The following is a 57,671-nucleotide window of genomic DNA, read 5'->3' as shown; positions in this document are numbered from 1 at the left end:
TAACTGAACTGCATTTGATATTACTACTCCTACTTTTTTAGGTGCAATTTCAGATATAAATAGTGCTGTAAAAACTCCTACTGGAGCTCCAATTATTACAGCGCCTAGAGTTCCATAAATTGATGCTAATATCATTGGAAAAATTCCAAATTTATCACTACTAGGAACCCATTTTTGTCCAAATATAAATTCTGTAAAAGAATATCCCTTTGATACAAATGGTTGAAACCCTTTATAAAATATAAATCCTATAATTAAAATTAAACTTATTACCGATATTAATGCACATATTAAAAATATTTTTTGTGATAACTTTTCTATAAAATATTTTCGTTTATTACTTTCTTTATTTATATTAAAATCCATTCACCTTCACACCTCTTTATACTGTTATAATTTAATTTATTATGCCCAACAGTTATTAACTATATTATATAAAGTCAATGTTAAAGCAATGTTTAGACTGTGTTAATTCAATATTTAGTCCATGTTAAAAATAATTAACATTTCTATTTTAAAATAAAAAATCTATGCACATTTTAAATTGCATAGATTTTTATTTTATTATATCTTATTATGGATTTATTCTTATTGCTCCACTAGATTTAACTATATTTTGACCATCTTCACTTAATATAAAATCTAAAAACTTTTTATCTTCCTGTGTAAAATTTTCTTCCTTATAAATTACTATAAAAGGTCTTGATAATTTATAAGTGTTTTTTAATACATTTTCCTCTGTAGGCTCTACTCCATCTATATTTTGAGGTTTTATAGTGTCATCTATATATTCAAAGGATATATAACCTATAGCATTTTCATTGCTTTTTACAATATTTTTAATACTTCCATTACCATCTGTTATTATTGCATTTTCTATTTGTTCTTCTGGTTTAAAATCTACAATTTCTTGAAAAGATGTTCTTGTCCCTGAACCATCTTCTCTGGATACAACAACTATTGGTTTATCCTCTCCACCAATTTCTTTCCAATTTATTATTTTTCCTGTATATATCTTTTTTAGTTGTTCTAAGGTTAAATTTTCAATACTATTTTTATTATTTGTTATAATTACAATACCATCATAAGCTATTATTTTTTCTTCTAATCCTGAGCTTTTTTCTTTTTCTTTAATATTTCTCGATGACATACCTATATGGGAAACTCCATTTATAGTATCTTGTATTCCTGCTGATGAGCCAATTGCTTGTATCTCAATATCCAAGCCTTTATTACTTTTTTTATAAAACTCTGCTTCCTTTTCCATTAAAGGTGAAACTGATGTTGATCCAGATATTTTTATAGTATTACTACTAGCTTTTTCTTTTTTGCACCCTGTAACTGCAAATACTATACTTATAGCCAATGATGCTGCAATTATACCTTTAATCAACCTCTTTTTTTTCATCATATACACTCCTTTTAATACCTCGTTCATTATATCCATATTAATTATTACTTATTGTTTCTATTTTTTTTACTTATATTCAATATACTTTACATAAAAAAGAGAATTTGGATTTTCCAAATTCTCTGACTTTACTTGGATATAATCTTATTTCAACTTTATTGACCCACTATTTTCCACTATGTTTTGACCTTCTTCACTCAATATAAAGTCTAAAAATTCTTTACTCTCTTCGCTTATTTTATCTTCTCTATAAATTAATAAAAATGATCTAGATAACTTATATGCATTTGATTTCACATTATCTACTGTAGCTTCTATTCCATCAATTTTCTGTACTGTTATACTATCATCTATATATTCAAAAGATATATAACCTATGGCATTTTCATTTTTTTCTACTGTTGTTTTTATATTTCCACTTCCATCTCCTATAGTAGCATCTTGTATTAATTCTTCAGATGAAAATTTTAATATTTCTTGGAATGCATCTCTTGTACCTGACCCATCTTCTCTAGATACAACTACTATTGGAGCATCTTTCCCTCCAAGCTCTTTCCAATTTGTTATTTTTCCCGTATATATATCTTTTATTTGTATCATAGTTAAATTCTTTACTGTATTATTCTTATTAGTTATTACTGCAATTCCATCATATGCTACTACTTCTTCTTTTAACCCTGCTGCTTTTTCTTCTTCTTTTAAATCACGAGAAGACATCCCAAGCTCTGTTACTCCATTTATAGTATTTTGTATTCCTGCTGAAGAACCAACTGCTTGTATTTCTATATTTGTATTAGGATTTTTACCTTTATATTCAGCTGATTCTTTTTCCATTAATGGTGCTACTGATGTTGAACCTGATATTTTTATAGATGTACTATCTGATTCATTTACTTTTGATTTGCTTGAACACCCTATAAGCATAGTTGAAATTATCAATGTTGATGAGACAATTGCTATTAATTTTTTTTTCATGTTAAATTCCTCCTAAAGTAAATAATAAGACACAGTTTTTCTAATAAAAAATTTTATATGAATCTCTTATATAATATATACTATATTATCAATGTTAAAGCAGTATTAAGACTATGTTTAAACTATGTTCAGATTATGTAAAGAAAAATTAACATAAATATACTAAAATAAAAAACAGCTTTAAGATAAAGACATATCCCTATCTTAAAGCTGTTTTATTTTACATTATAATTGGTACATATAGCATAAGTGTAAGCATAGAGTCTATGCATATTAGCGGCGATATAGCAATAGCCAAAACATAATAATCTAAATCAAACTTATATTTTCTATATCCATATATAATTAAAGGTATAGACATAATAAGACATATAATCGTTCCAATCTTGGCTGTAAAGTAAGGCGGCATCATATCTTTATATGTTATGAAAAAAAATCCATTTATTAAAACTGTTTTTAATAAAATCATTAGCATATAGCAAATAATAAATAATGCTTTTCTAACTCTATCACTTAATTTAAATTCTATAACTGATATTATAGATACTATTGATATTATTATTAAAATCCACGAAGCTCCCATTGGTATCATATAAAATGCCCCTGTTAAAATATTTTGTATAGTTATATAAATACAGGTTTTTAAATCTCCATCTCTATAACCTTTAGTAGCTTCTATAAATTTTTCATGGGTCGAAATCAGTTCTAATCGAGCATTACCTTTTTTTACACAATCTACATATGCAATATAATTTCCATCCCTAGTTGGTAATATTGAATCTCTAGAGGTATTAGTATTAATGTTTATTAATTTAGGATTTATTTTGTTCATATATTCAAGTTGCCCTTCAACATATTCCATAGATACTTCAACTATTTGTCTTTGAGTTCTATGCTTTGAGTTACTTACATCTGCACTAAGAATTAGCTCACCGCTTTCTCCTGGCACTGTGCTAAAGTCATCACTTGAATCAAGGTATTCTTCTTGTTTGTTTTTTAATATTCCTGTATTTGGAGGCACAACTATACCAAATTCACCTCTAAACACCTGTTTTATTTCTTGTTCTTCCTTAGATTTTGTAGAATCTATTTCAAAACTATGGGTTTCGTAACTTGGCTCACCTTCATGGGAATATTTAACTACTAAAATACCCGTATTATCTTCAACTACTAATCTAGAATCAAATATTTTTATTTTAGAAGTTTCAGCATCACCAAATGCAAACTTCACATCTGATGGTATTCCATTTTCCACAGTAATATACTTAAACTCTAAAGAATCCTCTAAATATGTTATTATATACTTTCCATCAAAGGAATTTCCTGCTACAGATTTTATATTTTTACCAATATTAACCTTAGCTACCTTATTAATTTTCAAATCAGTAATTTCAACATATCCATCATAAAATATAGCATAAGCTTCATCTGATAACTTTACGAACTCTTGAATATTTTCTTTTAAATTTTCACCTATTATATTTAAATTTTCATCTATCTGTATTTCTTTTATAAATCTATCAGTATCCTTATATATTGAATAGTGTAAATATATTTTTTCATCTTGTTTGTACAAGTTAATCTCTCTAGGAATTTCATTTAATTGTTCAATAGTTTTCTCTTTTAATTCTTTACCTGAACTATCAACAACTTTAATTTTTAAGTCATTGCCACTTTGGTATGCTACTACTGCATTATTATTAAAATCTAACACTGCTGGTTTTTGCTCTATATCTCCTTGTTCTACCAAAATAGCCTTACTCCATTTGTCTGTATGATTAGGAACAATAACCTCACTATTTAATTTATTATGAAATATAAACATACCTATAATAAATATAACCACAAAACCTATTGTTATATATTTCTCTTTTTTCACCCTTCTCACCTCCAACTAATCTATAACAACTTCCTCTGGATCAAATGCATCTCTTAACGCATCACCTATTATATTTAAGCTTAAAGCTAATATAACTAAAATAGCTGATGGTATCATAATTGAGTATGGATAAAATAATAACATTCCTGAATTAATTCTTATTAATCCACCTAATGTTATAAAATAAACAGATGCTCCTAATCCTAAATAACTCAAAGTTGATTCCAAAAGTATTGTTGAAGGTATTTCTAAACTAATCATTATTATGCAGGTACTTAAAACATTTCTAAAAAAATGGTTGCATAAAACTCTTGAAGTACTTGCACCTAATGCTTTAGCAGCTAAAATATATTCTTGTTCTCTAACTTTTAGCAACTGCCCTCTAACTATAAGGGCTATATTGCCCACTCCCCATAAAACCATAGCCATTACCAACGATATTAAGGGACTACCTGTTATACATATTAAAACTACTAGTATTATTATTACGTGTAAACTTGTAAGTATTTCTATTATTCTAACTATAATTTCGTCTATTAATCCACCATAAAAACTACATATTCCTCCAAAAACTACACCTATAGAAATGTTTAAAAAGGTTACTAAAGCAGCTATAATTAATGTATGCTTAGCAGCTAACCACACCCCTGCATATAAATCTCTACCATCTGCACATGTGCCAAACCAATATGTAGAATTTGGTGGACAGTATACATCCTTAAATGTTTCTATATATTCAAACTTTCCAAAAATAGGGCAAATTATCATTGCTAATAATAGCAATATAAATAAGACAACCGCAAATATAAAAAGTTTATTTCTTAAAAGTTTTTTTCTAACAGATGCCCAAAAACTTAGTTCCCCCCTATGATATGCCTCTTGATTATCTTCACAACCTATAATTTCAAATTTTTCTTTCTTTAACTCTAACATATTCCCCCTCCATATTAAATCAACCTAATATTTAAAATAATATCTACCCTTATATAAAAGTATATATTATTTATTTATTCACTTGTTACAAATTTATGAAAGATTTTGTATAATTTGTAAATTTAACATTTTATACTTAGTTTTTTAGTAATTTTTTGAAATTTTATTAAATATTTTAAAATTTTAAAATTAATTATGTTTTTTTATTATTTTGTAAAATTATATCCATTTATTTGATATAATTAGTTAAATTGCTTTTAAAACAGTTAGGGGGTGTTTTTTTGAAAAAAGAGGAAGCTAAAGAAGTTTTGCAAATTGCTGTTCCAGCTGTTGGAGAAATGATATTGTATATGATGACAGGTGTACTAGATACTTTAATGATTGGAAGATATGGAGGACAACTTTCTGTAAGTGCTGTAGGTATATCCTGGGAGATACTTAATGTTTTTGCTAATATATTTGTAATCATGGGAATTTGCGTTGCTATAACCTCTATGGTCTCTAGATTATACGGAGCAAAACAAATGGATACTGCAGAAGAATATGCTAGTATATGTTCTTTTATAGGAATTATTATAATCTTCTTTTGTATAACAATAATTTTTACATTTGCAGATAAAATCTTAAAACTAGCAGGTTGTACTCCTGAAGTCTTATTAATTTCTAAAAGGTTTATTAGAATTGTTTGCATAGGAATGTTTTTTAATATGACAACAAGTTTGCTATCTTCAATACAACGTTCATATGGCAACACTAAAATTCCACTAATAGGTTCTTTAATTTTAATAATTGTAAATTTAACCTTAGACTATTCTTTAATATTTGGTAAATTTGGATTTCCTGAGTTAGGTATTGATGGTGCTGCTATTGCAACGGTTATAGCTCAAATATGTAGCTTTTTATTTGCATTATATTATATTTTAACTAAATCTAAAATTAAAATTAAATTACATTACATTAAAGATATAACTTTTAATAAACTTAAGCATATTTTTAAATTATCTATACCAGCTTCATTGCAAGAAGGCGCTTTTAGTATTAGCCGACTTCTTACTACTTTTATGATAATGAGACTAGGAACACTTTCGTTTTCTGCTAATACCATAACTGAAAGCTTAGAGTCCCTTTCTTATATGCCTGGATGGGGTTTTGCTGTTGCTTGTACGTCTATGGTAGGAAATAAATTTGGTGAAGAAGATTATAAAGGCGCTAAGAGATGTGCAAATAACTGTGCAATTCTTGGCCTTATAGTTATGTTATGTGTTGCATCATTATTTATATTAATACCTGAGTTATTAATAAAACTTTTTATAGGCTCTACAGAAATCGATGTCATTAAACTTGGTACAAAATGCCTAATGATTGCATCACTACAACAACCTACTATGGCATTTTCTATGATTTATGGCGGAGCTTTAAAAGGTATAGGAAATACAACTACACCTTTTAAAATATCGTTATTTACCGGTTGGTGTATAAGACTTCCTTTAACATTTTATTTTATATTTATAAAGAAATTATCAGTAACTTATTTTTGGTCTATATGTGTTATTCAATGGTTTGTAGATGCAATTTTAATATACATTGCATACAGGAAAAATTTTAGTACCTTCTGCAAAAAAGAAGGGGTAAGTTAAAATTTAATTTTTCATAAAAGGGCATTTATAGGAAAACAAGCTCCAATTTAAATTTATTCAATAACTTTAAAATATTTTCATACAAAATGTAGTGTTCAATTCTAAGTGATTCGGAGCATGTCTCACTATTTTAGGTATCCAAGTTTTGGAATGGATAATTTTAAAAGTCAACTTGGAACCCTATAGTATATGCCCTTTTTTATTTAAATTTTATATTAATATTCTAGCTACATTTACTGCAATAAGTACTGCACACATATCCACAAGTAATGCAACCCATAGTGTATGTCTTATTTTTTTTATTTGTACTGCTCCAAAATATACTGCTAATGTATAAAATATAGTTTCTGTAGACCCCATTATTATGGATGCACATATACCTATAAAATTATCTGATCCATGTTGATTTATAATATCAGTAAAAATCCCTATAGCTCCACTTCCTGATAGTGGTTTCATAAGAACTAGTGGTACTACTTCCGCCGGTACTCCAATTTTATCTACACCTGGTTTTACAATTGAAATTAAAAAATCCATTGCACCAGATGCTCTAAATACATTTATAGCAATAAGCATAGCTAATAAATAAGGAAAAATTCTAAGACATATGTTCAGTCCTTCCTTTGCCCCTTCTATAAAACATTCATAAACTTTAACACCTTTAATCATTCCATAAGTTACTATCAATATTATTATTATAGGAATTATTGCTTTAATAATATAATCAAACATAAAATTTCTCCTTTAAACTAAAAATATTTTTGTAATAGCTTGCAAAGTATAACCCCTATTACAGATGCAGAAAATGTTGTGATTATTGCAGGTATTATTATTGCCCCAGGATTTGATGAGCCTGCTGCTGCTCTTATAGATATTACAGTTGTAGGAACTAACTGTATACAGGCAGCATTTAAAATTAAAAATAAAATCATATCATTGCTTGCTGTACCCTTTTCCTTGTTTAACTTGTCCATTTCTTCCATAGCCTTTATTCCAAAAGGAGTTGCTGCATTGCCAAGTCCAAACATGTTAGCTGTTATATTCATAACTATTGCACCCATAGCTTTTTCGTCCTTTGACGCTTCTTTAAATATTCTTTTTAATATAGGTGTAAGTATTTTAGCAAGTTTATTTGTAAGTCCACTTTTCTCTGCAATTTTCATTATTCCACACCAAAGACACATCATTCCTACAAGTCCTACCACTAGGTCCACTGTGGAGCTGGTAGTTGAAATAATTGCTTTTGATATTATTTCTCCATCACCACTTGCCAATCCAAAAATAATTCCTATAGCTAAAATTACAAACCATATTACATTTATCAATATAAAATTCCCCTTTCTTTTTTTATTTTGCATAATAATATGCTAACTTAATTATTTTTAAAGATTATAATTCATGTTTTTCGCCAATAATAAAAAAATCATAGTAAATATATATGTCTAATTTTTATTTAAATTCATTATTTTCTCTTTCTATACAAAAATTTTTAGGTTCTTTTACCTTGAAATTATATTTTTAAGATGATAACATTTTATTATAAGAGTAAATACTATTTTAGATTATTGAATAAATTTAAATGTGAACTTGTTTCCCTATATGACTTTTTTTAAAGGAGATTTTTTATGAACGAAAACAAATTACAATTAGCTCAACAGGATATTGACGAAGCTTTAAATACTATTGAAAAATTAGAAAAAAGTATTAAAACAAGTAATGTTTCTCAGGATTTTGTTAAAAAGAACTTTTTAGAATTAAATAAAAAACTTCAAGATATCGAAGTGTTATTAAAAGAAGAAGGTATTTTATAATTTATTAATGTATTAAATTATTTATGAATACTATAAGGATATTTTAATATATAAAAAAAGAGACTAAATTAATTTAGCCTCTTTTTTACATAAAGTGAAGATATTAATATTCCACATTTCTTAAAAATAATCCTTTTGATTGTGCAATTGGACCTGCATCTTGTCTTTTTTTCATAGTTAATATTTTTTCAACATCAGTATATTTTAAATTTCCTTTTCCAACTGCTAGAAGTGTTCCTACAATTATTCTTACCATATGCCATAAGAATCCATCACCATTTATTTCTATTTCTACATAATCATTATCTTTTTTTATATTTATATAGTTAATAGTCTTAACTGTAGACTTCTTTTTTGATTTTAAAGTTGTAAAACTTTGGAAATCATGAGTACCTATTAAAGCTTCACTAGCTTTTTTCATTGCGTCTAAATCTAAATTTTCATCTATATGATAAATATATTTTCTATCAAAAACATTTCTAAATTTACCATTATTTATTTTATAAACATAAGTCTTAGATTTTGCATTGTATCTAGAATGAAATCTTTCACCGACTTCTTTTATATCTTTAACCACTATATCTTCTGGTAAAAATTCATAAAGATAATCAATCATCATTTCTTCACTTAATATACAGTCAGTATAAAAATTAGCTGTATAATTTTCTGCATGAACGCCTGCATCAGTTCTTCCACAACCAACAACCTGAACATTATGTCCACATAATTTAGTTAATACATTTTCTATTTTTCCTTGAATTGTATTCTCATTATCTTGAAGTCTTTGCCATCCTTTATATCTGCTACCATCGTACTCTATTGTAATTTTAAAATTTTTCATAATCGTTTCTCCTAACTTTCATATCTTTCTTTTAAGCTAAAAGTAGTATAACACATTTAGTTGTACACATATACACTTTAAACTTACATCTTAATATGAAATCTTTACGTTCAACAAGAAATACATTTTTCCTATATGCCTTATATTTTTAAAGCTGGTCCATAAGTTAAAATTAGAATTTGTATATTTTTTTAATCTTTTATTTACATAACCATTAAGGATTCTATGACTCTTTACTATATTTTTTAATATATTTTACCTGCACATCTATATAGGGATGCTTTTTCATAAACTGATTAATTACAGAGTAACAGCTTGGACAAGGTTCCCACTTACTATATAAAGTAAGATTACCTTCATCTTTCAAAACTTTTTCTTCTATTTGTTTATGTATTTCCTCAAGTATCTTTTTTTCACTATCATTAACTCTGTCATATCCTATTCCTATTTTACCTAATTTATTAACTTTACTGCTTTTAAAAATTGCTTTTTCCAGTGGTGGTGCACTGCAATAATTCCTTATCTCGTTACTTCCACTGATTGCTCTAAACTCTTTACCATCATATGTTGCTAATGCTATATTTATAGAATCCTGTAGAGTTTTACTTTGATTTATTTTAAATGCTGTCTTTTCTTTCTCATCAGCTTTCATATATTTATTTATATTTTTTATTAACCGTTTCATTCTTGGTATGTTATTACTTAAATATTCATGATACTCTATAGTGCCTTTTTTTGCTTTGATATACTCATAATTTATTCTTTCAGGTATTTCTATAGATATTGTTTTAATTTTAGTTTTAGCATTGTATTTTTCTTTTACACCTCCTTTTCTAATAAGTATCATTTTTTTCAGTAGTTCAATATCCTTTGCATAAATATATTGTTTATCTAATTCCTTTTCTAATTTTTCTAATTTAATTTTCTCTTTTTCACTTATTAATCCAGATATCTTATTTGATACTTTTTCTATGATATTTATCATATTTCCAATATTATCTTGAATACTAGGTTCTTTTTCGTATTCAATTCTATCTATGCTTATCTTTTTTATTGTACTTATCTTTTTACATAATTTATTATGTTGATTTTCAAATAATACCATTTTGTTTATGTAGTCAATTAAATCTTTAATATCATTTGCTCTATAAGTAATCTCATCTTCACTAATATATGTATACAAACTCTCTATTAAACTATTATCAACTTCAAAAGTTTTTGCAATTTCTACTTTAAATTTTTCTTCGTCAAATTCATTTATCTTATATCCTTCTTTTTTTAAGGCATCCTTAAAGTCATTCAAATTATTAATGTCTATTCGTTGTTTTTTTATTCTCTTTGATATCATGTTTTTTTGTATTGAATTCACCCCATTATTTTTGTTATATGTAAAGTATTTTAATTACTTAATTTAAAAGCAAAGAAAAAAGTGCTCTATCCAATAAGATTAGCACTTTCTCTAATACTAATAGTTTATGGTATATGTAAATCTAATCCAATAGCTCTAATGTTTAGCTTTGTTCTAAATCACTAAACCCCTGTTACTTATATCATATCAAATTTTTGTAAAAAATAAATATTTTTTAATTATATAGGGTTCCAAGTTAAGTTTTAAATTTTTCTAACCATTCCATTAGCTCATCCCCCTATAACAATAGTATAGTAACTACTAAATTTTAAAACCTCTCCTTTGATGCACAAATATGAGAGGTATATATCTCTCTGCTAATCAAACTAAAGTAACTATCTTAAACATATATTTCTCTAAAAATATTTTAAATCCCTTTATGCAATTCATAAAATTATAACAATATATAACATTTAAAATAAAGAAACGTTTTTTAAAATTTCGTGATAATATAATATTATATATTATCAAACAATTTAGAGGTGAGAGTATTGAAAAATATAATTTTAATCACTGGTACAGAAAGTACAAGAATGTTTTTACATAGTCAATTAGAAGAGTATTTTAATGAGTTTGCCACCATTAAAAGCTATGCTATATATGAAAGGGCTATTAATGAACCCATTCATGGAGATCTCATTGTTTTTTCTAGCAAACCTATATATGATGCTATAAATATAACCTTAAATAACATTCCATGGATTATAGCTAATAAAACTTTAAACTATTGTAATATAGATAAACTTCTTTTTTTAAATAAAGAAAGTAAAGTGCTTATTGTAAATGATGCACAAGATTCAAGTTATAACTTAATAAACCATTTAAAAAATTTAGGAATAGATCACATTCAATTTATACCTTATTATCCAGGTATAGATAAATATGAACCTTGTAATATTGCTGTAACTCCTGGTGAAGTTGATAAAGTTCCTAGTGAAGTTAACACTATAATAGATTTAAAGTGTAGTCTTATTGACATGAGTAGCCTTATTGAAATAATGCGTGGCATTGGATATTACGATGAGAGAGTAAAGGATATTTCATCTCGTTATATTAGAAAAATAATAGAAATAGGTAAAAAATTAGCAGTAAGAAACAATGAAGTAATAACCTTACATAGAGATTTAGAGAGAGTAGTATTACATTTAAATAGTTTTCAAGTGGAAACTCAAAAAAAGTTTTCCTATAAAATAAAAAATTCTACTTTATTAAATACAGTAGGAACTGATATTAAAGAAGAATTTGTAAAAAAGAGATACTATGCAAAATATACCTTTGAACATATTATAGGAAATAGTGAAAAAATAACCCATGTTAAAAACATATCAAAAAAACTTGCAAGAACAAATCTTTCCATATTAATTGAAGGAGAAAGTGGCACTGGCAAAGAACTATTTGCTCAAGCTATACATAACTATTCTTTTAAAAATGATGGCCCCTTTATTGCAATAAATTTTAGTGCATTACCTAAAAACCTAATTGAAAGTGAACTATTTGGATATGAACCTGGTGCTTTTACAGGTGCTAAAAAAGAAGGGAAAATTGGTCTGTTTGAGCAGGCAAAGGGCGGAACTATATTTCTAGATGAAATAGGAGATGCCCCTTTAGACGTGCAAACAAGATTATTAAGAGTACTTCAAGAAAAAGAGATAATGAAAGTTGGTGGAGATAGAATAATACCTATTGATGTACGAATAATTGCAGCCACTAACAAAAACCTTTTTAAACTAATTGATGAAGGTAATTTCAGAGAAGATTTATATTACAGATTAAAAATGGGCTATATAATTTTACCTCCTTTAAAAGATAGAAAAGAAGATATATCTGAAATAATAGACGAATTTTTTATACGCAAAGGTAGCAAATTAGATGTTTCGAGTAAAGTTATAGAAATTTTGAATAATAGGCAGTGGAAAGGAAATGTAAGGGAACTTATAAATACCTTAGAATATTCCTATGAGATTTGTGATAGTTGTTGCATAAAAGAAGAGCATTTACCTTTAGACTTTATTAAATATCACAAGCCTACTAATAAAATTTCTAACAGTGAGATAGATAATGACCTTAAAACCATATTAACGGAAATATATTATAATAAAAATAAAAATGTAATAGTCGGAAGAAGATTTTTATCAGAATTATTAAAGGGAAAAGGTTTTAATTTTAGTGAGCAATCTGTCAGAAGTAAACTAGACAAACTGCAAAACCTAGGACTTGTGACAAAAAGCAAAGGGAAAAGTGGTACAAAAATTTCAAGTAAAGGTGTTGAATGGTTAAAACAAAATGGTTAACCTATACAATACAAACCAATAAAACAACCAAAATAGCTGTAAATTTAAAATTTACAGCTATTTTTTATTTGGCACGATTTTTGCTTGTATAAAACATGTTAGATTTTATCTAAAATTAAGGAGGATTATATTATGAATTGTATTGAACTTACAAAAGAGCTTATAAAAATCGATAGTTCTACCCTAGAAGGTGCAAATAAAGCTATAGATTTTTGCAAAAATCTACTTTTAGAAAATGAACTAATACCAGAGGTACTTGAAAATGAATGTCAAAAAATGTTGGTTTGCACTATAGGAAAAGGTGATAAAAAAATAATATTAAATGGTCATTTAGACATAGTTCCTTTTAAAGAAGGCCAGTTAAAGCCTTACGAAAAAGATGGCAAGCTTTATGGTAGAGGTAGTGCAGATATGAAGTCTGGATTAGCTTCTATGTTATGCGCATTTATAGAGTTAAAAAATGAAAATTTACCTTGTAAAGTGGAGCTTCACTTAGTAACTGATGAAGAAACTGGCGGAGATAAATGCTCAAAATATTTAGCTGAAAAAGGATTTAGAGGGGATTTTGTAATTTGTGGTGAACCTACTCAAATCGGAATCGGAGTTCAAGCAAAAGGTGTACTTGAAATAAATATAGATTTCTTTGGCAAATCAGCTCACGGTAGCAGACCATGGCAAGGAGATAACGCCATAATTAAAGCATATAAGAGCTTTGAAAGGATTTTAAACCTTCCATTCAGTAAAGAAAAGTCAGAACTTTATGATTTTCCATCAATTAATTTAGCAAAAATATCTGGTGGAGATGTATATAACAAGGTTCCAGACTACTGCAAAATGTACCTTGATATAAGATTTTTACCTGAACAAAATGCAGAAGAAATATTAAAACAAATTAAGAGTGTGGTTGAAACAGAAATACATGTTCATGAAATTAACCCGCCAGTCACTACGAAAGTAGATAATGTGTATGTTAAAGCACTTACTAAATCTATAGAAAAAATTACTGATACTCCTGTTAATATATTTGGACAGCACGGCTCTGCAGATACAGTTTACTATTCTAAATATAATATACCAGCTGTAGAGTTTGGTCCTTCAGGTGCAAATTGGCATGGCGATGATGAATATGTGATTATAGATTCTGTTTGTAAATATAAAGATATAATTAAAGATTTCATATTAAATATTGGTTAACACCAAATGGTTGAGGTATCCAATATGAACCAATAAACCAAACCAAAAAAACTTATAATTTCAACTTAAGAATTTCAAACATACTTTTTAAAGGAAAATTTGATATTATTTATTACATTTATAATAAATTTTTACAATATTTTTCTCTTAATTATAAATTTATAGCTATAATTTTATATAATTTACATTTGTAACTGATGAATTTATAGCTATAAGTTATATTGGCATGGTTTTTGCTTTAATAACTGTTATAACTTAACTAAAATTTTAATTTAAAGCAAATCAATTTTTATATTTTTACATATTGGAGGTGAAAAACACAAGCCACAGTAAAACTTACAATACAAACCATACCTTATATTATTAAACATTGGACTTATAATTTTTAAAAAACAGGGGGATAAATATATGAATATGAAAAAGAAATTCAAAATGCCAACGGCATATACTATTCTGGCTTTTATAATTTTATTAGTAGCATTCCTTACATGGGTAGTGCCGGCGGGACAATATAATTATACAGGCTCTACCGAAACAAGTTTGCAGCCTATTCCTGGCACATATCATACAGTTACTTCAAATCCGCAGGGTTTTAAAGATATCGTTTTAGCTCCTATAACTGGATTTTCTGATGCAATAGACGTTATAATTTTCGTTATTGTAATAGGTGGTTTTTTAGGTACAGTTATGAAAACTGGAGCAATAGATGCAGGTATAGGCAGGCTTGTTAAGAAACTAGAAGGAAAAGAAAAATGGCTTATACCCCTAATAATGTTCTTCTTTACACTTGGAGGAATAACCTTCGGTATGGATGAAGAAACACTGGCATTCTTCCCAATACTGATTCCAGTATTTATTGCCGCCGGGTATGATGCAATTACAGCTGTTGCTGTTATAAAGTTAGGTTCAGGAATGGCAACTATAGCATCTTTAACTAATCCATTTGCTGTTAGTATAGCCTGTAAATTTGCTGGCATTTCCATGGGGGAAGGAATTGGACTTAGAATAGCTCTTCTTATTATCCTTGTGGGATTAGGTATGTTCTGGACTATGAAATATGCTGAAATGGTAAAAAAAGATCCAACTAAGTCATTGATTTATCATTTATATGATGAGCATAAAGAACATTTCCTTGGTGATGAAAACGAAAGAGAAATTCCTGAATTAACAGGTACTAGAAAACTTATACTTGCTATATTTGGATTGACATTTTTAATAATGGTAATTGGAATTATTCCATTTAGTGATTTAGGTATTACATTGATTCCAACATTAGGCTGGTGGTTTGGTGAGCTTTCAGGATTATTCCTTGTATCTAGTATACTTATTTCTGTAATAGCCAAAAACGGAGAGTCAAAATTTGTACATATCTTTATAGACGGTGCACGTGATCTATTAGGGGTTGCTTTGATAATAGGCTTAGCAAGAGGTATTACTGTTGTAATGAATGCAGGACATATTTCTGATACAGTTTTACATTTAGGTGAAGTTTGTCTTCAAGGAAAAGGTTCTGTAGGATTTACTATATTCACTTACTTATTTTATTTACCAATGTCATTTTTAATTCCATCAACTTCTGGTCTTGCAACTGTTACTATGCCAATTATGGCACCTTTGGCAGACTTTTCTGGTGTAGCAAGACATATAGTAATAACTGCTTATCAATCTGCAAATGGAATACTAAGTTTATTTGCACCAACATGCCCAGTTATTATGGCTGCATTAGCTATAGCCAAGGTACCTTATGAAAAATGGCTAAAGTTTGTATGGAAACTTGTAGTACTAACATTTATTATTACCCTTGGACTTTTAGTGTTAGCTATGTTTGTATATAAACAATAGTAATGTACATTTAACTTTTTATTTCTTTAGTAAATTTTGTTGTCGTATCAATTTCAAAAAAAGATATTGATCTTGATAACTAATCAAATTAAAAAAGCACTTATCTAAATATAGATTTGTGCTTTTTATTTTAAAGTTTATTTTTCAATTTCAAATTTTGGCTGAGTAAATCCTCTACCATATACCTCTTTTATATCTGTAATTGTTAAAAATGCTTTATCGTCTATTTCTTTAACAATATTCTGAAGAATTACAAGTTCCTTTTGATCACAAACTACAAATAGTATTTTTTTATCTTCGTTAGTATACATACCTGTACCTTGAAGTCCCGTAACCCCCCTATTCAATGATTTCATCAATGCAATTGAAATTTCTTGTGACTTTTGTGAAATTATATGAACAGTTTTTGAAGCACTACCACCACTTACTATTCTATCTACCACAGTAGAAATTATGTACACTGCTATTATTGCATAAAGTCCTTTTTCTATACCAAAAACCATAATACCACATATGATTATTATTGTATCACAACAAGCCATAATTTTAGCCAGTGGAAGACCCTTAAAGAAATGATTAATTATAACTGCAGCAAGATCTGATCCCCCTGTACTTGCTGGTATTTTTAATACAATTCCTATTCCAGATCCTAGTAAAACAGATCCAAATATACTTACAAGCATCATATCTAAACCTTCTTGTGGTGGTAAATAGCTTGTATATGTAAGTGCCACAGATAAATAAAGTGCTGCAAAGACTGATTTTCCTGCAAATGCTTTCCCCTTAAGCTTTATTGCTAAAATAAATAAAGGTATATTAACTAAAATATTAGTTACCGATATAGGAATATTAGCCACATGTTCTATGACAATTCCAAGCCCTGATAGTCCACCTATAACTAATTGGTTAGGTTTGAAAAATACATTGATTCCAATTGCTGTTAATGTAATTCCTATCATTATTTTTAAGTAATCTTTAATGTCTTGTTTTTCAATAAATTTTAACATACGTTTTCCCTCCATCTAAAACCCCTCATCTGTTATAACATATTCGCTAAACAATGTAAACATTATCATTTCTAAATATTTAAATTATTTTTTTAAGTCACTATTTTTCTAATAATCTTAAAATTTCTAGTACATTTCATATTTTTATCACTTTTTTTACTACTTTGTCAATAGACAAATATACTTTTTTGAATATACTATAGAGTTCTAATCTAAATTTTAAAGTTATTCATTTATCAAATAATTTAATTTATAATTTGTTCAAATTCAATTATATTCAAGCTATAATAGAGTTAAACTATGTTTGAGTACATTTTATAGTGATTATAGTGAAATAAGCTTAAATTTATTGGATAACTTAAAAATATTTTTATTTTCTTATTAACAATATTTAAAGGAGGTTTTTTATGAGCTTTGTTGCTATTTTTAAAAACATAATAACATTTATATATATAATAAATATTTTTTTAGCAATACTTCTTATAATTTTTGAAAAAAGGAACCCAAATAGTACATGGACATGGATAATGATTATGTTTTTTATACCTATTTTAGGTTTTATTCTCTATTTATTTTTAGGTCAAGATTTAAGAAAACAGAAGTTCTTCCACTACAAAAAAGAAGAGGAAGAAGTCTTAATACCAACAATACAAGCTCAACATACCATGCTTAAAAATGACTATTTAGTAAAAAATAATCACTTTTTAAATGAGTATAGGGATTTTATTCAATTAAATTTAACTACTGATAATGCTATATTTACACATAATAATGATGTTAAAATATTAAATAATGGTGAAGAAAAATTTCCAAAATTGATTACTTCTTTAAAAAATGCTAAAAATTTTATTCACATACAATATTATATTTTTCGTGATGATGATATAGGAAATGAAATTATAAATATTTTAACTGAAAAAGCTAAAAGCGGTGTAGAAGTAAAAGTGCTGTATGATGGAATGGGCTGTATATGGCTTCCTAAAAAATTTTTCACCCCAATAATAGAATCTGGTGGAGAAGTAGTTTGCTTTTTTCCACCATTCATTCCTTATATAAATTTGAGACTAAATTACAGAAACCATAGAAAAATATGTGTTATTGACGGTATTGAAGGTTTTATAGGTGGATTAAATATTGGTGATGAATATTTAGGTAAAGATGAAAATATAGGTTTTTGGCGTGATATTCACCTTTATATAATAGGAGATGCTGTAGCTACATTAGAAACTCGATTCTTACTTGATTGGAGGTTTGCATCTAATAAAGAAGATTTTTCTATGAGCAAAAATTATTTTCCTAAAAATCAATATATAGGCAATAAACCTATTCAAATTATATCTAGCGGACCAGATTCTCAATGGGGCGCTATTAGAAATTCATATTTGAAAATGATTAGTAGAGCTGAAAAAAATATATATATAGAAACTCCATATTTAATTCCTGATGACAGTATTCTTACTGCACTAAAACTGGCTGCTCTTTCCGGAATTGATGTTAAAATTATTATACCTTGTAAACCAGACCATATGTTTGTTTATTGGGCTACTAAATCTTATGCATGGGAGCTTATGGAGGCCGGTGTACATTGTTACACGTATAATAATGGATTTATTCACAGCAAAATTATAGCTATAGATAGTAAATTATGTACTGTTGGTACTGCAAATTTAGATATGCGTAGTTTTAAACTTAATTTTGAAGTAAACGCTATGATTTATGACGAAGATTCTACTAAAGACTTAGAAAGAATATTTTTAAAAGATATCGAAAATTCTACGTATCTTACTAATAAGCACTATGCTGAGCGCTCTTTAATAATAAAAGTTAAAGAAGCAATTTCTAGGCTACTAGCACCTATGTTATAAAAAGGTATAAGGTCTTTTATAAGCCTTATACCCTTTTTATTTTATGTCATATATGGTACAAAAATTAATAATGTTATGATTGAATCAATAATTAAAGAGATTGATAAGGGTATTAAAGTAAGTATTTCTGTATCCTTTTTATAAAAGTTATATCCTAATCCATAACTTAAAAAACCTATAATTAAGCATAATATAGTTCCAACTATAGTGTTAGAGATAAATTGAGGCAGTAACATTTTATAGGATCCATATACTGTTGTTATTATTGCATAACACTTGATAATAATTGCAAAACAAGCCAATATAATAAAACTCTTAGCCCTTTTTTCTTTTGTAAAGCTATAATCAAAAAAGCTAACTATACCACCAATTACAAAAGTTGGTATCAACCATTTTATAGCTAATACAAATAGATATGAAAATGAATAAGCTATTCCTTGAGTTGTTGCTATTAACGCCTGAGAATATTCCCCTTTTCTTGCTTCATTATTAACTTTTTTGAACTTTTCATTAGTAGATGCTATATTTATATTAAATTTTTTATCATTTTTAAAACTTACAAATGATGAAATATCATCATTTATATATGGGTAAATGCAAAGTTCTCTAAGTCTCGTTACGTAAGAAAATTCTTTTACTTCCCCATTGTTTATAATATAATCTACTATGTTTTCTTGATAATCCTTTTTACCAAATAATCTAGGAGTAGTAGCTAAAAACCTTGCACCTTTTTCTGAGTAGAAACCTTTGTTGTAATATACTTCTTCACTATTATTTACCCTTAATTTAGATATATCAACGTCATTATTGTCAAGTCCATATTTTATAAGTTTTGAGCCTGAAAAAACACCCTTAGTTTCTTCTTCTAATAATATATACCCATATTTATCATCTGCAGAACATGCCATGTTAGAATAGACTACATTTTGCATTTTAGGAAGTTCTTTTATATCTTTTACTTCATTAAATTGCCTGTTTTCAAATATAACAGATTTTAAATTAGTTTGTTTTTGTAAAAAAGTTATAAGATATTTATCTTTTAATTTTACAGCAGATAACATAGATACACCTTTTTCATCTAATTCTTTTATTTCTTCAGTTTTTGTATTTATAACTTTTATTTTATCACTTGTACATATTAAAATTAAATTATCATCTAGTTGTTTCATTTCTATTACATCTTCAACTTTTTTACTATCTTTTTTATTAAAATTTTCATCTAAAATTAAAGTTTCCATATATCCTACAGAATTTTTAGTTGATGTAAAACTAAACCAATAACCGTCTTTAGCTTTACAAAGTGATGTAGCCATTATAAAATCTTCATCTATATCATAAGTTTTTTCATTAATAACTTCACCTATGTCATTTGTGATACTAAGCTTCAATTTATCCTTATCATCATATCCAACTATTATTTTTTCTTCATCTTTTAAAATAGGAGCTGGATTCCTCACCATTCCTTCACCAACAATTACTTCTTTACTCCAAATCTCAGATGGAGGACTCTTATAATACCCTAAACTTGTTATATAATTTAGAATTAAAATTATCCCCGTTAATAATACTAACCCTCCTATATATATGCTTTTTTTCTTCATCTCCCCGCCTCCAAATTTTTCAAAATTCTGTATTTTCTAACTTTTATTATACTCTCTGTTTTATATATATTCAATTATATGATATTATTATAATTAGTTGATTTAAAATTAACATTCTAATTATAAATTTGAGAGGATTTATCTATGAAGAGAACAGGTAAAATAATTAATATTGAAAAAAATAAAGTATATCTTCTTACTAAAGATAAAGAATTTATAACTGTAAAAAGAACTAACATAAAGCCTAAAATGGGCAACATATATACAGGAACTGTAATTCAAAAGAAAACCATAGTTCAAAAACTTCTTATATCTTTTCTTTTAATAGGTATAATTACAGCTAGTATTTTAACTTATACTAATTTTGCTACTAAATATGTTGTAATTGCTGATTTTAACTCTAATGTTAAATTTGAAGTTACATCTTCCGGTAAAATATCTAATGTATCTTCCAAAGATGCTGATGGAATAGAACTAATTAATAATACCAATGTAATTGGAAATACATTAAATGATGGTCTTATTATACTATTTGATGAAGCTTTAAAGGAAAAACAAATTTCCATACCTAATGGATATTATATTGGAAAAGTATTAGTATTTGTATCAGATAATAAGACAGAATTACCATTAGACCTTAATACATTTGTAAGCCATGCAGAAAAAAATAATTTTGTAGTAACAGTAAATAGCAATACCGGTGAATTTGATTAATAAAAAAACAGCTTAATATTTATTAAGCTGTTTCTTATTTTCACATATTATTTAACGAATCTAGGAATTTGAAATTTCAATTTAGCACTTGTACACTGACTTAATATTCGTTCATATCTAGCAGCTTGTTTATATGCCCATGACACATCTGTAGCATATTGCTTCCATCCACTTGGATATTCTCCTATCGCCCATCTCATTTCATATAATGTATCTTTATCATCCATATCAGTCACTTGTGAACAGTGTATATATCTTTCTCCGATCCATTTAGCACCACCAATTATAGCCTTTTCTGGAGTTGTCCATCCTTGTTCATATGCAGTTTTTGCTCCTCCATTTATAGGATCACTATCTACTGCCCCTATACCGTACATATTATAGACTTTTACAGTCTTGCCATCTGGAGTTTTATAGTCTATGCCATTAGCTAACTGAGATGTTCCAACCCCTGTTTCTAATGCACAATGTAAGTTTAAATATACAGGATTTATATCATATGTTTTTCCTGCTTCTATAAATACTGAACCTTTATCTTTTATAATTCCCTTTGTATTTATCTCCCTATTTAAAACTTCTGGTGATATACCATCTATATATTTTAAACTTAAAAATTGATAGACTTGAGTACTATTTAAAGATAAATTTTCTGAATCAGCAAAAGCTTTAACATTTAATAAACTTCCATCAGATGTAAACGGTGAATTTCTTAAAAATTTAATTAATTTTCCTGATTGACTTTGTACAAAATCATCTAATGTAAATGGATAATCTATATATTCAACTGTGCTTCCTGCTGGAACGCTAATAGTATCTGTGTTTCTTTCAGTAGTAAAATCTATAACATAATTATTTTCAAGTCCGCTTCCAATTGAATTTGTAATTGAACTACTTACTAATAAACTATAAATAGTATTAGGTTCATATCCACCTTCTGGTGGATTTACATTTACAACTTTATTGTTAGCATCATAGCTAATAGATATAGGTTGACTTACGCCCCCATTTACTGTTGTAACTTTAATAGAACTTTCTAGTGAATTAATAGCACTATCATTTAGTGTATCATTAAGGCATATGCTCCAAACTTTATTAGTTGGAACACTTAATTTATGTTCAAAAACCTTAGGCTCTACTGCTGCATTCACCCTTGATGTTGTAATAATCATAGTGACCATTATTAATAAAAATACACCTATAATAGAAGACCTCTTTTTTCTCTCCATTTTTCCCCCTCTTTTCTTAATATTGCTTGTCCACTTTTAATGCAAAATTGTTATAAATTTAAGTTTTATTCTTTCTTTTACAAACAATTTTGCTAACCATTAGACAATAACTTATAAATCATACTTAAATTATACATGATGATTCCTTTAATTTGTATATTTATTTATATTTTTGTAAATTTAAATTATATTGTATAGGTATATCTATTATTTTTATCTTCTATAAAATTATTGCAACCTATTTTCAACTAAAATTCTTCTATATTTCTATAAAAATATCAGAATTAATTTTTATAGTTAGCTTTTAAGTATATAATACTAGTATATACTTATAATATTTTTAGAAAAGGAACGATGTATATGGATAAAAAAATCACTTCGGGTACTAGATTAAATAAATACATAAGTGAAAGTGGATTTTGCTCTAGAAGAGAAGCTGATAGGTTAATTGAAAAAGGCATAGTCTTTATAAATAAACAAAAGGCCGGTATAGGTACTAAAGTTTTACCTAGCGACATTGTTACTGTAAATGGAGTAACTGTAAAACCTAAAAGTAAAAAAGTTTATATAGCACTAAATAAACCTGTAGGAATTACTTGTACTACAGACACATCTATAAAAGGAAATATAGTTGATTTTATAAATTATCCTGAAAGAATATTTCACATAGGAAGATTAGATAAACCCTCTCAAGGATTAATTTTTCTAACCAATGATGGCGACATAGTAAATAAAATTTTACGTTCAGGAAATAATCATGAAAAAGAATATTTAGTTACTGTTAATAAGCCAATTACTGATAATTTTATTAAAGCTATGTCTAATGGTGTACCTATCTTAGATACAATCACAAAAAAATGTTTTATAAAAAAAGAAAGCAATTATATTTTCAGGATTATATTAACTCAAGGTCTAAATAGACAGATAAGAAGAATGTGTGATTATTTAGGATATGACGTAGTAAAGCTTGAAAGAATTCGTATTATGAATGTGACACTAAAAGATATTCCTATAGGTAAATGGAGATACTTAACGGAAAAGGAAATGGGTGTTATAAACTCTCTTGTAAAAGATTCTGTAAAAACAGAAGATGCTTCTTTATAATTAACTTGTTATGGGAACGTACTTTGAAAATTCTACTTATATATAAAAAAATTAAAGGTGATTTTTTAATTTTAAAATCACCTTTAATTTATGAATTTTTTAGTACTTTAAAAAATTTATTCTTCTTTTTCTGCTGGCTTTTCAAGGTCAGCTTTAAATAATGTTTTAAAATCATCATTAATTAATTCTTTATTTTCTTTTGTTTCCTTTAAACTTGGTTCATCACTTTCTGAAATATCAAACATAACTTCATAAACAGTAGTTGGTACTTTATCATCTCCATAAACTACAACATAAGACTTTTGTGATTTTTCTCCATTAGCGTTTTTATAATAATCATAAATTTTAGTTTTACTTACATCTACTTTTTTATCTGTCATCTCTTTATCTATAATTTCTTTTGTCTTTTTAGTATAATCTTCTTTCTTTGCAGCATTTACTTCCTTTTTTACATCATTTAATATTTTAATAGTACCTATATCATCATAATAATAATCTTTTTCTGATACAGCATTTAATAATTGTCCAAATTCTTCATATTTAACTTCTTCAGCTTTTTCTTCAGTTTTTTCTTCATCTTTTTTATTTTCATCTTTTTTATTAGTAGCTTCTGTATTTGTTGCATTTTCTTTTGCATCATTTTTATTAGTTGTATTAGCCCCACATGCTGTTAATGAAAATGTTAAAACTGCAGCTAACACAATTGATAATACTTTTTTCATTTCATATACCCCCAATTTAATTAGTTATTTTTTCCAATTGGCCCTTTTTCAATTATATCAATTTTTAAAAAATTTTTCAATATTTAAAATAATCTTAATATTTAAAATCATTTTTCATATAAATAATTCACAATTTTATCACAGTAATTTTAATTAATATGAAAACATTGTAAATTTTTTTACATTCTTAGAAAAGTTATTAACATTATCCACAGACTTCCTGTTAATAATCTGTTGAGTTATTGTTAATATTTAATTACAATTTAGTTTTTTCAGAATAATTTTAATGAAAATTAAAATAATATAGATGTATATATAGTTCTTATTTTTTTATTATTTTTTATACACATTATCAACATGATTGTTTATAATTTGTGGATAACTTTCAAATTATTTATTTTTTTTAAAAACTTAACTAATAATTAATATTATTTAAAAACAATTAAAATTTGAATTGTTAAAATATTCTGTAATTTATGGTATAATTTTCTTATTAAATGTTTTTACTTCTTTCCCATACCACAAGCACATTGGGGGTTGATATAATGTCTAATAACGTTATTTATGTAGACTTTAAATCTAGAAAAAAAATTAAGAATCGCAATAAATTCATTAATTTCTTTTCTATAAAAAAAATCAAATCTTTTTTTAACAATAAACATCCTAAAGAAAATAGAACTAATAAACCTTACGATATGAGATTAAAGATTTATAACTATAAAAATCAGTTATAAATATAGATATACAAAACTTTTAAGATATAAGTTAAAATATAATTGTAGAATTCTATATGTTATTAAATTTTAAATAATGGTCAGTATGGTTATTTTTTACTCTGTATTTAATGATTATACTGACTGTTTATTTTTATAAATATTTGTATAATTATTTTACTTTCCCCTAATATTACGTATAATAAATAATATTAAGGATAAATTTATTTTATAATTATATTTTAGTATTTAAAAATATTAGATTAATTGTTCTATAAATAATTCTATATTTGTTTGGAGGTTTTTTATGAGAATCGGACTAGGTTATGATGTACATAGACTTACAGATAACAGAAAACTTATATTAGGTGGCGTTACAATTCCTTATGAGAAAGGCCTTTTAGGACACTCTGATGCAGACGTTCTTGTTCACGCAATTATGGATAGTCTCTTAGGTGCTGCAGCTCTAGGAGATATAGGTAAACACTTTCCTGACACAGATGAAAAATACAAAGGAATTTCTAGTATGGAGCTTTTAAAATATGTAGGTGATTTATTAAAAAAACATAACTATATTATCGGTAATATAGATGCTACTATAATAGCTCAAAGACCTAAAATGGCTCCTTACATTTCTGAAATGGTATCTAATATAAGTGATTCACTTAACATAGATTGTAACAAAATTAATGTAAAAGCTACAACTGAGGAAGGGTTGGGATTTACCGGAACTGGTGAAGGTATATCTTCTCAAAGCATATGTTTACTTCTAGATTAATTATATGTAGATAAAAATCTTTCTGGTATAAATTTAAAAGGATGCAAAAGCATCCTTTTTTATGAATTAATTATTCAACTGTTTTCTTTTCACTTTCACCTAATAATATTGCAGAAAGTCTTATAAATGTCTTAATATCTTCTTCTGTTAATTTTTCTATACCATTAATATTTTCAAGATTTTCTTTTACCACATTTAATGCAGTTTCCTCTTTTACTGGATTAGACATGTTATTAAAGTTTTCTTCAACATATCTAACTCCATCCATTATTATCCTTAATATTTTTTTCGTATTTTCATCTGCTACCCCTAATTCATCTAACATATCAATAATTGTATATCCGAAATTCAGGAATTTATCATCTAGTATTATATTTTTCTTTTTTAACAGTCCTGCAAGTATTCCAACCGCCAATACAACTAAAATTATAAGCAATGCTTGAACTAGACCATTTTGCATAAAAGCCTCCATAAATTCCCCTCCAAATTATATTTTATTATTATATATATATTCTAAAGGCCTTGTTATTGCTACAAATCTATTCAAATTTATATTTAAGTATAAAAAAATACCAAAATAATTTTAACTATTATCTTGGTATTTTATATAATTAAATTTATATAACAAAAATATATTGTATAAAACATTTTACAATTCAAACTATTCCCCCTATATTATCTAAAATAAACTAACATGTTTTTATTGCCTCAACAGGACAATTTTTCTCTGCTTTTTTTGCATCAAATTCATTTATAACCGGAACTTTTTCTACTTTAACATAAGCTTTATCACCATCACCTATTTCAAAAACTTCTGGGCATAGCTTTGCACAGCTACCACAGCTTATGCATGTTGCTTTATCAACTTTGGCTATCATAAAATTACCTCACTTTTTATTTATACTTTAATTATAAAATTCCCAATAGCATGTTTTTTTATTCTTGTTAATATAGGTTCCTAGTTAGCCTTCAAATTTATCTATTTTAAGACTTAAGCAAAAAAGTTATGTAAACTCCTAATTATTTAAATTCAGTACCATATTCTGCATAGAAATATTTTTAAGTTCTTAAATAAATTTAATCTTGAACTTGTAATCAATATATTTTTTTAAAGATGAAAAACTCTACATATGTATTAGTAGAGTTTTTTATCTTTTAATTACATTATATCGTTTTTAAATCCTTCAAAGTCCCCTTTTACATCTTCCCATGTTTTTCCACTACCTAAATCTTCATACATTTTTTTGATTTTTACAGTCATTGTAGTATCATCACTAATTTTAACTGTAGTCACTTTATTATCTGTTTGTTTTATAGCATCTTCTATTGCCTTATTAACTTCTGTTTTGGAAGTTATATCATCATTATATGCTACACCTACTACAGCTGTATTGTCATGAACAACAGCACTAGCTTCTTTTACACCAGCTATTGTTGATATTTTTTCTCTTATAACTTTAGATCTTTCAAGTTCAGCTGATTTTTCATTATCTGTGGTCTTGTTTGCATTTCCTGTATTGTTTGTCATACCATTTTTATTTGTCATACCATTTTTGTTTGTTGTATTATCAGTTGTGTTTTTAGTACATCCAACTAATGGCATTGCAAGAAGTGATGCTGAAAGGACTAATGCCATAAGTCTTTTAGAATTTTTATTCATGTAAATACCTCCTAAAATTATTATCTATTTCTCTATACTATTGTGCTCAACTTCAATAGTTTTTATTATAATTTTAGGAAATTAATTTTTTAAATTTTATACTGATATTACTTCTATAAAAATATCTCTTTTTAACATATACTTTCCATTTTTTAATTCTAGCTCAAACTCACTTACCGTGCTTACCTTCTCAGCTTTTTCAACATGAAATACATATCCATATTTATTTTTATTTTTAAAAAAAATTTTATTACTTCTAACAACTTTTAATTGATTTCCTAAATTATCATATATCATTGTTGGAATTTCATTAATCATAGCATCTCTCTCCCTTTAGTAAACTTTATGGTTGTCCTTATTGTCTTAATTCCCTTGTGTCAATGATATATAATATTAAGAAACCCTTATATTTATGATTAATATTTTATGAATAATCTACGTTCTTAAATTCTTAAATCAAATTTAACTTTTCACCTTAATTCATTACCTTATTATTTTTATATAAAAAATAATAAGGTATCTTAAAAACAGTTTTAAGATACCTTTAAAATTAAAAATTATTTTCCTAAAGTAGCTACCATAACAGCTTTTATGGTATGCATTCTATTTTCAGCTTCATCAAATACTATTGATGCTTCACTTTCAAATACTTCATCACTTACTTCCATTGCATTTATACCAAATTTCTCAAAAACATCTTTTCCTACTCTTGTTTTCAAATCATGGAACGCTGGAAGACAATGCATAAATTTAGCATCTTTATTATTAGTTAACTCCATCATTTTTGAATTAACTTGATATGGTAGAAGAATTTTTATTCTTTCCGCCCAAACCTCATCTGCCTCGCCCATAGAAACCCAAACATCTGTATAAATTACATCTGCACCATTAACGCCCTCTTCTACACTATCTGTTATTGTTATTTTTCCACCAGTGCATTTTGCAATTTCTAAACATTTATTTACTAACTCTTCTTCTGGAAATAATGATTTTGGTGCAACTATTCTAAAATCCATACCCATTTTAGCTGCTCCAATCATAAGAGCATTTGCCATATTATTTCTTCCATCTCCAGCATAAACAAATTTTATTTCATTAAGTGGCTTTGTAAAATGTTCTCTTATAGTTAAAAAATCCGCTAATACTTGTGTTGGGTGATCTTCATTAGTAAGACCGTTCCATACAGGCACTCCAGAATATTTAGCTAAATCATTTACCACTTCCTGTCCAAACCCTCTATATTCAATTCCATCAAACATTCTTCCTAAAACTCTAGCAGTATCTGCAATAGACTCTTTTTTCCCCATTTGGCTTCCTGTAGGTCCTAAATAAGTTACATGTGCCCCTTGATCATGAGCAGCTACCTCAAAAGCACATCTTGTTCTAGTTGAATCTTTTTCAAATAACAATACTATGTTTTTACCCTGTAAGGTTGGTTGTTCTACCCCTGCATATTTTGCTCTTTTTAATTCTTGTGCTAAGTCTAAAAAAAAGTTTATTTCTTTTGGCGAAAAATCCATTAGTGTTAAAAAGTTTCTGTTTCTTAAATTATACATTTTTAATACCCCCAAAATTATTTAAAATATATTATCATAATCTTTAATTTAAATTAAATATCTTCTCTTACAAATGGCATAGACATGCATCTTGGACCACCACGACCTCTTGAAAGTTCACTGGATTTAATAGCATATACTTCAATATTATGCTTGTCTAAAAGTTCATTTGTAACATAGTTCCTATCATAAGTTATTACCTTCCCCGGTGATATAGCTAAGGTGTTAGAACCATCATTCCATTGTTCTCTTCCCGCTGCTATTTTGTCTCCACCACCACATCTTATAAGTGTAACCTCTGTTTTCAAAGCTCTACTTAGTACACTTTCAAGGCTTTCTTCACACTCTTTTGTAATTACATTCTTGTTTGCTTTATCATAACTTATTTCTATTACTTTTAATGTATCTTCTATTTCTGGATGTATTGTAAATTTATCATAATCCACCATAGTAAATACTGTATCAAGGTGCATGAACGCTCTTATTTTTGGTATATTAAACAATAATATTTTTTCAAAGGTTTCTCCTGATTTGAAAATATTACTTGCAAGTTTTAATACAGCTTCTTTATCTGTTCTTTCACTACATCCAATAGCTAATACTTCTTTTGATAATACTAGCTGATCTCCACCCTCTATACATGAAGGGTTGTCCATATCATAATATATGCTCACATTTGTATCTTTAAACCATGGATGATACTTAAATATATATTTTCCAAAGAGAGTTTCTCTCCTTCTTGCAACTTTTCTCATAGAGTTCAAAGATACACCACTTCCTATACACGCAAATGGATCTCTTGTAAAATATAAATTAGGCATTGGTTCCAATAAAAAAGGGTATTCACTTTTGCTTTCTTTTAAAAGTATATCCTCTTTTCTAACTCCAGCCATAATAACATCAATCATTTCTTTAGGTAACATATTTAAAAGATATTTTTTTAGTTCTTCTTTTATCTTATTATCAACTAAATTACTTTTTAATAATATATCTTCTACAAACTGCTCTTTTATGTTTAAATCTTTTATTGAATCTGTTACTAAGTTTTCTAAATATAAAACCTCTATACCATTCATTTTAAATACTTCTGCAAACTTATCATGTTCTTCACGTGCAATTTTTAAATATGGTATATCATCAAATAATAAATTTTCTAAATAACTCGGTGTTAAATTTTCAATTTCTCTACCTGGTTTATGCAAAAGAACGGTCTTTAATTTACCTATTTCAGAATAAACTTTTACCCCCCTTTGTTCCATCCATTATCGCCCCCTACTCTTTAATTATTTTAGTCCCAGATACTCCTTTTAACGCTTCATTTGCTTTAGATAATGATGATATTATTGCTATTTTATTATCACCAAATTGAACAAATTTTTTACATGCCTCTATTTTCGGAAGCATACTTCCTGGAGCAAACTGTCCCTCTTCTATATATTTGTTAACTTCTTTTATAGTAATAGATGTCAATTTTTCCTCTGTTTCTTTGTTATAATCTATACATACACTTTCTACAGCTGTTAATATTAACAAACAATCCGCATCTAGTATCTCTGCTAATCTTTCTGCTGCAAAGTCCTTATCAATAACTGCTGCAACACCTTGTATTGTATTGTTTTTTCTTATTACTGGTATTCCACCACCACCACAAGAAATAACTACTTTTTCATTCTTAACTAAGTCCTTTATAGTTTCTTTTTCAATTATATCTAAAGGCCTTGGTGAAGCTACAACCCTTCTATATCCTCTCCCAGCATCTTCTTTCATAATATACCCTTGACTTTTTTCTAATTTTTCTGCTTCTTCTTTAGAATAAAATGAACCTATAGGTTTTGTAGGATTTTTAAAACCACCATCATTTTCGTCTACTAAAACCTGAGTTATTACTGTAGCTACTGGCTTGTCAATTTTCCTATAGTTTAATTCTTCACTTATCGCATTTTGAAGATGATAGCCTATATATCCTTGTGTAAATGATCCACACACATCAAATGGAAATAAAATATTTTTATCATTATATTTTATAGCATCTTCAATTGTGGCTACTATTTGTCCTACTTGTGGCCCGTTCCCATGTACTATAGAAATCGAATGTCCTTCTTCTATTAAATCAACAATAGATTTTGCCGTATCTTTACATGTTTTTAATTGTGACTCTGCACTTTTATCCTTTGGATTTGATTGTAGTGCATTACCCCCTAAAGCTAATACTATTTTCACAATATCCCCCCATTTAAAAACATATTTATTTTTATAATATTTTTTAATTCTTTCCCCAAGCACCCTTTTTATTTAAAATAATTATTTATAATATTAATTAATTTTGTTGAATTTTTTAATTGTCATGTGTTCTATATTTAATAGATTTGTTTCATTAGTATTAAATTTATGTTTAACATGATGTTTTATGCAGTGATTTCATAAGATGTTTTTAATATAAAGTACTATCATAGTAAATAATTTTCTATTTTATGTCAAATTTGCTATGATAAAGTATATTCATTTGCTATACATTTTTTCACAAGTACTAAATTTCAATTTATTAATAATTAATTATATTTATATTAATTTAACTGTAATTATAGTTTATAAAGTTAAATATTATCTATTACATTTTTCTTCTTATTTTAATGAAATCATTGTTTTATATCTTAAATTTAAAGTCTAAATATTACAATACAGTATTAATATTTAGACTTTAAATTAATAAATTAATTTAATTTATTACTCTTCATATAATGTCTTAACAAGATATTTTAAAATTTTAGAATATATTATATATATCTTTCTAATTACTAATAATAAAATATACAATATATTTGAATTTTTATGTAAATGTATATTTTTTGTAAATTTTTTATTTATTTTTATTCAACTCTTTTTTTAATTTTTTTAAATTAAAAGGCTATAAGATATAATTTACATATATCTTATAGCCTTTATTTGAACTTTAATTTTTAACAAATTTTTATTACTTTTGCAACTATTTAATATTTCTGCTACCTGGTTTTATATAAGGAATACCTTCTTTGCATAGTGGACATTCTTCTTTTTCAAAGTTATCTACATTTAGTTTTATAGCACTATATAATGGTAATTTAAGTTCTGATATTTCTCCTCTTCTGTCAACAATTGAGCAAACCCCAACAACTTCTGCACCTAAACTTTCTAATAACCTACACACTTCCATAGTTGATTTTCCTGTAGTTACAACATCCTCTGATATCATTACCTTAGTTCCCTTTTCTATTTCAAATCTAGATAAAGTCATAACTCCATCTCTTCTCTCTGTGAATATGCCTGGCTTTTTTAACTGTCTTGCTACTTCATAAGCAACTATAACTCCACCCATAGCTGGTCCTACAACAACATCAAAATCTATATCCTTTATTTTATCTACAACAACTTTTAAAATTTTTTCTGCTTTATCTGGATATTGAAGTAGTCTAGCACATTGGCAGTATTTATTGCTATGTCTACCTGATGATAATAAAAAATGTCCTTCTAATAATGCATTAGTTTCTTTTAATATGTCTATAATAATTTTTTCCATTATAATTCCTCCAAGTCAAATTTATTTGATTATGCCTTATATAATTCCTCTTATATCATTTATATTTTTTATGTTTCTCTCTTTTAAAAATTTTTCCATTCCGTTTATAATATCTAGCATAATATCTGGTTTTATAAAGTTAGCAGTTCCTACTTGTATAGCCGAAGCTCCTGCCATTACAAATTCAATAGCATCTTGCCATGTTTTTATTCCACCTAGTCCTATTATAGGAATATTTACCACTTTACTTACTTCATTCACCATTCTAAGGGCTATAGGTTTTATTGCTGGTCCTGAAAGTCCTGCATATACATTTTCAAAGACAGGTTTTTGATTATATATATCAATTGCCATGCCTTTAAAAGTATTAACTAATGACAATGCATCTGCCCCTGCTTCACAACAACTTATTGCCATTTCCTGAATATTTTCAGCATTAGGTGATAATTTCACTATAAGTGGTTTACTACAATATTTTTTTACTTCTTTAACTGCATCATATGCTATAGACGATTTAATCCCTAAAGCCATACCACCAGTTTTTACATTAGGACAGGATATATTAAGTTCTATCATATCTACACTACTACAATTTAATTTTTTAACACCTTTAATGTATTCTTCTATAGAACCTCCGCCTAAATTTGCAATTATTACTGTATTTAACTCTTCCATATTTTTCAGTTCTTTTTCTATAAATTTATCTACTCCTGGATTTTGAAGTCCAACGCTATTTAACATTCCAGATGGAGTTTCTTTCATCCTTACCCCATCATTACCGTCCTTAGGGTTTATAGTCAATCCTTTAGAGCTTATCCCACCAAGTTTAGAAACTGGAAAGAACTCGTTATATTCTTGTCCAAAACCAAATGTACCCGATGCAGCTATTACTGGATTTTTAAATTCAACTCCACATATATTCACTTTCATCATTAATCATCACCTCATGTACTAATCTTCAAAGCCCTATTATTTTTATTAAATCTCTATATCATCACCACAAAATACTGGTCCATCTTTACAAGTTCTTTTATTTCCTTGCTTGGTTTTACAAGTACACACTAAACAAGCGCCTATTCCACAGGCCATCTTTTTTTCTTCTGATATATAAACCTTTGTGTTTGTTTCTTTGCACATTTTCACTACTTTATTCATCATAACTTCTGGTCCACAACATAGTACTAAATCGTATTTATTTGTGTCTAATACCTCTGTTATATAACCCTTATGACCACAACTTCCATCTTCTGTTGATACATATATTTTTTTAATACTATTTTTCATATCTTCAATTGCATATGTTAAGTCTTTAAATCCTGCATATAAATCTATACTTTCTTCTTTTAATAAACTTAAAAGATATTTCATTGGAGCTATACCTATTCCCCCTGCTACTATTGCAGTCTTTTTCCCTTTAACTTCTTCTACATTAAATCCGTTTCCTAGTGGTCCCATTGTTTTAATTTCATCACCTTGATTTAACTTGCTTATTAATTCTGTACCTTTGCCAACAACTGCATATAAAAACTCAATATAGTCTCCATTTTTTCCAACGTTATGAACACTTATAGGTCTTGATAAAACTGGCTCGTCTTCCCAGCATCTTACCATATAAAACTGACCTGGGTTCGCTTTGAATTTTCCTGATACTTTTATCTTATAGATTCCCGTTGAAACCTCTTTATTTTCTAACACTCTATTCATTGTAAATTCTTTATTTAAATTCATAAAACCATCCTCATATATAAGATTTGAAAAAACTTACCCCTTACCCTCTTGTATTGTTTTTTATAGCTAACTTTATTTCATCTCTCATTCTTATGACTTCTTCCCTTGCATATTTATCAAAATATTTTTCACCGTCTTCATATTTTTTATATGCAAGAAGTATACCTCTTGATGAGTTAACTACTCCACCATTTCCATCTTTTAAATACATAGCTACATCTTCTGCCGTTCCACCTTGTGCTCCATATCCAGGTATTAAGAAAAATGTACTATTTAATTTTTTTCTTAACATAATTCCTTCTTCTGTATGAGTACATCCTATAACTCCACCTATAGAACTATATCCACACTGTCCTAAGAAGTTTTCTCCTATTTTGTTAAGCTTATCTCCAACTTTTGAATATACCTTTTCATTATCTAATGTATCTATATACTGTATATCTTTTGCCCCTTTATTAGATGTTCTTATTAATACAAAAATTCCTTTTTCACCTTTTTTAATATATGGGATATATGGCTCTATAGTATCTAAGCCCATATATGGATTTAATGTTATAAAGTCAACCTCAAAATCTCCCTCAAAATGTGCTTTTGCATACATTTCAGCTGTTTTTGCTATATCCCCTCTTTTTATATCTCCTATAGCAATTCCGCCTTTTTTCTTTATATATTCTATAGTCTTTTTATACGCTATAAGTCCTTCTAATCCTAATGCTTCGTAATATGCTATTTGAGGTTTATAACAAGCGACAACATCTAAAGTAGCATCTATAATACTTTTATTAAATTGAAATACACCTTCTGATATTGATGAAAATTTATTTAAAAAATCTTTAGGTATGTAGCTTAGATCTGTATCTAGACCTAAACAAACATGTCCTTTTTCTTTAACTGTATTAAATAATTTATCTATTATCATTAAACGCCCTCTCATTCTAGATTTAAGTATCTAAATTTCATATTTATTATTTGAATAAACTATTTCACCATTTTTTATGGTTTTTATTATATCTCCATATACTTCTACCCCATTTAATGGCGTATTTTTTCCTTTTGAATAAAATCTTTCTGAATCTATATTATATTTAGCTTCTAAATCTATTAAAACTAAGTCTCCTTCATATCCAATTTCAATTTTTCCCTTTTTAACACCTAACATTTCACTAGGTTTTTTACTCATGATTTCACTTAGTTTTTCTAAAGATATTCCATTTTCTTTTACTAGTTTTGTATAACATACGCTAAATGCTGTTTCTATTCCAGATATACCTGGTGCTCCACTTTCCTTATCCTCTTTACTGTGTGGCGCGTGATCTGTTGCTATAACATCTACATATCCATCTTCTATAGCCTTAATTAAAAATTCTACATCTTCTTTTTTTCTTATTGGTGGATTTACTTTATAGTTACATTCATTTTCTAAAAACAAATGATGTGGTGCAACTTCACAGGTAACTTTGGTCCCTTCATCTTTATATCTTATAATATACTTCATAGCCTCCTGAGTACTTACATGTGCTATATGAACAGTAGCACCTGTTATTTTTGCAAATTCTAGATTACGTAAAGTCATTATATTTTCTGCTATTCTCATATCATATTTTGATAGATTTTCCTCTTCGCAGTGGCACATAAGTATTAATTTTTTTTCTTTGGCCTTAACCATAGCATCTAACATAATTTTGCTATTCATTACATCTTTTCCGTCTTCTGATATGATTTTTATGGAATTATCTATCCTATCTAAATGACTTATATCCTTACCATCAAAACTATTAGTAATAGAAACTGTTTGATGTACATCTATTAAACCTATTTGATTAGCCCTACCTCTAACATAATTTACTGTATCCATAGAACTGCATACAGGATTTGTATTTGCCATTAGATTTACCATTGTATATCCGCCTTTAACCGCAGCCCTTGAACCTGATTCTATATCTTCTTTATAAGTAAATCCTGGTTCTCTAAAATGTACATGTAAATCTACAAAGGATGGCATAAGAACATAACCTTTTGCATCTATAGTTTTACAAGATTTTCTTAAGTTTCTACCAATTTTATTTATAATGCCATCTTTTATATAAACATCACCTAAATAGCTTCCATAACAGTCTACAACTTTTGCATTTTTAATTAATAATTCCACAAATTTAACCCTCCTTAGTTATAACGTATTTCCTTTACTTTTATAATCTCATCACAATATTTACATCTATATTCTTTTTTGTCTTCATTAAACAAATAATGTGTATGAGCTATATATGGTTCTATTGATGTTATACAACGAGGATTTTTGCACTTAATAATTCCTTCAACTTTTTTAGGAAGGGTTAATGCTATTTTCTCTACAATTTTTTCATCTTTTATTATATCTACAGTTATACCTCTATCTATTAATCCTAAAACTGTATAATCTAATTCCATAACATTCTCTATCTTTATAATATCTTTTCGCCCTAATTTTTCACTATGGGCATTCATAATTAAGGCAACCTGATACTGTGCTTTATCTAATCCTAAATAATTAAATATTTTCATTCCTCTTCCAGATTCTATATGGTCTATAACAATTCCATTTTTTATACTATTTATTGTTAACATAGAAAACCCCCCTCATCTTTTAATTATGCTAATCCTAAAAGTTTGCATATTAAAGCCATTCTTACAAACATACCGTATTTGGCCTGTTTAAAATAAATCGCTCTTGGATCATCATCAACTTCATATGCTATCTCATTCACTCTTGGTAATGGATGAAGTACTATCATATTTTCTTTTGCTAACTTCATTTTTTCATTACATAATATATAAGAATCTTTTAGCCTTACATAATCTTCTTCATTAAAAAATCTTTCCTTTTGTACTCTTGTCATATAAAGAATATCTAACTCGCCTATTACTTCTTCCATTTTTTCTACTTGTTTAAATTCTATATTCTTTTCTTTTAAAATTCTTATTATATATTCTGGTACATTTAATTCCTGTGGGGATATTAATATAAATTTGTTTCCTTCATATCTTGATAATGCTTTTATTAGTGAGTGAACTGTTCTTCCAAATTTTAAATCTCCACAACATCCTATAGTTAAGTTCTTTAATCTTCCCTTAACTCTTCTTATGGTTAATAAATCTGTAAGTGTTTGTGTTGGATGTTGATGTCCACCATCACCAGCATTAACAACTGGTATATGTGAACTTTCTGATGCCACTAATGCTGCTCCTTCTTTTGGGTGTCTCATAACAGCAATGTCTGCATAACAAGAAACAGTTCTTATAGTATCTGAAATGCTTTCGCCCTTTGCAACTGAGCTTGAGTTTGCTTCTGAAAAACCTATAACATTACCACCTAATCTAAGCATAGCTGCTTCGAAACTAAACCTTGTTCTTGTACTTGGTTCAAAGAATAATGTTGCAAGTATTTTTCCATCACACATTTTTGCATATTGAGTAGGATTTTTTATTATTTCATCTGCTAATAAAAATATTTGTTCTAATTCTTCTAATGTGAAATCCATTGGTTCTATTAAATTTCTTCCTTTTAACATATAAAACAGCTCCTTTTTACCTCACTGGGTTAATTTAAAGGGTATTTTTGCAATAAAAAATGCTTTCCCAAAGGAAAGCATTTTAATTACAACTATATAACTATAGCTAATTTTAGCTACACTTATATAGCTATATTATTTTCTTCCCTTTCTGATCTCTCTGGATCAAATTTAAAAGGACATAAAGTTATTATCTTTAAAATAACTATATATAACCTTTAACTAATTGTCAATATATTTTATTTAAATTTAATAACAAATATTCTTCTTTTTCTAAAATTTGTATATTTAAATATATAGATATATAGATTGAATTGTGCTATAATTAAAATACTTAAAGGAAACACTGCCAAAAATTTTATAAAGTTTTTTCTATATATTTTGGCACACTAAAAACATAACCAATATTAAAATACAAGGAGGAAAATTTCATGAAAATTTCTTTTGATGATAAAACAAAAGCTGCTTTATTAAAAAAACTTGAAAAAAATGATAGTAAATCATTTAGGTTAATGATAAAAGGCTTTGGCTGAGGTGGCCCTACATTAGGTGCTGTTCTGGATGAACAGACTGAAAATGATATAGCACAGGTTGTTGATGGAATTAACTTTATCGTCGATAATGACGAAGCCGAAATTTTTAAAGACTGTATTGTATCTTATTCAAGAACTCTTTTTGGCGAAACTTTTAAAGTTGTAGCTAAAAATATACCTCAAAGTAGTTGTTAATTTTAAAAGCTTTTGCTAAACAGCAAAAGCTTTTGTTTTATATTTAAATATATAGTTTGCATTTTATTTTTTCGTCAAATTCAGTCCAATTACCTATTTGAGTGTTAGCTTTTATTGTTTTTATTTTATTCATTATACAATCTAAATAATCTGCATGATGAACTATGTAGGATTCTTGACTATTGGGCGCTTTAGGAGACCCATATTTAACTGCTCCATGATGTTGAACAATACACCCTCTTATTCTACACTTAAAATCTTCATCATAAAATTCTGATTTTGAATTTAATGCTTCTTCTATCATAGTCATACCTATTACTATATGACCTTCCATTTCCCCACGAAGAGTTGTACTAAAGTCTTCTTTATATTCATAAATTTTACCTATGTCATGTAATTTCGCAGATAATATAGCAATTTCTTTATGACTGCAATCATACCTATAACATAAATCTCTGGTAATTTCTACAACATCTAAAGTATGTTTTGCAAGCCCACCTGAATAAACATGATGCTCTTTTCCACCAATAGATTTTTGAAAATTCATTAAAAAATTTTCATTACTAAAAAAATATTTATCTAATTCAATAATTTGTGGATTTTTAAACTCTAAATCTGATATTTTTCTTAATCTATTCATTATATCAGTAATAGATTCATTTATATTATTTTTAATAACCAATTTTTCATTATTCATAATTACAACTCCTATAAAACTTTTTTACCTTCTTTTAGTTTGTTTTATAAAAGCTGTTTTTATCCATAACTATAACTTATTCTGTATATTCATTTACAATTTTTCTAATTAGCTTTTTAATAGTACTTGCTTCTGCTACTAATGTCATTACTATTAAAAATATTATAATTCTTTCATATTCATCTTCTTTAAATTCTTTATCTTTAAAATATGAAATTAACTGTCCCTTATCTCCAAATCTATCATTTATTAATAGATTACTAAAACTATTCTTTTGCATATCAGAAAAAACTTTATATGTCTCTTCCCAAGATAATATATCATCTTCTCTATCATTAATTTCATTAAATGCAAGTCTAAATACACTTCTTATCTCTTCTGTTGTAAGTATTGGTCTCATATAACTCAAAAGTACAAGTTGTATTAAATGTAGTTTAGTATATCCCCTTTTTTTCCCATCTTCAGGCTTTGATATAACTTCACTTTTTATATAATTTTGTAATATATTATTAGTAAAATTATCATCATCAAATTGATCATTAAGATAGTCTTTAACTTGTGATAAAAACAAATCATATTGTGGTAAATCCTCATATGATATAATGCTTTTTTCTGAAACTTCTTCAGATAGTTTTGAGATTTTATCTAAAACATCTTTTACAATTGATTCGCCAATTCTTTTGTTATCATATTCCATTTTATCACCTCTATTTTGTTTACTTTCCATGTTGTAATCATATTATATGTTATAACTAAACTTATTACAAATTATTTTCAACCATTAAATATAGAACTTCCATAATTTTAAATTTAATACTACATTTTGTATTAAAATATTTTTTAATTTTTGAATGAATTTAAGTTATAACTTGTAAACTTATAATTTTAGTATTAATATTTTAATTTACTACATTTTTTTACAAATTGAATCTTAGGAAATAATTTATTTCATTATTCATTTAATGTTTAATTCATTTATCATTATTTACAGACTTATCCACTATTCTTAACAAGTTATCAACAAAATATGTTGATAACTTTTCTAATATCTAAGCCATTATCTAAGACTTTGCAAAATGCATGTGGAAAAAGTTGCTTTTTAATCCACATTATCCACAATATGCCTGTGTATAAGTTGTTATTTTTTTGTGGAAATAATTGAAATTCCTCCGTCAATTTATTGTATAAATTGTCTTTTCTATATATTATCCATCCATTATACTTCATATTGTGATATAAATTTTGATTTTGTCGAATAAACTAAATACATTCTATAACTTTTTATAGGATTCCAGGTTGACTTTTAAAATTTATCTTTTTAATATCCATTCTTATCTATATATTATAAATTTTTATATGCTTAAAGATTAAAATACAATTGAAAGTAATTTAAATCATAGAATACATTTAAAATAAAGCTTTCTGAAATTCTAATTTATATATATTCACTTAAAGTAACTTTTATAATCTTATTATATATATTGTAATAATTATAAAATTGTATTTAGTATTTACATATTAATTTATTTTAATAAAAGCCGATTAATTTATTATTGATTAAAATATTTTCATATAAAACATAGTTTTGAATTCTAAGTTATTAAGAGCATGTCTCACTATTTTGTATATCCAAGTTTTGAAATGGATAATTTTAGAAATCAACTTGGAACCCTATAAATATATTCAAATTTCAAATAATTATTATTAATTTTTGTATATTTATTTTTATAAAATAATTTACTTTAAATTCCTATAATTTAAATTAATTTTTATATAATATTTTTATTTTTTATTTTTTATAAATTTTTATTTTTTTTAAGGATTTTGTTGTTTTCTTAATCTTATTTTTTCTCTATTATTCTTTTATTTTCGACATTTTTCTTGCAAATATACATCTTATTACATTTGTTTTTATTTTTTACATTTATTTATTCTTTACTTTCAATTAGAATTAATAATAAACTCTTTAAATGCCTATATATCAATGTTTTTTTACTAGTTCAAATATTTATATTTTTCATTTGAAAGCATATTGACATTTGTATAATATGGTAGTATATTAACTATAGATGGAATTTAGTAGAAATTTTGTAACTTTATAATAATATGTTATCGACATTCTCTGCTAAATATACATAGATTTTTCAATATATATGATTTTTTTGTCGAATATTTACGTTGGGAGGAACTTAATTATGAAATCAACTGGAGTTGTAAGAAGAGTAGATGAACTTGGAAGAATTGTTATACCTGTGGAATTAAGAAGAACTTTAAACATAGGTGAAAAAGATGCATTAGAGATATACGTAGATGGTGAGCAAATAATATTAAAAAAATATGAGCCTGCTTGTATTTTCTGTGGAGATGCTAGAGACGTTATAAACTATAAATCTAAAAACATTTGTAAAAACTGCTTAAATGCGTTAAAATCAGAATAATAATAAAAAGCACTAGAGTTTCTAGTGCTTTTTATTATTTACATATTATTAACAAATTAATTTGCATTTTGTAATCTTTTCTTAACTTTATTCTTATTATTAAATAGTACAATTTAATTAAGCAAATATACCAAATCCTTTAATATAATAAATAAGAGTCACTAATAAAATGACTCTTATTTATACAATCTACATTCTATAAAATTATAATATTCTTCTTGCTGTATAATATCCATAGAATGAAGATGAATATTTTACAACATCACCTGTTTGCGGAGCATGTATGTATTGTCCGTTACCTGCATATATAGCTACATGATCTATTCCGCCACCACCATCATATTCAAAGAATATTAAATCGCCTGGTTGTAAGTTATCTCTTGAAACCTCTACACCTTGACCTACCTGTGTATCTGTAGTTCTTGTTATATCTATACCAAAATGAGCATAAACATATTGTGTAAGTCCAGAACAATCAAATCCATCTGGAGTAGTTCCACCCCAAACATAAGGAACTCCTAAAAAGTTTGAAGCATATGCTACAATATCCTTTCCTATAGGATTAGATGCTGGTGGTATAGTTTGTCCACCACCATTGTTAGAACCTCCACCATTATTAGAGCTTCCACCATTGTTTGATGATCCACCATTATTTCCTGAACCTTGAGAAGATGTTTCTCCTCCTCTTGATACTCTTTGTTGTTCTTGTTCTTGTGCTAAAGCTAACTCATATGCTTCCTTATCTGATTTTAACTTTTCTAATTCAGCAGATGCTTTATCTTGCTCTTTTTTTGCGGCTTGAGATTTTTCATTATAAGCAGTCTTTTGAGTTTCTAACTCTTTCATTTTTTGGTCATTTTCTGATTTTAATGCAACTAATTCTTGTTGTTTAGCTTCTAATGTATCTTTTTCTTTTTGTAATGCATTTTTCTTAGAAGTTAACTCTGTCATTAGTTCTTTATCATAATTTATTATTTGCTTTATATTCTCAAGTCTAGAAACTAATTCTGAAAATCCATTTGAGTCTAAAAGAACTTCTACATACGTATCCATTCCATTCATGTACATAGATCTCATTCTTTCTCTAAATAGATCCTCTTCTTCAGTCATATTTTTTTCTGTTTTTTCAACACTAGCAGCTGTATCTTTTATTGTTTTCTCTGTTTTTTCTATTTTGCTATTAGTTTCGTCTATATTCACCATTAAGTTTGATATTTCGTTATCTAGTTTTTGAATTTGTCCATTTATTTGGTCTAACTTTTCTTGAGCGCTTTTATATTCATTAGCTTTAGCATTTATTTCACTATCACTTGGTGCTGCCATAGCTATGCTACTCATGCTTGATGTTGCAATGACCATTGCTGTAGCTATTGCTACTATCTTTCTATTCAAATCAAGATCCCTCCCCTATAAAATTTCTTTTTAATTATACCATTAAACCTATCAATAACTCAACATTTCTCAATCTTTTTGTTTTGTTTTGTTACAAAAACTTTACTTTTTCTTCATCGTTATGGTATAATAAACCATTTAATCCAATAAAAAATATACTGTTTTGTAATTTTTTATATATCTATGGAGTGTTTGTAAACTTCTGACTTGTTTAATTTTCTATCTTTTGCTACTTGTTTTATAGAATCTTTTTTACTCAAGCCTTCCTTTATATATGATTTTATATGTTCCTCAATAGATAATTCTTCCCACTTAGACATTTGTTCTTTTTCTATGTCTTCCTTGCTTTTTCCTTCTACCACTAAAACATATTCACCTCTTGGAGAATTTTCATTATAAAATTTAATAGCCTCTTCTAATGGTAATCTTATTATTTCCTCATATAACTTAGTAAGCTCTCTACATATAGATATTTTTCTATTTCCTAAATGCTCACACAAAAATTCTAAAGTACTTAATAATCTATGAGGTGCTTCATAAAATATTAAACTTTCTGTTCTATCTTTTAAATCCTCTATTATAGGCTTTCTCTCCTTGTTTTCTCTTGGTAAAAAACCTCTAAATAAAAATTTAGTAGTATCTAGTCCTGAATATACTAAAGCTGTTGTTATAGCTGTTGCTCCTGGCAAAACTTCAAAACTCAAATTTTCATCTATACACTTTTTCACTATAACTTCTCCTGGATCTGATATTCCCGGAGTTCCTGCATCACTTATTATAGCTACATTTTTACCTTCTTTTAGCATATCTATTATAGTTTCACTTTTCCCATTTTCATTATGCTTATGATAACTTATTAAAGATTTTTTTATTCCAAAGTAATTAAGTAGTTTTAAGCTTTGTCTTGTATCTTCACAAGCTATTATGTCTGCATTTTTCAATGTATCTACAGCTCTAAATGTCATATCTTTTAAATTTCCTATGGGAGTAGGAACTAAATATAATTTTCCACTCATCTTTATCACCCTTTGCTTTTTTAATTAAATACTATCACTATTGTACATCTTTATAATTTCATCACTATATGTTCCATCAGCATTATGAACATTCAACGGATCATCCCACTTTAAAAAAGCTCCTCCATCTCTTTGTCCTTCTACTAATACAATATTAGGAGCTTTATTAGGTACAGGATGTACCATTCTTACTCTTTTAGGTTCAATTTTATGTTTTCTCATAACTGTAAATATATCAGCCAATCTATCTGGTCTATGTACCATGAAAAATCTGCCATTGTCCTTTAATAAAATTCTAGCAGCTACTATAACATCTTCTAGATTACAACAAACCTCATGTCTTGCTATAGCTAATCTATCAGTAGGGTTTACAATGCCTGAATTAAATAATTTATAAGGGGGATTAACTGTAACTACATCTGCTTTTTCTATTTTTTTAAGCATATTTATATTTGTTAAATCACCTTCTAAAAATTTAACTTTATCATTTAAGTTATTTAGATTAGATGTTCTGTTTGCCATATCAACAAACTCTTTTTGAATCTCTATTCCTAATATATTTTTACATTCTGTTTTACCAGATATTATAAAAGGTATTATTCCAGTTCCTGTACACAAATCTATGACTCTATGATTCCTCTTAACTTTTGAAAAATTTGCTAACATAACTGCATCTACACCAAATCTAAAGCCTTCTTTTTTTTGTATAACTTTTATTCCCTTTAACTGCAAATCATCTAAAGTTTCATCACTTTTTATAATATCCATACTTAAGCCTCATTTCTAATTTGAATTAGTCATTATATACTTTTGTATTATGTATACATACAACATATCATATTTTAATAAAATATGCTTTTTAGTCAATATCTATTTTAATATTAAAATAGATATTGTAACATTAAATCTATTAATTTATAAAATAATATTAATAAATTTAAATTTAATTTTAAATTTATCTTTGAAATTTTAAAATTAAAATGTTTACATATCATTTATTCGCATAATTAGTCTAAATTCCTCTTTAAAGTTTCAATACATTCGTTTTTTCTAAATTAAACTACATTATTTCTATAATATTATAAATTACTTCTCTTATTTCCATTAGTATATTATTTAAAAATGTAATAGAATATACATGGTATTGTATTTTTACTGTATATATTACGGAAGAGAGCGTGATAAATTTGAAAATTTTAAAACAATTAGCAATTATATTTTTTATTACATTTTTAGGTGAAGCTGTTAGTAGATTACTTCATTTACCTATACCTGGTAATGTAATAGGTATGCTTCTTTTACTAGTTGCACTACTAACCAATATTTTAAAAACGGAAGCTATTGAAGAAGTTTCTAATTATCTTTTAAATAACTTGGCATTTTTCTTTGTGCCTGCAAGTATTGGAATACTAGGTTGTTTAGATATATTAAAAGGCAGTGTTATAAAAATTTTATTAGTATGTATTATATCTACCAGTTTAGTTCTTATTGTTACTGCTTACACAGTTCAACTACTTACAAAAGTATTAGAAAAGAAGAGTATTATTAAGGAGGAACAATAATATAATGAAGGAACTATTATCAACACCAATTTTTGTTATGTTTTTAACACTATCTACATACATATTTGCACAATACATACAAAGAAAGACTAAGTTAGTTTTATTAAACCCATTATTGATATCTATGATTATTATAATGGCTGTACTAATAATCTTTAAGATTCCTCTTGAAGATTATCAAAATGGTACAAGCATGATAACATTTTTCCTAACGCCATCAACTATAATTTTAGCAGTTCCTTTATATAAAAAGATAGAACTATTAAAGAAACATGCACTTCCAATATTTATTGGAATAACTGTAGGAACTTTTGTTGGAATGATTTCTATAATTTTATTATGCAAAGTTTTTGGAATAAGTGGAAATATAGCATTATCATTAATACCTAAATCAGTTACTACACCTATTGGTGTTGAAGTTTCAAAACAACTTGGAGGCATACCTGCTATAACAATATCAGCTATAATAATTACTGGTATAATTGGCGCTATATTATCTCCTGTTATTTGTAATATTTGCAAGATAAAACATAGCGTTGCTATAGGCCTTGGTATTGGAACATCTGCACATGCCCTTGGAACAAGTAAGGCACTAGAAATGGGTGAAGTTGAAGGCGCCATGAGCGGACTTTCTATTGGAATTGCAGGACTAATAACAGTGCTTCTTAGTCCTATTATACTAAAAATATTTAACTTAATTATGTAATAAGTTAACACTTAAGTTAATATGAATAAAATATACTATATAATTAGTGAAGGTATATTTTATGGAAATGATTTTATATCCTTTTAAAGGTGTGGTCTTTGATGAAAGCACCTCTATACTTTTGGATGCCTCATTTTTACTAAGTTTAGTATATGATGATGATCCAAAACACTCAGAGTGTATAGAGGTTCTAAGAAAAATTATGTTAGGCAAAAGTATCCTTTATATAACTTCAATAATTTCTTGTGAGGTTTTAAATCAGATTATGTATAAAGTATTTATGATAGATGTGCAATATAAAATAACAAAGGCTACTCCATTTAATACTCCAAATAATATTAAATGTATTATATCTACTTTTAATAAATATGATAGAAAATCATTAAAAGAAAAACGGACTTCTAAAGTTGTGGATATACCCTATAAAAAATATTTTGATAACTTATCTAAAAATGCTTTGAGGAAAAATTTGCTTAACATATATTATAAAACAGCTGTTAATATGCATACGCAATTAGAACATACATTAAAATTTAATTATCTAGATATTAATGATATTTGCATGATTAAAACAAAAGAATTGATGATGACTCATAATATTGCAGTTAATGATGCTACCATATTAGCAGCTGCCGAATGTTACAACATTAATTTTCTTTTAACTTTAGATAGTGATTTTCTATATGCAGATACAGCATCTGTACAAATATTAAAAATTTAGCCTTACTATTATTAATAGTAAGGCTCTTTTTTTATTTAGATGGTATTTCAAGTACGTCTCCTACTTTTATAGCATTTTCATCTTTTATGTTATTATGTTCTTTTATTTCTTTTACAGCTTCTTTTACAGCTACATTCGGCATTTTTTCTTGAGCTATACTATAAAGACTATCACCTTTTTTTATTTTATATTCCATTCCTGTTACATCTTTATTATCGCTATTTTGTTTAGTTGTACTTTGACTTTCTAAAGCTATTTCATAAGGTATAACTATTTGTTGTCCTGAAATTACACTAGTACTATTCTTTAAATCATTTCTTTTTACAATAGTATCAATTACTTCTTTAGTGTCAAAACTTGGCATATATGCTGAAGCTATACTATATAAAGTATCATTCTTCTTAATTGTATATACCCCTTCTTTAACTTCTTCTATTTTACTTGTATTTTTCTCCTGTTTTTTGTTTTCTTTTTGTTCTTCATTTGCTTTGGAATTATTCTTGTTTTCTAAGTTATTTTTATTTTTTTCATTTTCTCTTTGTAAATTTTCTTTTGATTGCTTTTCTTCCATTTTTACATTTTTGGATTCATTAATAACTATTTCTTTTTCACTTTTACCTATAAAATTTACAGTTACTAATACTCCTACTAAAACAACTAAGCATGTTGTTGTTGCTATTAACCCCTTTTTTAATTTCATATCTATTACACCTCTCTAAATTATAAATTCTATTTAAATAATTAACAAAAATATTTTTTTTATACACTTTTACCATATTTTTATTTATTTTATTCTAAAATATAAATAAAAAACACCTAGAATAAGTCTAAGTGTTCTTGTTTTCTTAATTATTATCTAATTGATTTTTTATTTCTTGTGGTGTCATTCCATCTGCATTAATCATTTGTGCCTTAACTTCAGTATCTTCTATACCCATAAAGTTTTCATTTTCACCAGTAACTATTACAGCGTCAAATTTGTTTAAAAATTTAGATGTATTTTCCTTAGTTCCATCAAATTCTCTAACTGTATAACCTTCTTGATTTAAAAAACTTTTTACTGGATTTAAACCCTTTTGTACAGCTACTTTCTTCATTTTTACCACTCCTTTATACTTTAATCTTTTTATATTATTCTCTGAGTGTATATAATATATTCAAGTTCAATTTATAATATTAAATTTATAATTACATTAAAAATTATAAATTTAAAGTTATTTTGTGATATAATTTTAATGCATCTTTAATAGATGTGGGTGGGCGAGGGAAAATAAAACGAGGTCGTAAAATGAACAATTTATTTAAACTTAAAGAGCATAATGTAAGTTTTAAAGGCGAACTTACAGCAGGCGTAACCTCTTTTTTTGCTGCAGTATATATAATCATAGTTAATGCTAGTATATTAAGTGATACTGGCATGCCACTTGAAGGGCTAATAATAGCTACTGCTTTGTCTTCACTTATCGGAACATTGCTTGTAGCTTTCATAAGTAATGCCCCATTGTTAATAATGCCTGGTATGGGTATTAATGCACTATTCACTTATACAATTGTTAAATCTATGGGCTTATCCTTTAATGAAGCATTAGGAGCAGTAGTTATTTCTGGAATAATTTTTTCCATTATAGCTTTTACAAAGCTATCAACTATAATTGCTGATGCAATACCTCAATCATTAAAAGAAGCTATTTCTGTTGGAATTGGATTATTTATTACTTTTATAGGCCTTCAAAAAAGCGGACTTATTGTAGGTAATGAAACAACTTTAATTGCATTAGGAGACCTTACTTCACCTTCAGTTTTAGCATTTTTAATAATTTTTGTATTAACTCTTTATTTATTTTCAAGGGATGTTCCCGGAGGATTTTTAATAAGCATTATAGTTGGTACTTTAATATGTATTGGCTTTAAAGTTGTTGATTTAAGTGGATTATCTTTTACAGGGATAGATTTAGGAAGTTATAAACAAATATTTTTTAATATGAGTTTTGCTAAAATATCTGATTCTTCATTTTGGATTGCAGTATTCTCATTAACTCTTGTTTTAGTCTTTGAAAATATTGGACTTTTACATGGTCAAATTAATGGAATGTTGAAAGCAGATTATAAATTTAAACCAGCATTAAAAGCTACTTCTATTTCAACTATAGTTTGTGGTATATTCGGTACTAGTCCCTCTGTATCAACAGTTGAAGGTGCAGCTGGAATTGCTGCTGGTGGAAAAACTGGATTATCTTCTGTAATAGCTGGCTTATTATTTTTACTATCTTTACTATTCATACCATTTATAAAAATAATACCAGATGCAGCAATATCACCAATACTTATAATTATTGGTGCTTTAATGATGAAAAACATAGAAAATATTAATTTTAACAATTTTACAGAAGGGTTACCTGCATTTTTAATTATCGCCTTAATACCTTTAACTTATAGTATAGTTGATGGTATCGCCTTTGGATTTATTACCTATCCTTTAATGAAGCTCTTTAAAAAGGAACATAAAGACGTTTCTATGCCGATGTATATAATTTCATTAGCATTTTTAGCTTATTTTATACTTCATTATTCAAGTATTTAAAATAAAAACAGGTGTATAACTACACCTGTTTTTTAATCTTCTTTAATTAATTCTTTTATCATATCATGCTCATGATCTTCTATTTCAGCCTCTAGCTCTTTTATGTCAACTTCATTAATAATATCTTCATAACTACCTTTAACTAAAGTTATATTCTCTATTTTAAAATCTCTTAATTCATCATCTGAACCATCAACTTTAATTTTAACTCTAACGCTTTCTTTAACTACGCTGTTGCTTGTAACTTCACCTTCACCATCTACTGTGCTTACGATTGATCCTACTTTAGGTAACTTCTTTCTAGTTTCCTCATAAGTTTTTTGCTCATAGTTTAAACAACACATTAATCTACCGCATATTCCAGAGATTTTTGTAGGATTTAATGATAAATTTTGTTCCTTAGCCATTTTTATTGACACAGGTACAAAATCTCCTAAAAATGTTGAGCAACAAAGCGGTCTGCCACATGGCCCTAAACCACCTTTCATCTTCGCTTCATCTCGTACCCCTATTTGTCTTAACTCTATTCTTGTTCTAAATACTGAAGCTAAATCTTTTACTAACTCTCTAAAATCAACTCTTCCATCTGCAGTAAAATAAAATATAACTTTATTATTATCAAATGTATATTCTACATCTATAAGTTTCATATCTAATGCATGTTTTTCTATTTTTTCCATGCATACACTAAAAGCTTCTTCTTCTTTTTCTTTGTTTTCTTTATTTTTTAAAATGTCTTCTTCTGTAGCCTTTCTTATAACATCTTTAAGTGGAGAAACTATTTTTTTCTCACAGATTTGTCTTCTACCTATGACACATTCACCAAACTCTACACCTCTCGCTGTTTCCACAACTACAAAATCACTACATTTTATATCTAACTCACCGGGATTAAAATAATATATTTTCCCAGCTTTTTTAAATCTAACACCTATTACAGTAACCATATTACACCTCCTGCAACTTTAATAACATAACATTAAATGCTAAAGCGCTATTTACATTTTTATCTAAATTAACCCTCGTAGCATTTATTATACTAATAATATCATTTAATTGTTTAAAAGAAAACATGCTTGCGCACATCTTTATTTCCTCGAATTTATCCTTATTTATTATAAGGTCTTTATTTCCAATTTCCTTATATATTATTGCATCTCTTAAAAAACTTATCATAATATCAACTATATATTCAAATTTTTTTGCATTATTTATAAAAAACTCTTCTAAAGTAAATGTATCTTCTATATTTAAATCACCTAATGTATTTACTATGTTTATAGCCTTATCTCTTATTTCGTTAAATTCATCATCATTTAAAAGCATATCCACTCTTCCCGGTATACCTCTACTAAATTCTAAAAGAAAGTTTTCATTTTCATCCTTTAAACCTGAATAATAATTTTGTAAATACTGTAACAATTCTTTATCTTTTAATGGTATAAATTTATGTATTTGACAACGAGACTTTATGGTTTCTAAAATATTATTTAATTCTTCACATAATATTATTATAAATATATTTTTAGGCGGTTCTTCAATAGTTTTAAGCAATGCATTTTGTGCTTGAATGGTCATTTTATCACCATTATGAATTATCACCACTTTTTTATCTGACTCATAGGGCTTTTTATTTATTTCTTCAATCAATCCTCTTATTTCATTAACGCCTATAGATAATCTTCCAGCTTTTAATTTAAATTCAACTATATCTACGTAATCTCTGTTTTCATTTTTGCCAATTAGTTTAATTGCTATATTTTTAGCTACTATACTTTTTCCTATACCATCTTCGCCCCAAAATATATGAGCATGAGAAATAGTTTTTAAATTTATTGCATTATAAAAACTACTTATTATATCTTCATGTCCTATTATATCTTTCATACTAATTCCTCCTAAAATAAATGTGCAGTAAAATTTTATTTTACTGCACATATTAATTTAAGTTGTTTAAAAGAAAATTATCTTGTTAAACATATATTATATTTCAACCAATAATTATTTTTACATTTTAAACCCTTAAAAATTTATCTACATCTACCACAAATATAGTTGCTCCTCCAATATCTACCTCTATTGGATATGGTACATATACCCCTGTAGATCCTGCTACTGGTGAAGGTGATGATACTATTTGCTTTCTTATTTTACATATATCTTCTATTATTGATAATACCAAATTTACTTTTTCATCATCTACACCACACATTAATGTAGTGTTACCTGCTTTCAAAAAACCACCTGTGGTTGCTAGTTTAGTTACTCTTAATCCATTTTCTGTCATAACATCAATAAGGTCTGGTGCATCATCGTCTTGAACTATTGCGATTACTAGTTTCATAACAATCTCCCCTTTGTTTAGACTTTATAAAAACATCCACTTTACTGTTATATGAATAAATACAATATAGATTTATATAGAAATTTTTATAGTCTATTAATTTGTGTTTTCCATTTTATTCTAGTTATTATAATTTTATCATACCTTCCAAATAAATTTATAATTTTAAATAATTATTTAAGAAAACTTTCTATTTCATTAACAATTTTATTATGCACATAATCTAGAGTATTATTTCCATCTATAGTAACTATGTTATTCAATTCTTTAGCTAATTGTTGATATCCATTATAAACTTTTTTATGAAAATCACTACCGCAATTTTCTAGTCTATCTAGCTTTCTTTGTGAACATTTTCGCTCTAAACCTTTTTCATATTCTACATTTATCATTAATGTTAAATCCGCTTTAACACCATTTAAGGCTATATCATTTATACACTGTACTTCTTTTACCCCTATGCCTCTTGCAATTCCTTGATAAACAATTGAAGAATATACAAATCTATCACATAAAACAATTGTCCCATCTTCTAGTGCTGGTTTTATTACTTCTTCTATAAGTTGTGCTCTAGATGCTGCATAAAGTAATGCCTCACATACACTACTCATTTCTGCATTGTTATTATCTAATATTATATTCCTTATGTTTTCACTTATTTTGGTTCCTCCAGGTTCTCTTGTAACTAAGACCTTATATCCTTTGTTTTCTAAATAATTAGAAAGCATTTTTATTTGTGTACTTTTTCCACTTCCATCTGGACCTTCTAATGCTATTAATAATCCTTTTTTCATATATTCCTCCAGTTTACTATTCCTCTATAATAACTATATTATTGTTTTCTAAACCTAATATAGTAACTTTATTATCTATATAATACTGTAATATGTCTAAAGATTTTTCATCTATTATCTCTCCTGGCATAACTAGGGGTATTCCTGGAGGATATGGCACTACAGCTTCTTTACATATTTTATTTTGACACTTTTTATAATTCTTAAGAACTTGTTTTTTATGTAAAACTTCATAGGGATATAATTTAGTATTCGGTATATGGCATTCTAAAGCCTTTATATTTTTTTCCTTTAATATAGTTACATCGCAATTCTTTAATTCATTATATAGTTTTTTGAAATCTTCTTCTGTATTAAATGGAGAAAATATAGCAACTACATTTCTACAATCGCTTAATTCACACTGAACACCATTTTCTCTTAAATAATTTAATAGCTTATGCCCACTATATCCTTTATCTACATTTATTATAAACCTTGTATTATCTAAAGTTAGTCCTTTATCTAAATCTTTCTCTGAAATTATATGAAATATACTTAATTTATTTATTTCTTTAGCATATTTATCACATAAATTTAATAATTCATTATAAAAATTTTCTCCATATTCTTGAAGAAAAAATCTTCCATATTCCATAGATGCCATCAATATATATGAGGGACTTGTACTTAAAAATGCTGAAACGTAAAAATCTACAACATTTAAATCTACACCTTCATTTACATGTAAAAATGCTGTCTGTGTTAAACTTGGTATAGTCTTATGAGAGCTCTCAACTACCATATCACAACCTAATTCTAACGCATCCTTAGGCAGTCTATTGTTTGCTTTAAAATGCGCCCCATGTGCAGAATCTACAATTACTTTCATTCCATGTAATTTAGCTTTATTAACTATTGACTTTAAGTCGTAGCATATACCATAATAATTAGGATATGTAAGAATTACACCCTTTGCATCCTGATTCTGTTCTATTGTTTTATAAAGATTATCTATATCTATTGATAACGGAGCATCATATATATCACTTATATTATTTTTTATATATATAGGTTTTAATTTTCTCATTATTATTCCGTTATATATAGATCTATGGCAATTTCTTTCAACAATTACCTTGTCCCCTTCTTGGAAAGATGAGAATATCATAGCTAGATTACCACTTGTACTTCCATTTACTAAAAAATATGATTTTTTACTTTCATAAAATTTAGACAAGAGTTCTAATGATTCTTTTATTATATCCTCTGGACTGTGTAAATTATCAACTCCATCAACCTCTGTTATATCAAATTTTATTAAATTATTTAAAAATAATAATCCCTCATTAGTAATTTTATACCCTCTTCCACATTTATGACCAGGCATTGATAAAGGTACATTGTTTTCATTTATATATTTTAAAATACCATCTATTAATGGTGTACTTGTCATTGATACTCACCTCTATTAGTTCTTTGCTTATCATATAATAAACTTATTTTTATATTATAATATATTTTTTACATATCCTTTAACCAATTTTTTTCTAATACATTTGTTATAAAACAAATAAAAATCTGTATTCAAGTCTGTATTTATAATTTTTTTTTCACACTCTATACATATTTTTCTTCCGTAAACTATTATACCATCATTTGACTTGTTACATATTATACAATTACACATTTTATCCTCTCCATATTAGCCTTATATGCTAAGTAATACTTTAATAAACTTATTTATCCTTATTAATTATTGACTTGAATATAGGTATATATACAAGCTAATATAACTACATATAAAATGGCCTCCTATTTAATACTTTATATTATTAATGGGTATAATAATAATTGCTTATATATAATTTAAAATTTTAAATAATTGGAAGGAGATTTTCTTGTGAAGCAAAATGTTATAAGTTATTTATCAACTATAAAAAATGAAATTCTTTCAATAAATAGTTTTTTATATAATAATCCTGAAAAACCATTTCATGAATACAATTCTTGCAAGTATCTAATTAATATTTTAAGAAAACATGATTTTAATATAACTGAAAACTTTTTAGATATTAATACTGCTTTTAAAGCTACTTATGGACAGGGATATCCTAAAATATGCTATATATGCAAATATAGTGCCCATGAAACTTTAGGTCATATCTATGGAAATAACTCAAATGCAGCTATTTCTATTGGTGCTGGTATTGCTTTAAAAGAGATATTAAATAAAATGAATGGAACTATAATTATAATAGGCTGTCCTGGACTATACTCAAATGGTAGTGAAATAAAAATGACTCACGAAAATGTATTTGAAGATGCTGATTTGATAATTGCACCACATGTAGATAACACAAATTCAGAAAGTGGAACTTCAATGGCTTCTATACCTTTAAAAATCGACTATACTTTAAATAAGACAGACAATAGATCTTTAGAGTTTTCATTGTTTAATTTGCAAAGCTTAAATCAAATAGTTAAAAGTTCTTGTGATAAATGTTATATAGATAAGTTAAATATAGATATAAATAATAAAATTCAAGATAAACTAATTAACGAAACTTTTAAATTTCATTTAAAATCTCCTTGCATTAAAGAGGCGGAAACCATTGAACATAAAATAAGATCTTATTTTACTAGTCTAGAATCTATGTTGGATATAAAATATAACGTATGTTTATATGAATTACCGTGCAAACAACTAATTTCTAATACTGTTTTATCTAGAATTTTTTCTCACAATTTAAAAGAATGTGGAATAATAAATATAGATGAGCCTAAAACTATGGAATATTCTTTAGGTATTGGAACTATAAGTCATACAACACCTACTATATACCCATCTATATCTATAACTGATGACACAAGTATTCATTGTCCTTCAACTGAGTTTAAAGATTCCACTTTATTAGAATTATCATGCAAGCGAATTTTATTAGCTGCTCAATGCATTGCAATAACTTCAATAGATTTCTTAGAAAGAGAAGATTTATTAAAAGAAATCACTGTTAACCACTATAATAATATAAAAAAATAAAAATGAATAGCTTTTAGCTATTCATTTTTATTAACACATTATGAAATCTATTTATTGTTTCCTCATTATAAATTTCATGTTTTTCTCTAATAATATTTATTCTACTTATTAATTTTTTACTAGGTTCAAAATAAAATTTATTTATTTTCCCATTAAATTTATAACTGCAACAATATCTACTTTTTAAACCTAATAAACAACAAGTATACTTATTTCCACTTAATAAACAAAATAATTTGTTACCTTGTATTTTACTAATATTTTCAATATCTTTTATTTTTATATCTGCTACTAAAACTTGTAAATCTCCAACTACTTTATGAATTATTAATTGATCAGCTATTATAGAATATTTATATCTTGTATTACATTTATAAAATTCTAATCCACAACAAGTTGTCATTAATGCTAAAAAGAATATATTACAAAATGCTCTTACACTTTCAATCTTGTTGTTTATAAAATCCGACAAGAGTATAAATATTATCATCAATAAAAATAAAAATAATAGCGCTGGAAGTTTTTTTCTATATATAGTTTCCTTATACATAGTCCCCATCTCCAAACCCTCCTAAATACATATTATAAATTAATTACATGTCTGCCCTAAGTATTATACTAAGCTTTTAATAAATAATCTACTCAATTTTAAACCATTTAAAGTTGTTTAAAACTAAAAAACTGCATTCAATTCAAATTAACATAGTCTTTCCCAATATAACTCTCAATCTCTCTAAATTCATGTCTTTTTTATCAACTTAACAGTAACTTAACCTTAATTTAATATAGTTGAAATTCATATTGAATTTAAAAATATTGAACTTTTTTACTTTTTCATAATACTTAGCATATAAAAAATATAATATTTTTTTAATTTATTTGACAACCGCTATATTATGTATAAGTTTTCAAAACAAAATTAGTTTTAATTTTGCTATTATATAGAGAAACAAGCTCCAATTTAAATTTATTCAATAACTTTAAATTATTTTCACACAAGATGCAGTGTTGAATTTTAAGTGATTCGGAGCATGTCTCACTATTTTAGATATTCAAGTTTTGGAATGGATAATTTTAAAAGTCAACTTGGAACCCTATATAATAAATATTATTTTTTACAAAATAAAAAAGCTTATATCTTAAAGATATAAGCTTTTTTTGGAGGCGCCACCCAGATTTGAACTGGGGGTAAAGGCTTTGCAGGCCTCTGCCTTACCACTTGGCCATGGCGCCATTAACTGGTGGCTCGAGCAGGAATCGAACCAGCGACACGAGGATTTTCAGTCCTCTGCTCTACCGACTGAGCTATCGAGCCTTACTTACCTGGCAACAACCTACCCTCCCACACAGTCACCCGTGCAGTACTCTCGGCGTCTAGAGGCTTAACTTGCCTGTTCGGAATGGAAAGGAGTGTTACCCTCTAAACCATCATCACCAGATTTTAATTTAATATAAGCGGCGTATTTCGTCGTTAACTTCAGTCGTTACGATACTCACTTATGTACTCATAAGCTCTGTTTCTCACTTCTTTGTTGCCTAGAACTACTTGCTTTTATTAACTTAAATATTAATATTTTTATATTAAATTTTTCAGAGTTGTTCTCTGAAAATTGCACAGTGATTATATTAGGTCAAGCCCTCGACTTATTAGTATGAGTCAGCTGAACATGTTA

General features: G+C 26.8%; 57 protein-coding genes, 2 tRNA genes and 1 rRNA gene (1 of these 60 running past the window's edge). 16 read left to right on the top strand and 44 right to left on the bottom strand.

All coding sequences use genetic code 11. The annotated features are described in order from the left end of the window. The 5 genes from pstC to AZI32_RS00835 form a co-directional block, all read right to left on the bottom strand. Positions 1 to 366, bottom strand: the beginning of a protein-coding gene (gene pstC, locus AZI32_RS00855; protein WP_061994030.1) for a phosphate ABC transporter permease subunit PstC. 528 nt of this gene lie to the left of the window's left edge; 366 of the gene's 894 nt are visible here — the first part of the coding sequence; it begins with the start codon at positions 364 to 366; its stop codon lies beyond the left edge, outside the window. A 208-nt stretch (positions 367 to 574) separates the two neighbouring features. Continuing rightward, positions 575 to 1,408, bottom strand: coding sequence for a phosphate ABC transporter substrate-binding protein (locus AZI32_RS00850; RefSeq protein ID WP_061994029.1), 834 nt, complete (start codon positions 1,406 to 1,408; stop codon positions 575 to 577). Between the two features lie 147 nt (positions 1,409 to 1,555). Then, positions 1,556 to 2,386, bottom strand: coding sequence for a phosphate ABC transporter substrate-binding protein (locus AZI32_RS00845; RefSeq protein ID WP_061994028.1), 831 nt, complete (start codon positions 2,384 to 2,386; stop codon positions 1,556 to 1,558). A gap of 220 nt (positions 2,387 to 2,606) precedes the next feature. Next, complete coding sequence (locus tag AZI32_RS00840) at positions 2,607 to 4,265, bottom strand: hypothetical protein (protein WP_061994027.1); 1,659 nt, start codon at positions 4,263 to 4,265, stop codon at positions 2,607 to 2,609. Between the two features lie 15 nt (positions 4,266 to 4,280). Continuing rightward, a complete protein-coding gene (locus AZI32_RS00835; RefSeq protein ID WP_061994026.1) occupies positions 4,281 to 5,198 on the bottom strand; it encodes an ABC transporter permease in 918 nt (305 codons plus the stop codon). 281 nt (positions 5,199 to 5,479) lie between these two features. Between AZI32_RS00835 and AZI32_RS00830 the strand changes: the two genes are divergently transcribed. Further along, complete coding sequence (locus AZI32_RS00830; protein WP_082761090.1) at positions 5,480 to 6,835, top strand: MATE family efflux transporter; 1,356 nt, start codon at positions 5,480 to 5,482, stop codon at positions 6,833 to 6,835. 210 nt (positions 6,836 to 7,045) lie between these two features. Here the strand turns inward: AZI32_RS00830 and AZI32_RS00825 are convergent, their stop codons facing one another. Both AZI32_RS00825 and AZI32_RS00820 read right to left on the bottom strand, forming a co-directional pair. Beyond that, positions 7,046 to 7,567 (bottom strand): spore maturation protein, encoded by a 522-nt coding sequence (locus AZI32_RS00825; RefSeq protein WP_061994024.1) that lies wholly within the window; start codon positions 7,565 to 7,567, stop codon positions 7,046 to 7,048. A gap of 17 nt (positions 7,568 to 7,584) precedes the next feature. Continuing rightward, positions 7,585 to 8,160, bottom strand: coding sequence for a nucleoside recognition domain-containing protein (locus tag AZI32_RS00820; protein WP_061994023.1), 576 nt, complete (start codon positions 8,158 to 8,160; stop codon positions 7,585 to 7,587). Between the two features lie 300 nt (positions 8,161 to 8,460). Between AZI32_RS00820 and AZI32_RS00815 the strand changes: the two genes are divergently transcribed. Further along, entirely contained in the window at positions 8,461 to 8,646 is a 186-nt protein-coding gene (locus tag AZI32_RS00815; protein WP_061994022.1) for a hypothetical protein, read from the top strand. A 103-nt stretch (positions 8,647 to 8,749) separates the two neighbouring features. Here AZI32_RS00815 and truA read toward each other — a convergent pair whose 3' ends face one another. Next, positions 8,750 to 9,487 carry a tRNA pseudouridine(38-40) synthase TruA gene (gene truA, locus AZI32_RS00810; RefSeq protein ID WP_061994021.1) on the bottom strand — a complete coding sequence of 246 codons (738 nt, stop codon included), beginning with the start codon at positions 9,485 to 9,487 and terminating at the stop codon, positions 8,750 to 8,752. 223 nt (positions 9,488 to 9,710) lie between these two features. Further along, positions 9,711 to 10,835 (bottom strand): deaminase domain-containing protein, encoded by a 1,125-nt coding sequence (locus tag AZI32_RS00805; RefSeq protein WP_061994020.1) that lies wholly within the window; start codon positions 10,833 to 10,835, stop codon positions 9,711 to 9,713. 551 nt (positions 10,836 to 11,386) lie between these two features. On the opposite strand from AZI32_RS00805, the gene AZI32_RS00800 reads away from it, so the two are divergent. The 3 genes from AZI32_RS00800 (at position 11,387) to AZI32_RS00790 (ending at position 16,222) form a co-directional block, all read left to right on the top strand. Continuing rightward, positions 11,387 to 13,186 carry a sigma 54-interacting transcriptional regulator gene (locus tag AZI32_RS00800; protein WP_061994019.1) on the top strand — a complete coding sequence of 600 codons (1,800 nt, stop codon included), beginning with the start codon at positions 11,387 to 11,389 and terminating at the stop codon, positions 13,184 to 13,186. A gap of 132 nt (positions 13,187 to 13,318) precedes the next feature. Continuing rightward, the gene (locus AZI32_RS00795; RefSeq protein ID WP_061994018.1) at positions 13,319 to 14,380 is read left to right on the top strand and encodes a M20/M25/M40 family metallo-hydrolase; all 1,062 of its coding nucleotides are present in this window, start codon (positions 13,319 to 13,321) and stop codon (positions 14,378 to 14,380) included. Positions 14,381 to 14,788: 408 nt separating this feature from the next. After that, the gene (locus tag AZI32_RS00790; RefSeq protein ID WP_061994017.1) at positions 14,789 to 16,222 is read left to right on the top strand and encodes a YfcC family protein; all 1,434 of its coding nucleotides are present in this window, start codon (positions 14,789 to 14,791) and stop codon (positions 16,220 to 16,222) included. 137 nt (positions 16,223 to 16,359) lie between these two features. On the opposite strand, the gene AZI32_RS00785 is transcribed toward AZI32_RS00790, so the two are convergent. Further along, a complete protein-coding gene (locus tag AZI32_RS00785; protein WP_061994096.1) occupies positions 16,360 to 17,229 on the bottom strand; it encodes a YitT family protein in 870 nt (289 codons plus the stop codon). Between the two features lie 407 nt (positions 17,230 to 17,636). On the opposite strand from AZI32_RS00785, the gene cls reads away from it, so the two are divergent. Then, positions 17,637 to 19,094, top strand: a complete 1,458-nt coding sequence (gene cls, locus AZI32_RS00780) for a cardiolipin synthase (RefSeq protein WP_061994016.1) — start codon at positions 17,637 to 17,639, stop codon at positions 19,092 to 19,094. A 41-nt stretch (positions 19,095 to 19,135) separates the two neighbouring features. On the opposite strand, the gene AZI32_RS00775 is transcribed toward cls, so the two are convergent. Beyond that, positions 19,136 to 20,695 (bottom strand): threonine/serine exporter family protein, encoded by a 1,560-nt coding sequence (locus AZI32_RS00775; RefSeq protein ID WP_061994015.1) that lies wholly within the window; start codon positions 20,693 to 20,695, stop codon positions 19,136 to 19,138. A 144-nt stretch (positions 20,696 to 20,839) separates the two neighbouring features. Here AZI32_RS00775 and AZI32_RS00770 point away from each other — a divergent pair, with 144 nt between their 5' ends. Then, positions 20,840 to 21,409 (top strand): anti-sigma factor domain-containing protein, encoded by a 570-nt coding sequence (locus AZI32_RS00770; protein ID WP_061994014.1) that lies wholly within the window; start codon positions 20,840 to 20,842, stop codon positions 21,407 to 21,409. A gap of 47 nt (positions 21,410 to 21,456) precedes the next feature. Here AZI32_RS00770 and AZI32_RS00765 read toward each other — a convergent pair whose 3' ends face one another. Then, positions 21,457 to 22,635, bottom strand: a complete 1,179-nt coding sequence (locus AZI32_RS00765; RefSeq protein WP_061994013.1) for a glucosaminidase domain-containing protein — start codon at positions 22,633 to 22,635, stop codon at positions 21,457 to 21,459. A gap of 360 nt (positions 22,636 to 22,995) precedes the next feature. Here AZI32_RS00765 and rluF point away from each other — a divergent pair, with 360 nt between their 5' ends. After that, a complete protein-coding gene (rluF, locus tag AZI32_RS00760; protein WP_199869242.1) occupies positions 22,996 to 23,739 on the top strand; it encodes a 23S rRNA pseudouridine(2604) synthase RluF in 744 nt (247 codons plus the stop codon). 116 nt (positions 23,740 to 23,855) lie between these two features. Here the strand turns inward: rluF and AZI32_RS00755 are convergent, their stop codons facing one another. After that, complete coding sequence (locus AZI32_RS00755; RefSeq protein WP_061994011.1) at positions 23,856 to 24,461, bottom strand: hypothetical protein; 606 nt, start codon at positions 24,459 to 24,461, stop codon at positions 23,856 to 23,858. A 545-nt stretch (positions 24,462 to 25,006) separates the two neighbouring features. Between AZI32_RS00755 and AZI32_RS00750 the strand changes: the two genes are divergently transcribed. Together AZI32_RS00750 and ispF are read left to right on the top strand one after the other, a co-directional pair. Beyond that, the gene (locus AZI32_RS00750) at positions 25,007 to 25,195 is read left to right on the top strand and encodes a hypothetical protein (RefSeq protein WP_061994010.1); all 189 of its coding nucleotides are present in this window, start codon (positions 25,007 to 25,009) and stop codon (positions 25,193 to 25,195) included. A gap of 286 nt (positions 25,196 to 25,481) precedes the next feature. After that, positions 25,482 to 25,952: a 2-C-methyl-D-erythritol 2,4-cyclodiphosphate synthase gene (gene ispF, locus AZI32_RS00745; protein WP_061994009.1), complete on the top strand. Its 471-nt coding sequence runs from the start codon at positions 25,482 to 25,484 to the stop codon at positions 25,950 to 25,952. 70 nt (positions 25,953 to 26,022) lie between these two features. Here ispF and AZI32_RS00740 read toward each other — a convergent pair whose 3' ends face one another. The 16 genes from AZI32_RS00740 to AZI32_RS00665 all read right to left on the bottom strand — a co-directional run bounded on the left by AZI32_RS00740 (position 26,023) and on the right by AZI32_RS00665 (position 40,119). Beyond that, positions 26,023 to 26,424 (bottom strand): hypothetical protein, encoded by a 402-nt coding sequence (locus AZI32_RS00740; protein WP_061994008.1) that lies wholly within the window; start codon positions 26,422 to 26,424, stop codon positions 26,023 to 26,025. 217 nt (positions 26,425 to 26,641) lie between these two features. Further along, positions 26,642 to 26,830: a ferredoxin gene (locus AZI32_RS00735; RefSeq protein ID WP_061994007.1), complete on the bottom strand. Its 189-nt coding sequence runs from the start codon at positions 26,828 to 26,830 to the stop codon at positions 26,642 to 26,644. Positions 26,831 to 27,111: 281 nt separating this feature from the next. Further along, the gene (locus AZI32_RS00730; protein ID WP_061994006.1) at positions 27,112 to 27,612 is read right to left on the bottom strand and encodes a YhcN/YlaJ family sporulation lipoprotein; all 501 of its coding nucleotides are present in this window, start codon (positions 27,610 to 27,612) and stop codon (positions 27,112 to 27,114) included. 96 nt (positions 27,613 to 27,708) lie between these two features. Next, complete coding sequence (locus AZI32_RS00725; protein WP_061994005.1) at positions 27,709 to 27,930, bottom strand: hypothetical protein; 222 nt, start codon at positions 27,928 to 27,930, stop codon at positions 27,709 to 27,711. Positions 27,931 to 28,169: 239 nt separating this feature from the next. Further along, a complete protein-coding gene (gene argF / locus AZI32_RS00720) occupies positions 28,170 to 29,168 on the bottom strand; it encodes an ornithine carbamoyltransferase (RefSeq protein WP_061994004.1) in 999 nt (332 codons plus the stop codon). Between the two features lie 53 nt (positions 29,169 to 29,221). Continuing rightward, positions 29,222 to 30,427, bottom strand: a complete 1,206-nt coding sequence (gene arcA, locus AZI32_RS00715) for an arginine deiminase (RefSeq protein ID WP_061994003.1) — start codon at positions 30,425 to 30,427, stop codon at positions 29,222 to 29,224. A gap of 13 nt (positions 30,428 to 30,440) precedes the next feature. Further along, positions 30,441 to 31,388, bottom strand: coding sequence for a carbamate kinase (arcC, locus tag AZI32_RS00710; RefSeq protein ID WP_061994002.1), 948 nt, complete (start codon positions 31,386 to 31,388; stop codon positions 30,441 to 30,443). A 763-nt stretch (positions 31,389 to 32,151) separates the two neighbouring features. Further along, complete coding sequence (gene pyrE, locus AZI32_RS00705; protein WP_061994001.1) at positions 32,152 to 32,721, bottom strand: orotate phosphoribosyltransferase; 570 nt, start codon at positions 32,719 to 32,721, stop codon at positions 32,152 to 32,154. 36 nt (positions 32,722 to 32,757) lie between these two features. After that, a complete protein-coding gene (locus tag AZI32_RS00700; protein ID WP_206406621.1) occupies positions 32,758 to 33,654 on the bottom strand; it encodes a dihydroorotate dehydrogenase in 897 nt (298 codons plus the stop codon). A gap of 45 nt (positions 33,655 to 33,699) precedes the next feature. Further along, positions 33,700 to 34,449 (bottom strand): dihydroorotate dehydrogenase electron transfer subunit, encoded by a 750-nt coding sequence (locus tag AZI32_RS00695; protein ID WP_061994000.1) that lies wholly within the window; start codon positions 34,447 to 34,449, stop codon positions 33,700 to 33,702. Between the two features lie 40 nt (positions 34,450 to 34,489). Next, entirely contained in the window at positions 34,490 to 35,368 is an 879-nt protein-coding gene (pyrF, locus tag AZI32_RS00690) for an orotidine-5'-phosphate decarboxylase (protein ID WP_061993999.1), read from the bottom strand. A 30-nt stretch (positions 35,369 to 35,398) separates the two neighbouring features. Then, a complete protein-coding gene (locus AZI32_RS00685; protein ID WP_061993998.1) occupies positions 35,399 to 36,598 on the bottom strand; it encodes a dihydroorotase in 1,200 nt (399 codons plus the stop codon). A gap of 14 nt (positions 36,599 to 36,612) precedes the next feature. After that, positions 36,613 to 37,053, bottom strand: a complete 441-nt coding sequence (locus tag AZI32_RS00680; RefSeq protein WP_061993997.1) for an aspartate carbamoyltransferase regulatory subunit — start codon at positions 37,051 to 37,053, stop codon at positions 36,613 to 36,615. A 23-nt stretch (positions 37,054 to 37,076) separates the two neighbouring features. Next, on the bottom strand, positions 37,077 to 37,997 hold the full coding sequence (pyrB, locus tag AZI32_RS00675; protein WP_061993996.1) for an aspartate carbamoyltransferase: 921 nt from the start codon (positions 37,995 to 37,997) through the stop codon (positions 37,077 to 37,079). Positions 37,998 to 38,768: 771 nt separating this feature from the next. Then, complete coding sequence (locus AZI32_RS00670) at positions 38,769 to 39,422, bottom strand: HD domain-containing protein (RefSeq protein WP_061993995.1); 654 nt, start codon at positions 39,420 to 39,422, stop codon at positions 38,769 to 38,771. A 76-nt stretch (positions 39,423 to 39,498) separates the two neighbouring features. Continuing rightward, complete coding sequence (locus AZI32_RS00665; RefSeq protein ID WP_010293983.1) at positions 39,499 to 40,119, bottom strand: DUF1836 domain-containing protein; 621 nt, start codon at positions 40,117 to 40,119, stop codon at positions 39,499 to 39,501. 1,498 nt (positions 40,120 to 41,617) lie between these two features. Between AZI32_RS00665 and AZI32_RS00660 the strand changes: the two genes are divergently transcribed. Continuing rightward, on the top strand, positions 41,618 to 41,860 hold the full coding sequence (locus tag AZI32_RS00660) for an AbrB/MazE/SpoVT family DNA-binding domain-containing protein (protein WP_010293985.1): 243 nt from the start codon (positions 41,618 to 41,620) through the stop codon (positions 41,858 to 41,860). 204 nt (positions 41,861 to 42,064) lie between these two features. Here the strand turns inward: AZI32_RS00660 and AZI32_RS00655 are convergent, their stop codons facing one another. From AZI32_RS00655 to AZI32_RS00645, 3 genes are all read right to left on the bottom strand, one after another. Next, a complete protein-coding gene (locus AZI32_RS00655; RefSeq protein WP_061993994.1) occupies positions 42,065 to 43,252 on the bottom strand; it encodes a C40 family peptidase in 1,188 nt (395 codons plus the stop codon). A gap of 173 nt (positions 43,253 to 43,425) precedes the next feature. Continuing rightward, complete coding sequence (gene rsmI / locus AZI32_RS00650; protein ID WP_061993993.1) at positions 43,426 to 44,268, bottom strand: 16S rRNA (cytidine(1402)-2'-O)-methyltransferase; 843 nt, start codon at positions 44,266 to 44,268, stop codon at positions 43,426 to 43,428. A 24-nt stretch (positions 44,269 to 44,292) separates the two neighbouring features. Beyond that, positions 44,293 to 45,036: a tRNA1(Val) (adenine(37)-N6)-methyltransferase gene (locus AZI32_RS00645; RefSeq protein ID WP_061993992.1), complete on the bottom strand. Its 744-nt coding sequence runs from the start codon at positions 45,034 to 45,036 to the stop codon at positions 44,293 to 44,295. Between the two features lie 419 nt (positions 45,037 to 45,455). Between AZI32_RS00645 and AZI32_RS00640 the strand changes: the two genes are divergently transcribed. From AZI32_RS00640 to AZI32_RS00630, 3 genes are all read left to right on the top strand, one after another. After that, entirely contained in the window at positions 45,456 to 45,830 is a 375-nt protein-coding gene (locus AZI32_RS00640) for a CidA/LrgA family protein (RefSeq protein WP_061994094.1), read from the top strand. A 4-nt stretch (positions 45,831 to 45,834) separates the two neighbouring features. Beyond that, on the top strand, positions 45,835 to 46,536 hold the full coding sequence (locus AZI32_RS00635; protein WP_061993991.1) for an LrgB family protein: 702 nt from the start codon (positions 45,835 to 45,837) through the stop codon (positions 46,534 to 46,536). A 61-nt stretch (positions 46,537 to 46,597) separates the two neighbouring features. Beyond that, the gene (locus AZI32_RS00630; RefSeq protein ID WP_061993990.1) at positions 46,598 to 47,257 is read left to right on the top strand and encodes a PIN domain-containing protein; all 660 of its coding nucleotides are present in this window, start codon (positions 46,598 to 46,600) and stop codon (positions 47,255 to 47,257) included. Positions 47,258 to 47,288: 31 nt separating this feature from the next. On the opposite strand, the gene AZI32_RS00625 is transcribed toward AZI32_RS00630, so the two are convergent. Both AZI32_RS00625 and AZI32_RS00620 read right to left on the bottom strand, forming a co-directional pair. Beyond that, positions 47,289 to 47,957, bottom strand: coding sequence for a LysM peptidoglycan-binding domain-containing protein (locus tag AZI32_RS00625; RefSeq protein WP_061993989.1), 669 nt, complete (start codon positions 47,955 to 47,957; stop codon positions 47,289 to 47,291). 145 nt (positions 47,958 to 48,102) lie between these two features. Next, positions 48,103 to 48,354, bottom strand: a complete 252-nt coding sequence (locus AZI32_RS00620; protein ID WP_061993988.1) for a YkuS family protein — start codon at positions 48,352 to 48,354, stop codon at positions 48,103 to 48,105. A gap of 191 nt (positions 48,355 to 48,545) precedes the next feature. Here AZI32_RS00620 and AZI32_RS00615 point away from each other — a divergent pair, with 191 nt between their 5' ends. After that, positions 48,546 to 49,838 carry an NCS2 family permease gene (locus tag AZI32_RS00615; protein WP_061993987.1) on the top strand — a complete coding sequence of 431 codons (1,293 nt, stop codon included), beginning with the start codon at positions 48,546 to 48,548 and terminating at the stop codon, positions 49,836 to 49,838. A gap of 32 nt (positions 49,839 to 49,870) precedes the next feature. Here the strand turns inward: AZI32_RS00615 and AZI32_RS00610 are convergent, their stop codons facing one another. The 6 genes from AZI32_RS00610 to AZI32_RS00585 form a co-directional block, all read right to left on the bottom strand. Then, positions 49,871 to 50,785, bottom strand: coding sequence for a stage 0 sporulation family protein (locus AZI32_RS00610; protein WP_061993986.1), 915 nt, complete (start codon positions 50,783 to 50,785; stop codon positions 49,871 to 49,873). Between the two features lies 1 nt (position 50,786). Beyond that, the gene (locus tag AZI32_RS00605; protein WP_082761089.1) at positions 50,787 to 51,725 is read right to left on the bottom strand and encodes a DNA polymerase III subunit delta'; all 939 of its coding nucleotides are present in this window, start codon (positions 51,723 to 51,725) and stop codon (positions 50,787 to 50,789) included. A 127-nt stretch (positions 51,726 to 51,852) separates the two neighbouring features. Further along, positions 51,853 to 52,182: a cyclic-di-AMP receptor gene (locus AZI32_RS00600; RefSeq protein ID WP_010294002.1), complete on the bottom strand. Its 330-nt coding sequence runs from the start codon at positions 52,180 to 52,182 to the stop codon at positions 51,853 to 51,855. 173 nt (positions 52,183 to 52,355) lie between these two features. Then, positions 52,356 to 52,976, bottom strand: coding sequence for a dTMP kinase (gene tmk, locus AZI32_RS00595; RefSeq protein ID WP_061993985.1), 621 nt, complete (start codon positions 52,974 to 52,976; stop codon positions 52,356 to 52,358). Positions 52,977 to 52,992: 16 nt separating this feature from the next. Further along, the gene (locus AZI32_RS00590) at positions 52,993 to 54,411 is read right to left on the bottom strand and encodes an aminotransferase class I/II-fold pyridoxal phosphate-dependent enzyme (RefSeq protein WP_061993984.1); all 1,419 of its coding nucleotides are present in this window, start codon (positions 54,409 to 54,411) and stop codon (positions 52,993 to 52,995) included. Positions 54,412 to 54,465: 54 nt separating this feature from the next. After that, a complete protein-coding gene (locus AZI32_RS00585) occupies positions 54,466 to 54,645 on the bottom strand; it encodes a sigma factor G inhibitor Gin (protein WP_061993983.1) in 180 nt (59 codons plus the stop codon). Between the two features lie 213 nt (positions 54,646 to 54,858). Between AZI32_RS00585 and AZI32_RS00580 the strand changes: the two genes are divergently transcribed. Next, the gene (locus AZI32_RS00580; protein ID WP_061993982.1) at positions 54,859 to 55,998 is read left to right on the top strand and encodes a hypothetical protein; all 1,140 of its coding nucleotides are present in this window, start codon (positions 54,859 to 54,861) and stop codon (positions 55,996 to 55,998) included. A 13-nt stretch (positions 55,999 to 56,011) separates the two neighbouring features. Here AZI32_RS00580 and AZI32_RS00575 read toward each other — a convergent pair whose 3' ends face one another. From AZI32_RS00575 to rrf, 4 genes are all read right to left on the bottom strand, one after another. Further along, complete coding sequence (locus AZI32_RS00575) at positions 56,012 to 56,557, bottom strand: hypothetical protein (protein WP_061993981.1); 546 nt, start codon at positions 56,555 to 56,557, stop codon at positions 56,012 to 56,014. Between the two features lie 600 nt (positions 56,558 to 57,157). Next, positions 57,158 to 57,231: transfer RNA gene (locus AZI32_RS00570), tRNA-Cys, on the bottom strand. 6 nt (positions 57,232 to 57,237) lie between these two features. Then, positions 57,238 to 57,313, bottom strand: a tRNA-Phe gene (locus AZI32_RS00565). A gap of 6 nt (positions 57,314 to 57,319) precedes the next feature. Further along, positions 57,320 to 57,437 (bottom strand): 5S ribosomal RNA (gene rrf, locus AZI32_RS00560). Positions 57,438 to 57,671 lie beyond the last annotated feature (234 nt).

The organism is Clostridium sp. ATCC 25772, from assembly GCF_001573875.1.
Classification (GTDB): domain Bacteria; phylum Bacillota; class Clostridia; order Clostridiales; family Clostridiaceae; genus Clostridium_J; species Clostridium_J senegalense.
This window is presented reverse-complemented; position numbering and strand designations above follow the sequence as displayed.

Coding starts and splice junctions, on each gene's coding strand:
- AZI32_RS00850 (WP_061994029.1), bottom strand. CDS start 1,408: ATGAAAAAAAAGAGGTTGATTAAAGGTATAATTGCAGCATCATTGGCT.
- AZI32_RS00845 (WP_061994028.1), bottom strand. CDS start 2,386: ATGAAAAAAAAATTAATAGCAATTGTCTCATCAACATTGATAATTTCA.
- AZI32_RS00835 (WP_061994026.1), bottom strand. CDS start 5,198: ATGTTAGAGTTAAAGAAAGAAAAATTTGAAATTATAGGTTGTGAAGAT.
- AZI32_RS00825 (WP_061994024.1), bottom strand. CDS start 7,567: ATGTTTGATTATATTATTAAAGCAATAATTCCTATAATAATAATATTG.
- AZI32_RS00815 (WP_061994022.1), top strand. CDS start 8,461: ATGAACGAAAACAAATTACAATTAGCTCAACAGGATATTGACGAAGCT.
- truA (WP_061994021.1), bottom strand. CDS start 9,487: ATGAAAAATTTTAAAATTACAATAGAGTACGATGGTAGCAGATATAAA.
- AZI32_RS00805 (WP_061994020.1), bottom strand. CDS start 10,835: ATGATATCAAAGAGAATAAAAAAACAACGAATAGACATTAATAATTTG.
- AZI32_RS00795 (WP_061994018.1), top strand. CDS start 13,319: ATGAATTGTATTGAACTTACAAAAGAGCTTATAAAAATCGATAGTTCT.
- AZI32_RS00790 (WP_061994017.1), top strand. CDS start 14,789: ATGAATATGAAAAAGAAATTCAAAATGCCAACGGCATATACTATTCTG.
- AZI32_RS00785 (WP_061994096.1), bottom strand. CDS start 17,229: ATGTTAAAATTTATTGAAAAACAAGACATTAAAGATTACTTAAAAATA.
- cls (WP_061994016.1), top strand. CDS start 17,637: ATGAGCTTTGTTGCTATTTTTAAAAACATAATAACATTTATATATATA.
- AZI32_RS00775 (WP_061994015.1), bottom strand. CDS start 20,695: ATGAAGAAAAAAAGCATATATATAGGAGGGTTAGTATTATTAACGGGG.
- AZI32_RS00770 (WP_061994014.1), top strand. CDS start 20,840: ATGAAGAGAACAGGTAAAATAATTAATATTGAAAAAAATAAAGTATAT.
- AZI32_RS00765 (WP_061994013.1), bottom strand. CDS start 22,635: ATGGAGAGAAAAAAGAGGTCTTCTATTATAGGTGTATTTTTATTAATA.
- rluF (WP_199869242.1), top strand. CDS start 22,996: ATGGATAAAAAAATCACTTCGGGTACTAGATTAAATAAATACATAAGT.
- AZI32_RS00755 (WP_061994011.1), bottom strand. CDS start 24,461: ATGAAAAAAGTATTATCAATTGTGTTAGCTGCAGTTTTAACATTTTCA.
- AZI32_RS00750 (WP_061994010.1), top strand. CDS start 25,007: ATGTCTAATAACGTTATTTATGTAGACTTTAAATCTAGAAAAAAAATT.
- ispF (WP_061994009.1), top strand. CDS start 25,482: ATGAGAATCGGACTAGGTTATGATGTACATAGACTTACAGATAACAGA.
- AZI32_RS00740 (WP_061994008.1), bottom strand. CDS start 26,424: ATGGAGGCTTTTATGCAAAATGGTCTAGTTCAAGCATTGCTTATAATT.
- AZI32_RS00735 (WP_061994007.1), bottom strand. CDS start 26,830: ATGATAGCCAAAGTTGATAAAGCAACATGCATAAGCTGTGGTAGCTGT.
- AZI32_RS00730 (WP_061994006.1), bottom strand. CDS start 27,612: ATGAATAAAAATTCTAAAAGACTTATGGCATTAGTCCTTTCAGCATCA.
- AZI32_RS00725 (WP_061994005.1), bottom strand. CDS start 27,930: ATGATTAATGAAATTCCAACAATGATATATGATAATTTAGGAAATCAA.
- argF (WP_061994004.1), bottom strand. CDS start 29,168: ATGTATAATTTAAGAAACAGAAACTTTTTAACACTAATGGATTTTTCG.
- arcA (WP_061994003.1), bottom strand. CDS start 30,427: ATGGAACAAAGGGGGGTAAAAGTTTATTCTGAAATAGGTAAATTAAAG.
- pyrE (WP_061994001.1), bottom strand. CDS start 32,721: ATGGAAAAAATTATTATAGACATATTAAAAGAAACTAATGCATTATTA.
- AZI32_RS00700 (WP_206406621.1), bottom strand. CDS start 33,654: ATGATGAAAGTGAATATATGTGGAGTTGAATTTAAAAATCCAGTAATA.
- AZI32_RS00695 (WP_061994000.1), bottom strand. CDS start 34,449: ATGAATTTAAATAAAGAATTTACAATGAATAGAGTGTTAGAAAATAAA.
- pyrF (WP_061993999.1), bottom strand. CDS start 35,368: ATGATAATAGATAAATTATTTAATACAGTTAAAGAAAAAGGACATGTT.
- AZI32_RS00680 (WP_061993997.1), bottom strand. CDS start 37,053: ATGTTAACAATAAATAGTATAAAAAATGGAATTGTTATAGACCATATA.
- pyrB (WP_061993996.1), bottom strand. CDS start 37,997: ATGTTAAAAGGAAGAAATTTAATAGAACCAATGGATTTCACATTAGAA.
- AZI32_RS00670 (WP_061993995.1), bottom strand. CDS start 39,422: ATGAATAATGAAAAATTGGTTATTAAAAATAATATAAATGAATCTATT.
- AZI32_RS00665 (WP_010293983.1), bottom strand. CDS start 40,119: ATGGAATATGATAACAAAAGAATTGGCGAATCAATTGTAAAAGATGTT.
- AZI32_RS00660 (WP_010293985.1), top strand. CDS start 41,618: ATGAAATCAACTGGAGTTGTAAGAAGAGTAGATGAACTTGGAAGAATT.
- rsmI (WP_061993993.1), bottom strand. CDS start 44,268: ATGAGTGGAAAATTATATTTAGTTCCTACTCCCATAGGAAATTTAAAA.
- AZI32_RS00645 (WP_061993992.1), bottom strand. CDS start 45,036: ATGGATATTATAAAAAGTGATGAAACTTTAGATGATTTGCAGTTAAAG.
- AZI32_RS00635 (WP_061993991.1), top strand. CDS start 45,835: ATGAAGGAACTATTATCAACACCAATTTTTGTTATGTTTTTAACACTA.
- AZI32_RS00630 (WP_061993990.1), top strand. CDS start 46,598: ATGGAAATGATTTTATATCCTTTTAAAGGTGTGGTCTTTGATGAAAGC.
- AZI32_RS00625 (WP_061993989.1), bottom strand. CDS start 47,957: ATGAAATTAAAAAAGGGGTTAATAGCAACAACAACATGCTTAGTTGTT.
- AZI32_RS00620 (WP_061993988.1), bottom strand. CDS start 48,354: ATGAAGAAAGTAGCTGTACAAAAGGGTTTAAATCCAGTAAAAAGTTTT.
- AZI32_RS00615 (WP_061993987.1), top strand. CDS start 48,546: ATGAACAATTTATTTAAACTTAAAGAGCATAATGTAAGTTTTAAAGGC.
- AZI32_RS00610 (WP_061993986.1), bottom strand. CDS start 50,785: ATGGTTACTGTAATAGGTGTTAGATTTAAAAAAGCTGGGAAAATATAT.
- AZI32_RS00605 (WP_082761089.1), bottom strand. CDS start 51,725: ATGAAAGATATAATAGGACATGAAGATATAATAAGTAGTTTTTATAAT.
- AZI32_RS00600 (WP_010294002.1), bottom strand. CDS start 52,182: ATGAAACTAGTAATCGCAATAGTTCAAGACGATGATGCACCAGACCTT.
- tmk (WP_061993985.1), bottom strand. CDS start 52,976: ATGAAAAAAGGATTATTAATAGCATTAGAAGGTCCAGATGGAAGTGGA.
- AZI32_RS00590 (WP_061993984.1), bottom strand. CDS start 54,411: ATGACAAGTACACCATTAATAGATGGTATTTTAAAATATATAAATGAA.
- AZI32_RS00585 (WP_061993983.1), bottom strand. CDS start 54,645: ATGTGTAATTGTATAATATGTAACAAGTCAAATGATGGTATAATAGTT.
- AZI32_RS00575 (WP_061993981.1), bottom strand. CDS start 56,557: ATGGGGACTATGTATAAGGAAACTATATATAGAAAAAAACTTCCAGCG.